This window comes from Amycolatopsis viridis (genome assembly GCF_011758765.1).
Classification (GTDB): Bacteria; Actinomycetota; Actinomycetes; order Mycobacteriales; family Pseudonocardiaceae; genus Amycolatopsis_E; species Amycolatopsis_E viridis.
Window position 1 is genome coordinate 2,246,714 of the sequence record NZ_JAANOU010000001.1, and the last position, 55,229, is coordinate 2,301,942.

55 protein-coding genes and 1 pseudogene (2 of these 56 running past the window's edge) are annotated in these 55,229 nt (G+C 72.8%); 18 read left to right on the top strand and 38 right to left on the bottom strand.

Annotated features, from left to right (window positions below; all coding sequences use genetic code 11):
- From FHX46_RS11060 to FHX46_RS11095, 8 genes are all read right to left on the bottom strand, one after another.
- On the bottom strand, positions 1–264 hold the 5' portion of the coding sequence (locus tag FHX46_RS11060; RefSeq protein WP_167113040.1) for a purine-cytosine permease family protein. It extends 1,206 nt beyond the left edge of the window; only the first 264 of its 1,470 coding nucleotides appear in the window; it begins with the start codon at positions 262–264; its stop codon lies off the left edge, out of view.
- The gene (locus FHX46_RS11065) at positions 254–955 is read right to left on the bottom strand and encodes a gamma-glutamyl-gamma-aminobutyrate hydrolase family protein (RefSeq protein ID WP_208400107.1); all 702 of its coding nucleotides are present in this window, start codon (positions 953–955) and stop codon (positions 254–256) included. Before FHX46_RS11065 ends, FHX46_RS11060 begins: the two co-directional genes overlap by 11 nt.
- Complete coding sequence (locus tag FHX46_RS11070) at positions 952–2,307, bottom strand: glutamine synthetase family protein (RefSeq protein ID WP_167113044.1); 1,356 nt, start codon at positions 2,305–2,307, stop codon at positions 952–954. The genes FHX46_RS11065 and FHX46_RS11070 overlap by 4 nt, the downstream gene beginning before the upstream one ends.
- 11 nt (positions 2,308–2,318) lie before the next feature.
- A complete protein-coding gene (locus FHX46_RS11075) occupies positions 2,319–3,566 on the bottom strand; it encodes a YlbE family protein (protein ID WP_167113047.1) in 1,248 nt (415 codons plus the stop codon).
- 66 nt (positions 3,567–3,632) lie between these two features.
- Positions 3,633–4,286, bottom strand: coding sequence for a flavodoxin family protein (locus FHX46_RS11080; RefSeq protein WP_167113048.1), 654 nt, complete (start codon positions 4,284–4,286; stop codon positions 3,633–3,635).
- 165 nt (positions 4,287–4,451) lie between these two features.
- Complete coding sequence (locus FHX46_RS11085; RefSeq protein ID WP_167113050.1) at positions 4,452–5,546, bottom strand: aKG-HExxH-type peptide beta-hydroxylase; 1,095 nt, start codon at positions 5,544–5,546, stop codon at positions 4,452–4,454.
- Between the two features lie 13 nt (positions 5,547–5,559).
- Complete coding sequence (locus tag FHX46_RS11090) at positions 5,560–5,781, bottom strand: hypothetical protein (RefSeq protein ID WP_167113052.1); 222 nt, start codon at positions 5,779–5,781, stop codon at positions 5,560–5,562.
- 27 nt (positions 5,782–5,808) lie between these two features.
- Positions 5,809–6,018 carry a hypothetical protein gene (locus FHX46_RS11095; protein WP_167113054.1) on the bottom strand — a complete coding sequence of 70 codons (210 nt, stop codon included), beginning with the start codon at positions 6,016–6,018 and terminating at the stop codon, positions 5,809–5,811.
- Positions 6,019–6,243: 225 nt separating this feature from the next.
- Between FHX46_RS11095 and FHX46_RS11100 the strand changes: the two are divergent.
- Positions 6,244–8,594 (top strand): annotated as a pseudogene (locus FHX46_RS11100) (molybdopterin oxidoreductase family protein).
- Complete coding sequence (locus tag FHX46_RS11105) at positions 8,591–9,073, top strand: hypothetical protein (protein WP_167113056.1); 483 nt, start codon at positions 8,591–8,593, stop codon at positions 9,071–9,073. Before FHX46_RS11100 ends, FHX46_RS11105 begins: the two are co-directional and overlap by 4 nt.
- Positions 9,074–9,082: 9 nt before the next feature.
- On the opposite strand, the gene FHX46_RS11110 is transcribed toward FHX46_RS11105, so the two are convergent.
- From FHX46_RS11110 to srlA, 10 genes are all read right to left on the bottom strand, one after another.
- Positions 9,083–9,427, bottom strand: coding sequence for a hypothetical protein (locus FHX46_RS11110; RefSeq protein ID WP_167113058.1), 345 nt, complete (start codon positions 9,425–9,427; stop codon positions 9,083–9,085).
- Between the two features lie 11 nt (positions 9,428–9,438).
- Complete coding sequence (locus FHX46_RS11115; RefSeq protein WP_167113060.1) at positions 9,439–10,167, bottom strand: IspD/TarI family cytidylyltransferase; 729 nt, start codon at positions 10,165–10,167, stop codon at positions 9,439–9,441.
- Positions 10,164–11,249, bottom strand: a complete 1,086-nt coding sequence (locus tag FHX46_RS11120; RefSeq protein ID WP_167113062.1) for a dihydrolipoamide acetyltransferase family protein — start codon at positions 11,247–11,249, stop codon at positions 10,164–10,166. Before FHX46_RS11120 ends, FHX46_RS11115 begins: the two co-directional genes overlap by 4 nt.
- Positions 11,249–12,253, bottom strand: coding sequence for an alpha-ketoacid dehydrogenase subunit beta (locus FHX46_RS11125; RefSeq protein ID WP_167113064.1), 1,005 nt, complete (start codon positions 12,251–12,253; stop codon positions 11,249–11,251). The genes FHX46_RS11120 and FHX46_RS11125 overlap by 1 nt, the downstream gene beginning before the upstream one ends.
- On the bottom strand, positions 12,250–13,212 hold the full coding sequence (locus FHX46_RS11130) for a thiamine pyrophosphate-dependent dehydrogenase E1 component subunit alpha (protein WP_167113066.1): 963 nt from the start codon (positions 13,210–13,212) through the stop codon (positions 12,250–12,252). The genes FHX46_RS11125 and FHX46_RS11130 overlap by 4 nt, the downstream gene beginning before the upstream one ends.
- Before the next feature lie 14 nt (positions 13,213–13,226).
- Positions 13,227–14,528, bottom strand: coding sequence for an NAD(P)H-dependent oxidoreductase (locus FHX46_RS11135; RefSeq protein ID WP_167113068.1), 1,302 nt, complete (start codon positions 14,526–14,528; stop codon positions 13,227–13,229).
- A gap of 177 nt (positions 14,529–14,705) precedes the next feature.
- Positions 14,706–15,095, bottom strand: a complete 390-nt coding sequence (locus FHX46_RS11140; protein WP_167113069.1) for a transcriptional regulator GutM — start codon at positions 15,093–15,095, stop codon at positions 14,706–14,708.
- Positions 15,092–15,466: a PTS glucitol/sorbitol transporter subunit IIA gene (locus FHX46_RS11145; protein ID WP_167113071.1), complete on the bottom strand. Its 375-nt coding sequence runs from the start codon at positions 15,464–15,466 to the stop codon at positions 15,092–15,094. Before FHX46_RS11145 ends, FHX46_RS11140 begins: the two co-directional genes overlap by 4 nt.
- 10 nt (positions 15,467–15,476) lie before the next feature.
- A complete protein-coding gene (srlE, locus tag FHX46_RS11150; RefSeq protein ID WP_167113073.1) occupies positions 15,477–16,517 on the bottom strand; it encodes a PTS glucitol/sorbitol transporter subunit IIB in 1,041 nt (346 codons plus the stop codon).
- A complete protein-coding gene (srlA, locus tag FHX46_RS11155) occupies positions 16,514–17,149 on the bottom strand; it encodes a PTS glucitol/sorbitol transporter subunit IIC (RefSeq protein ID WP_243869226.1) in 636 nt (211 codons plus the stop codon). The genes srlE and srlA overlap by 4 nt, the downstream gene beginning before the upstream one ends.
- Before the next feature lie 127 nt (positions 17,150–17,276).
- Here srlA and FHX46_RS11160 point away from each other — a divergent pair, with 127 nt between their 5' ends.
- From FHX46_RS11160 to ptsP, 3 genes are read left to right on the top strand one after another with little or no spacing between them, the layout of a single operon-like run.
- Entirely contained in the window at positions 17,277–17,540 is a 264-nt protein-coding gene (locus FHX46_RS11160) for an HPr family phosphocarrier protein (RefSeq protein ID WP_167113075.1), read from the top strand.
- Complete coding sequence (locus tag FHX46_RS11165; protein ID WP_167113077.1) at positions 17,540–18,499, top strand: sugar-binding transcriptional regulator; 960 nt, start codon at positions 17,540–17,542, stop codon at positions 18,497–18,499. The genes FHX46_RS11160 and FHX46_RS11165 overlap by 1 nt, the downstream gene beginning before the upstream one ends.
- Before the next feature lie 3 nt (positions 18,500–18,502).
- Positions 18,503–20,104: a phosphoenolpyruvate--protein phosphotransferase gene (ptsP, locus tag FHX46_RS11170; RefSeq protein ID WP_167113079.1), complete on the top strand. Its 1,602-nt coding sequence runs from the start codon at positions 18,503–18,505 to the stop codon at positions 20,102–20,104.
- 37 nt (positions 20,105–20,141) lie between these two features.
- Here ptsP and FHX46_RS11175 read toward each other — a convergent pair whose 3' ends face one another.
- From FHX46_RS11175 to xsc, 6 genes are all read right to left on the bottom strand, one after another.
- Complete coding sequence (locus FHX46_RS11175; RefSeq protein WP_313886092.1) at positions 20,142–20,870, bottom strand: sulfite exporter TauE/SafE family protein; 729 nt, start codon at positions 20,868–20,870, stop codon at positions 20,142–20,144.
- Complete coding sequence (locus FHX46_RS11180; RefSeq protein WP_167113081.1) at positions 20,867–21,241, bottom strand: hypothetical protein; 375 nt, start codon at positions 21,239–21,241, stop codon at positions 20,867–20,869. The genes FHX46_RS11175 and FHX46_RS11180 overlap by 4 nt, the downstream gene beginning before the upstream one ends.
- 103 nt (positions 21,242–21,344) lie before the next feature.
- The gene (locus FHX46_RS11185) at positions 21,345–21,890 is read right to left on the bottom strand and encodes a flavin reductase family protein (protein ID WP_167113083.1); all 546 of its coding nucleotides are present in this window, start codon (positions 21,888–21,890) and stop codon (positions 21,345–21,347) included.
- Positions 21,887–23,251 carry an amino acid permease gene (locus FHX46_RS11190; RefSeq protein WP_208401102.1) on the bottom strand — a complete coding sequence of 455 codons (1,365 nt, stop codon included), beginning with the start codon at positions 23,249–23,251 and terminating at the stop codon, positions 21,887–21,889. Before FHX46_RS11190 ends, FHX46_RS11185 begins: the two co-directional genes overlap by 4 nt.
- 293 nt (positions 23,252–23,544) lie before the next feature.
- Positions 23,545–24,909 (bottom strand): aspartate aminotransferase family protein, encoded by a 1,365-nt coding sequence (locus FHX46_RS11195; RefSeq protein WP_167113087.1) that lies wholly within the window; start codon positions 24,907–24,909, stop codon positions 23,545–23,547.
- Positions 24,910–25,086: 177 nt separating this feature from the next.
- Positions 25,087–26,895, bottom strand: a complete 1,809-nt coding sequence (gene xsc / locus FHX46_RS11200; protein WP_167113089.1) for a sulfoacetaldehyde acetyltransferase — start codon at positions 26,893–26,895, stop codon at positions 25,087–25,089.
- 143 nt (positions 26,896–27,038) lie between these two features.
- On the opposite strand from xsc, the gene FHX46_RS11205 reads away from it, so the two are divergent.
- From FHX46_RS11205 to FHX46_RS11220, 4 genes are read left to right on the top strand one after another with little or no spacing between them, the layout of a single operon-like run.
- Positions 27,039–27,884 carry an IclR family transcriptional regulator gene (locus tag FHX46_RS11205; RefSeq protein WP_167113091.1) on the top strand — a complete coding sequence of 282 codons (846 nt, stop codon included), beginning with the start codon at positions 27,039–27,041 and terminating at the stop codon, positions 27,882–27,884.
- Between the two features lie 13 nt (positions 27,885–27,897).
- Positions 27,898–28,863: an AAA family ATPase gene (locus tag FHX46_RS11210; protein WP_167113093.1), complete on the top strand. Its 966-nt coding sequence runs from the start codon at positions 27,898–27,900 to the stop codon at positions 28,861–28,863.
- The gene (locus tag FHX46_RS11215) at positions 28,860–30,551 is read left to right on the top strand and encodes a cobaltochelatase CobT-related protein (RefSeq protein ID WP_313886093.1); all 1,692 of its coding nucleotides are present in this window, start codon (positions 28,860–28,862) and stop codon (positions 30,549–30,551) included. The genes FHX46_RS11210 and FHX46_RS11215 overlap by 4 nt, the downstream gene beginning before the upstream one ends.
- A gap of 21 nt (positions 30,552–30,572) precedes the next feature.
- Entirely contained in the window at positions 30,573–31,064 is a 492-nt protein-coding gene (locus FHX46_RS11220) for a hypothetical protein (RefSeq protein ID WP_167113095.1), read from the top strand.
- Positions 31,065–31,240: 176 nt separating this feature from the next.
- Here FHX46_RS11220 and pdxR read toward each other — a convergent pair whose 3' ends face one another.
- Both pdxR and ald read right to left on the bottom strand, forming a co-directional pair.
- Entirely contained in the window at positions 31,241–32,704 is a 1,464-nt protein-coding gene (gene pdxR / locus FHX46_RS11225; protein WP_167113097.1) for a MocR-like pyridoxine biosynthesis transcription factor PdxR, read from the bottom strand.
- Positions 32,705–32,800: 96 nt separating this feature from the next.
- On the bottom strand, positions 32,801–33,916 hold the full coding sequence (ald, locus tag FHX46_RS11230) for an alanine dehydrogenase (protein WP_167113099.1): 1,116 nt from the start codon (positions 33,914–33,916) through the stop codon (positions 32,801–32,803).
- 194 nt (positions 33,917–34,110) lie between these two features.
- On the opposite strand from ald, the gene FHX46_RS11235 reads away from it, so the two are divergent.
- Both FHX46_RS11235 and FHX46_RS11240 read left to right on the top strand, forming a co-directional pair.
- Positions 34,111–35,115, top strand: coding sequence for a phosphotransacetylase (locus FHX46_RS11235; protein ID WP_167113101.1), 1,005 nt, complete (start codon positions 34,111–34,113; stop codon positions 35,113–35,115).
- Positions 35,112–35,786 carry a phosphonatase-like hydrolase gene (locus FHX46_RS11240; RefSeq protein ID WP_167113103.1) on the top strand — a complete coding sequence of 225 codons (675 nt, stop codon included), beginning with the start codon at positions 35,112–35,114 and terminating at the stop codon, positions 35,784–35,786. Before FHX46_RS11235 ends, FHX46_RS11240 begins: the two co-directional genes overlap by 4 nt.
- 4 nt (positions 35,787–35,790) lie before the next feature.
- On the opposite strand, the gene FHX46_RS11245 is transcribed toward FHX46_RS11240, so the two are convergent.
- Positions 35,791–36,717: a LysR family transcriptional regulator gene (locus tag FHX46_RS11245; RefSeq protein ID WP_167113105.1), complete on the bottom strand. Its 927-nt coding sequence runs from the start codon at positions 36,715–36,717 to the stop codon at positions 35,791–35,793.
- Between the two features lie 115 nt (positions 36,718–36,832).
- On the opposite strand from FHX46_RS11245, the gene FHX46_RS11250 reads away from it, so the two are divergent.
- Positions 36,833–37,822 carry a YeiH family protein gene (locus FHX46_RS11250; protein ID WP_167121391.1) on the top strand — a complete coding sequence of 330 codons (990 nt, stop codon included), beginning with the start codon at positions 36,833–36,835 and terminating at the stop codon, positions 37,820–37,822.
- Between the two features lie 104 nt (positions 37,823–37,926).
- On the opposite strand, the gene FHX46_RS11255 is transcribed toward FHX46_RS11250, so the two are convergent.
- Genes FHX46_RS11255 through FHX46_RS11275 form a run of 5 tightly spaced genes read right to left on the bottom strand, consistent with a single transcriptional unit; the run spans position 37,927 to position 46,697 of the window.
- Positions 37,927–39,744: a glycoside hydrolase family 15 protein gene (locus FHX46_RS11255; protein ID WP_167113107.1), complete on the bottom strand. Its 1,818-nt coding sequence runs from the start codon at positions 39,742–39,744 to the stop codon at positions 37,927–37,929.
- An 8-nt stretch (positions 39,745–39,752) separates the two neighbouring features.
- Positions 39,753–40,811 (bottom strand): glucose 1-dehydrogenase, encoded by a 1,059-nt coding sequence (locus tag FHX46_RS11260; protein ID WP_167113109.1) that lies wholly within the window; start codon positions 40,809–40,811, stop codon positions 39,753–39,755.
- Positions 40,812–40,814: 3 nt separating this feature from the next.
- Positions 40,815–41,912, bottom strand: a complete 1,098-nt coding sequence (locus FHX46_RS11265; RefSeq protein ID WP_167113111.1) for an enolase C-terminal domain-like protein — start codon at positions 41,910–41,912, stop codon at positions 40,815–40,817.
- Positions 41,909–43,702 carry a thiamine pyrophosphate-requiring protein gene (locus tag FHX46_RS11270; RefSeq protein ID WP_167113113.1) on the bottom strand — a complete coding sequence of 598 codons (1,794 nt, stop codon included), beginning with the start codon at positions 43,700–43,702 and terminating at the stop codon, positions 41,909–41,911. Before FHX46_RS11270 ends, FHX46_RS11265 begins: the two co-directional genes overlap by 4 nt.
- Before the next feature lie 10 nt (positions 43,703–43,712).
- Entirely contained in the window at positions 43,713–46,697 is a 2,985-nt protein-coding gene (locus FHX46_RS11275; RefSeq protein WP_167113115.1) for an FAD-binding and (Fe-S)-binding domain-containing protein, read from the bottom strand.
- A 55-nt stretch (positions 46,698–46,752) separates the two neighbouring features.
- Between FHX46_RS11275 and FHX46_RS11280 the strand changes: the two genes are divergently transcribed.
- On the top strand, positions 46,753–47,244 hold the full coding sequence (locus FHX46_RS11280; RefSeq protein ID WP_167113117.1) for a MarR family winged helix-turn-helix transcriptional regulator: 492 nt from the start codon (positions 46,753–46,755) through the stop codon (positions 47,242–47,244).
- A 15-nt stretch (positions 47,245–47,259) separates the two neighbouring features.
- A complete protein-coding gene (locus tag FHX46_RS11285) occupies positions 47,260–47,616 on the top strand; it encodes an STAS domain-containing protein (protein WP_313886279.1) in 357 nt (118 codons plus the stop codon).
- A gap of 10 nt (positions 47,617–47,626) precedes the next feature.
- Here FHX46_RS11285 and FHX46_RS11290 read toward each other — a convergent pair whose 3' ends face one another.
- From FHX46_RS11290 to FHX46_RS11315, 6 genes are all read right to left on the bottom strand, one after another.
- A complete protein-coding gene (locus tag FHX46_RS11290) occupies positions 47,627–47,986 on the bottom strand; it encodes a hypothetical protein (RefSeq protein ID WP_167113121.1) in 360 nt (119 codons plus the stop codon).
- A gap of 179 nt (positions 47,987–48,165) precedes the next feature.
- Positions 48,166–50,418, bottom strand: coding sequence for a heavy metal translocating P-type ATPase (locus FHX46_RS11295; protein WP_167113123.1), 2,253 nt, complete (start codon positions 50,416–50,418; stop codon positions 48,166–48,168).
- Complete coding sequence (locus FHX46_RS11300) at positions 50,415–51,431, bottom strand: DUF748 domain-containing protein (protein WP_243871256.1); 1,017 nt, start codon at positions 51,429–51,431, stop codon at positions 50,415–50,417. The genes FHX46_RS11295 and FHX46_RS11300 overlap by 4 nt, the downstream gene beginning before the upstream one ends.
- Positions 51,432–51,455: 24 nt before the next feature.
- Positions 51,456–51,662, bottom strand: a complete 207-nt coding sequence (locus FHX46_RS11305; protein ID WP_167113124.1) for a heavy-metal-associated domain-containing protein — start codon at positions 51,660–51,662, stop codon at positions 51,456–51,458.
- A gap of 20 nt (positions 51,663–51,682) precedes the next feature.
- Positions 51,683–51,964: a metal-sensitive transcriptional regulator gene (locus FHX46_RS11310; protein ID WP_167107314.1), complete on the bottom strand. Its 282-nt coding sequence runs from the start codon at positions 51,962–51,964 to the stop codon at positions 51,683–51,685.
- 155 nt (positions 51,965–52,119) lie between these two features.
- Positions 52,120–52,554, bottom strand: coding sequence for a VOC family protein (locus tag FHX46_RS11315; RefSeq protein ID WP_167113126.1), 435 nt, complete (start codon positions 52,552–52,554; stop codon positions 52,120–52,122).
- 99 nt (positions 52,555–52,653) lie between these two features.
- Here FHX46_RS11315 and FHX46_RS11320 point away from each other — a divergent pair, with 99 nt between their 5' ends.
- From FHX46_RS11320 to FHX46_RS11335, 4 genes are all read left to right on the top strand, one after another.
- Entirely contained in the window at positions 52,654–52,899 is a 246-nt protein-coding gene (locus tag FHX46_RS11320) for a hypothetical protein (protein WP_167113128.1), read from the top strand.
- A gap of 143 nt (positions 52,900–53,042) precedes the next feature.
- Positions 53,043–53,939, top strand: a complete 897-nt coding sequence (locus FHX46_RS11325) for a GNAT family N-acetyltransferase (RefSeq protein ID WP_167113130.1) — start codon at positions 53,043–53,045, stop codon at positions 53,937–53,939.
- A gap of 34 nt (positions 53,940–53,973) precedes the next feature.
- Positions 53,974–54,549, top strand: coding sequence for a dihydrofolate reductase family protein (locus FHX46_RS11330; RefSeq protein ID WP_167113132.1), 576 nt, complete (start codon positions 53,974–53,976; stop codon positions 54,547–54,549).
- 131 nt (positions 54,550–54,680) lie between these two features.
- A protein-coding gene (locus tag FHX46_RS11335) for a glycosyltransferase (RefSeq protein WP_208400110.1) crosses the window boundary here: on the top strand, positions 54,681–55,229 show its 5' portion. 189 nt of this gene lie beyond the right edge of the window; the window shows 549 of its 738 coding nt (coding positions 1–549); the start codon lies at positions 54,681–54,683; its stop codon lies off the right edge, out of view.

Sequence of the window (55,229 nt, forward strand, 5' to 3'; positions counted from 1 at the left end):
CGGCGTGAGCAGCGCCGCGCCCACGGCCGAACCGACCACCACCGCGGAGGTGGCTTGCCAGAAACTCAGCCCGAAGCTGATCGGGAACCAGCCGATGATGATGACGCTGAAGGTGAGGCTGCCGCCGAACAGAATGGTGAACAGGTTCCGGGGCCGGGACTTCCGCGCCTCCTCGGGGATGTGTTCGATCCCGGTTCGCTCGATCTTGCCGACCCGGTCCTCGAACTCGGCCGCGCCGGTGGTTTTCATGACGTCAGAGTTCATCGGGTACACCCCTGTCTCCGCCGGTCAACCAGTGAAAGGCACGAAGGTGGCGGCCGTCCACACGCGCGGCCGTCTCCGGGTGCCACTGCACGCCGAGCAGGTTCGTCGCCTCCACGGCTTCGATCACCCCGTCGGCCGACCACGCGGTCGGCACGAGCAGCTCGCCCGGGTCCGCGATCGCCTGGTGGTGGTGTGAATTGATCTCGGTCAGCCCGGCCAGCACCCGCTCGGCCCGGGAACCGGGCTCGGCCTTGACCTCGTGCCGCAGTCCCGCGTAAGTGCGGTCCCGGTGCACGTCGAGGTGCCCGCCGAATCCGGCCGAGGGCAGGTCCTGCACGAGCCGTCCGCCGGTGGCCACCGCCATCAGCTGGGCGCCGCGGCACACGCCGAGCACCCGCAGGCCCTTCGCCACGGCCAGCCGGAACGCCTGGATCTCGCATTCGTCCCGTTCCGGATCGACCTTGTGCAGCGTCGCCGACGGGCGTTCGCCGTACCGGGCCGGGTCGACGTCGCCGCCGCCGGCCAGCAGCAGGGCGCCGACCTGGTCGAACGCCGCGACCAGGTCGGCGCCGGTGAGGGACACCGGCAGGAGCACGGGAACCCCGCCCGCGGCGAGCACGCAGTCCACGTAGTTGCGCGGCACGGCCACCGTCCAGTCGCGGTGGGCGGCCACGATGCCGACGACGGTCACAGGTTCAGGAGGTAGGCGTCGCGTTCGGCGTCGGTCACGTCCCGGTGGGCGCGTTCCCATTCGCCGATCTTCATCTCCGCGTAGTCGCGCACGAACGCCTCGTGGAACACCTCCGCCGTGAGCGGATCGGTCCGGAACGCCTCGACCGCCTCCAGCAGGGTCCGCGGCAGCCGCGGGATGTCGCCGGTGTAGGACAGGTCGTCGCGGGGGTCGCCCGGGTCCAGTCCGCGGCGGATCCCGTCGAGCCCGGCCGCGAGCATGAACGCCGCGGTCAGGTAGGTGTTGGCGGCGCTGTCCACGGCGCGGTTCTCCAGCGCCGGGCGGTTGGCGGGCAGCCGGATCATGCACGACCGGTTGTTGTAGCCGTAGCTGATCTTCGTCGGGGCCCAGGAGATCTCGCCGTCGGCGAGCCGGTCCACCAGGCGGCGGTAGGAGTTGGTGGTGGGGTTGGCGAGCGCGGTGAGCGCGGGCGCGTGGTGCAGCACCCCGGCCACGAACTGGTAGGCCTCCTTCGACCAGCCCTGGCGCCCGGTCTCGTCGCGGAACATGTTGACGCCGGCGCGGTCCTCCAGGCTCATGTTGAAGTGCGCACCGGAACCCCACAGGTCGGAGTAGGGCTTGGGCATGAAGGTCGCGTAGAGCCCGCACTCCCGTGCCGCCTGGCGTGCCGCCAGCCGGAACAGGGTGATCCGGTCGGCCGACTCCAGGACCGGGGCGTGCGCGAAGTCGAACTCGTACTGGCCGTCCCCGCCTTCGGCGTCGAAGCTGAAGACGCCGAAGCCGAGCTCGGTGAGGTAGTCGCACATCCGGTCGAGGAACGGCATCGAGTCCAGAGTGGACTGCACGTCGTAGGCGGGGGAGGGGCGGATCTGCTCGCTGAGCGAGATGGGCACCAGGCCGGCACTGCCGGCGTCCAGTGACTCCGGCTTGAACACGTAGAACTCCGGTTCGACGCCGAGCTGGCAGACGTAGCCCATCTCGGCCGCTGCCTCGATCTGCCGCTTGAGGATCGACCGCGGGCACAGCGCGTAGGGCTCGCGGCCGCCGAACGACATGTCCGCGACCATCCAGGCGACGCGGCGGTCCCACGGCAGCACCTGCAGGGTGGACAGGTCCGGCAGCCCGGCGATCTCGTCCTCCACCGGGTTCATGCGCCCGATGCCGCCCATGCCGCGCGGGGTGTAGCGCTCGGAACCGGCGAGCAGGTTGGGCAGGTGGTCGATGGGGACGGTCTTGGACTTGGGCCGGCCGAGCACGTCGACCCAGGCGGCGACGGCGTACTTGACGCCCTGGCCGGCCAGCTCGCGGGCCAGCCGGGTGTGGTCGGGATCGATCTGGTTGACGGTGTCCATCGGGGTCTCCTTCAGTTCAGCTGGTCGAGGGCGGCGCAGGCGTCGGCGAAGGGCTGCAGCGGGGCGCGGAAGGAGCCGGCGCCGATCTGCCCGCCGCCCTTCCCGGCGATGCCGACGTCCAGGGCGGGGGTGACACCGGTGGCGACGACCTTCCGGACGTCGATCCCGGCGGGAGTGCCGCGGTACTCCAGGAACGGGATCTTGAAGACCTCGTGCTCACCGGCGGTGATCCGGTACATCTCCAGGTTGCGGCGCACCATCACCTCGGGTTTGCCCTGGTAGTTCTGCAGGGTGAAGGCGGCCGCCTGGGCGAAGGCGCCGAGGCCGCAGACCTCGGTGATGAGGCTCTCGCCGCCCATGATCTCCATGTCGCCGAGGTCGTGCCCGGGGAAGAAGCGGGCGTGCTCGACCTCCGGCAACGGCCCCCGGAACCAGCGGGGGCCCAGCCCCGCCACGCGAATGCCGAACTCGGCGCAGGAGAACGCCATTGCGGTCACCACGGAGGAGCCCTCGGCGCCGTACATCCGGTCGGCCATCGCCTTGGCCGCCGCCATCGACGGTCGCAGGAAGAAGTAGTCACCCGAGGTCAGGTAGGCGACGACCTCCCGGGCCAGGTCCGCGCCCAGGTCGAACAGCCCGGGCAGGATCTCCTGGAGGAACAGCGCGGAGGCCGCGGTGTTGCGGCTGTGCAGCTCGTCGCCCTGCCGGAGGGCGCGGGCCATGATGGGCCGCAGCGGGATGCCGCCGTCCAGCAAGCGGACGGCCGCACCCAGCGCGGGGCCGATGACGCTCGCCAGGTACTCCAGGTTCTGCTGGACGGAGGCGTCGTACACCCCGTAGTTCAGCCGGGCGGGCGCGGCACCTTCGAACAGGGTGCAGTAGCCGCGGTTGCCGGATCCGGCGTCCTCGACGACCAGGACCGGCATCGAGGCGGTCGTGACGCCGGCCAGCGACCCGACGGCCCCGAAGTCGTGGCACCCGGCGACGCGGACGGCCTCCCGGCTCAGCAACCGCTCGGCCTCGGCGGTGCTGCTCGCGAGGCCCTCGTGGAGCACGCCGCCGAGGATGGCGGTGCGCTGACCGCCGGTGTAGGCGTCCCAGTGCAGTGGTGGCCCGGAGGTGAGCACGGTGTCCTTGGTCATGCCCGGGATCACCTCGATCGCGGGCCGGACGTCGACCAGAACCGGTTCGGCGTCGTAGAGCAGGCGCAGGGCGCGGGCGTTGGCCCGGTCCACCTGCTCGGACTGGTGTGCGGACATCGTTGTCCCTTCTATTGGTAAAACGTTTTTGCAGCCGGGGAAAAGGCCGCCCTGCGGCGGCCCGGCTCAGTAGGTCTCGTCCGGTGGCGCGGGGCTCCAGACCCGGTTGGACCGCTCGGTGTCCAGCCGGTAGTCGGTGACCTTGATGTCGAACAACCGCCGACCGAGGTCGGCGGCGGCCTCCAGCGGGCGCGCCGGGTCGCGTTCGACCTCGCCGCGGCTGTTGCCGACGCCCACGACGATCCCGACGAGATCCTGTCGCAGGTACCGGGTCAGTTCCTGGAACTGCGCCTCCAGTCCCAGCGTGGCGCCGCGGTAGCTCTCTTCGCAGGAGATCAGCACCGCGGCGCGCTTGTGCATCAACCCGGCATTGGCCACTTCGGCGTGCGGCGAGCTCGCCGAGGTGTAGCAGAACAACCGGTCGAAGAAGTCCTTGAGCCTGCCGGTCATCCCGTACCAGTGCAGGGGAGTGGCGTAGATGATCGCGTCGGCGGGCAGGACGTGGTCGAGCAGCAGGCGTTCGTAGCCATCGTCCACACTGCACGATCCGTTGCTGAGCCGGCACTGGCGGCAGTCGCCGAGGGGACGGTCGACGTAGTCGGTGAGGTGGACGAAGTCGAGTTCGTGCCCCGCCTCGCGCACCCCCTTGCCTGCTGCTTGCGCGAGTGCCCAGGAATTTCCGTCCCGGCGCGGACTCGAACTGAGTGCGACCACCTTCACGGTGCTTCTCCTCGTCGTGGAAAACCGTTTTTGCAGCCGCCAGTGTGTGTTCCGCGTCGCAGGGATGTCAAGGGGTGGCCGGTGGATCGGCGCACCGGCTTCAGTGGCTCCGGTGGCTCCGGTGGCTTCGGTGGCTTCGGTGGTCTCCCCGTGCTGCCCGGCCCGCTACCGGACCGCGCCGAGTTCGGCCAGCATGTCGCGGATCGAGGCCACGAACCGCCTGCCGGAATCGGTGAGCTCGCCGAGGTGCTGCTGGACCGTGTCGCAGAGCCAGCTCGCCCTGGTGCGGCACTGCACCGCGCGTGCGGCGGCGTTCTCCCAGTCCGGGACTTCCGTCGCGGCCCGGTTCAGGAACACGGTGAGCGCGAGGTAGACGTGCATCGAGGTGAGGACGCGGTCGATCGGCCAGTCGCCGCGGCCGGGGTCGTTCTCGTGCCACACCGGGGTGATCCGGGGTGAGGTCTCCTGCCGGAACCCGGACCTGAACAGCGGATGGACGTAGTCCAGGTCGAGGAACTTCAGGTGGAAGGCTTCGTGGAACAGAGCTTCGGCCACCACGGTGTAGCCGGCGTCGCTGGACAGCAGGTCCGGCGACAGGATGAGCACGCCCGGCAGGCCGGGCACCGTGAACGAGTTGAACCGGTGGTCCACCGCCTCGAACGCGCCGAGCACGACCATGAAGTTGTGCGACAGCGCGCTCGTCGCGAGGTCCGGCGCGACCCGCACCGCGAGACGCGCGCTCCGGGCGAGTACGTCGACCTGCTCCGGCGTGGCCCCGTGGATCCGGAACCGCGGAATCCGCTTGTGGACCTCTTCGGTGAACCGGCGCCCGGGCAGGTCGCTGCCGTGATCGCCGGTCCACACGTACCCGAAGCGGGAATCCGCTCCGAGGAGGGCGCCGCGCTCGCCGCCGTCGAGCAGCGTCCGGTTCCCGGACGCGGCGGACCAGGCGGCGGTCAGCAGCTCGTCCAGCGTCGCCGGGTCGATGGTGTCCAGCCCCATCATGATCCGGCACGCGCCGTCCTCGATGGTGCGCCGCACCAAGGAGTCGCGCAAGACCGCGCTGCGGGACTCCCAGCTCATCCCATCGAGTCCGTCCAGGAGGGCTTTCGCCGCGGCGGAGTCGGCGGCCAGGAGGGTCAGCAGGTTGGTGTAAACCGCCGCCACCCCTTCGGCGATGTACCGGTACCGCCCGAACGGCACGCCGTCGGCCAGTGTCTCCTCGACCGGACCCGCCCCGTCCAGTGTCTCGGCAGTCATCGTGGCGGTCCCGTCACGAGTGCATGTAGAAGAGCGGACAGAACAGGGTGCCCGCCTCGGCGTACGCGTACGTGCAGAACAGCTCCACCGGCTCCTCGGCTCCGATGTCGTGTGCGGACTTCCGCCGCGCTGTTTCCAGTCCTCTGATGAGAACGTTGAGCAATTCCGCCCTGGGGTCCAGATCCGGTGAGTCACCGCCCTGGTCCGGTTTCCGGGCCGAGTCCGGCTCCGTCATGGCATTTCCTCCCGCGGCTGGTCGGTGCTAGTTCAGGTACAGGACCGGGCAGTAGTGGTGACCGTCGTAGTAGAGGCCGGCGCAGACCAGGCTGTCCGGTTCCACCTCGCCGGCGCCGAGGCGGTCCCGGGCTGCGACCAGGCCCCGCATCAGCACGTCGATGATCTCCGTGCTCATCCGGGGAGATTTCGCGCCCTCCGTCCGGCCGGTGCCCGGTTGCGGCTCGTACTCGGTCATCACTGTCCTCGCAATCAGTGCGATGTGGTCAGCTGAGCTGGAGCAGCACATCAGAGTACGACGTTCAACGCGCAAAAGGAACTACTCGGGCCAAGCGCCGGAAAAATGAGACAAAAGAACGTTCCCGCGGGAAGTCGTGACCCATTCCGTGCTTCTTGGTGAATTGATCTCGCCGCTCTGGAGTTTCAACTCCCGCCGCCGGGGTAAGCGGGGTGCGATTGGATCATGCGGGAAGGAGCCGGGGTGGGGCGAGACGCCGTGGCCGATCCGTGGGGCGCGCGGACGCCGTACGGGCCGGGAGAGCGGTGGCCGGTGCGGGTGGACGTGCAGCTGGCGGACGGCCTCACCGAGGACGATGTCGACCGGTGGGTGCCCACCGCCGCGGTGCTGCACTCCAACGGCGACGGCCTGGAGCTGGCCGTGAAGGACGGCCGGATCGCCGGCGTCCGCGGGCGGGCCGGCGACCGCGTCAACCACGGGCGCGTGGACGTCAAGGACCTGTTCGGCTGGCAGGCCAGCAACTCGCCGGACCGCCTCGGCACCCCGCTCGTCCGCCGGGACGGGCGGCTGGCCGAGGCGAGCTGGGACGAGGCGATGTCGCTGATCGTCGAGCGGACCCGGGCGGTGCTGGACGAGCAGGGGCCGAGCGGCGTCGGCTTCTACACCAGCGGCCAGCTGTTCTGCGAGGAGTACTACACGCTGGCCGCGATCGCGCACGGCGCCATCGGCACCAACCACCTCGACGGCAACACCCGCCTGTGCACGGCGACCGCCGCGGCCGCGCTCAAGGAGTCCTTCGGCTGCGACGGGCAGCCCGGCTCCTACACCGATGTCGACCACGCCGACGTCATCGCGCTGTTCGGGCACAACGTGGCGGAGACCCAGAGCGTGCTGTGGATGCGCATCCTGGACCGGCTGGCCGGGCCGAACCCGCCGGCCCTGCTGTGCGTCGACCCGCGCGAGACCCCGGTGGCGCGGGCGTCGGCGATCCACCTTGCGCCGCTGCCCGGCACGAACGTCGCGCTGATGAACGCGCTGCTGCACGAGATCATCGCCCACGACTGGGTCGATCACGACTGGGTCCGGCGGCACACCGTCGGCTACGACGAGCTCGCCGCCGCAGTCCAGGACTACCCGCCGGAGCGGGCCGCGGAGATCTGCGGCGTCCCCGCCGAGCGCATCCGGCTGGCGGCCGGGCTCCTCGGCCGCGCGGAACGGTTGTTGTGCACGGTCCTGCAGGGTTTCTACCAGTCCCACCAGGCCACCGCGGCGGCCGTGCAGGTCAACAACATCAACCTGCTGCGCGGCATGCTCGGCCGGCCGGGCTGCGGGGTGCTGCAGATGAACGGGCAGCCGACGGCCGAGAACACCCGCGAATGCGGCGCGGACGGGGACCTGACCGGGTTCCGCAACTGGTCCAACGACGCGCACGTGGCCGAGCTGGCCGGGCTGTGGAACCTCGACTCGCTGCAGATCCCGCATTACACCCCGCCGACGCACGCGATGCAGATCTTCCGGTACGCGGAGAACGGGAGCCTGCGCCTGCTGTGGATCTCGGCCACCAACCCGGCGGTGTCCCTGCCCGAGCTGCGCCGGATCCGCTCGATCCTGTCCCAGGACCGGCTGTTCGTGGTGGTGCAGGACGCGTTCCGCACCGAGACCGCGGAACTGGCCGACGTGGTGCTGCCTGCCGCGATGTGGGGCGAGAAGACCGGGGGTTCACCAACGCCGACCGCACCGTGCACCTGTCGGACAAGGCCGTCGAGCCGCCCGGCCAGGCGCGCGCCGACCTCGACATCTGGCTCGACTTCGCGCGCCGCATGGACTTCCGCGACGCCGACGGGCAGCCGTTCCCGTCCTGGCACGACCCGGAATCCGCGTTCGAGGCGTGGAAACGCGCGAGCGCCGGGCGGCCGTGCGACTACACCGGCCTGACCTACGCGAAACTGCGCGACGGTGGCATCCAGTGGCCGTGCACGGCCGAGCACCCGGAGGGCACCGAGCGGCTCTACACCGACGGGAAGTTCTTCGCCCACCCCGACTACTGCGAGACCTACGGCCGCGACCTGATCACCGGGGCACCGGCCGAACCCGCCGAGTACCGGGCCGCGAACCCGGACGGCAAGGCGATGCTCAAGGCGGCCGAATACCTCCCGCCGCACGAGGAACCGTCGCCGGAGTTCCCGTTCGCGCTGATCACCGGGCGCACCATCTACCAGTTCCACACCCGCACCAAGACCGGTCGCGCGCCCGAGCTGCGCGACGCGGCACCGGAGGTGTGGGTGCAGGTGTCCGGATCGGACGCCCGCGCACACGAACTGTCCGAAGGGGACTTCGCGGAGATCCGCACCCCGCGCGGCACCGTCCGCGCCCGGGTGCGGACCGGCGGTATCCGGGAGGGCGTGCTGTTCCTGCCGTTCCACTACGGCTACTGGGACACCGACGACCCCACCGGGGACGACGGTCACCGCGCCGCCAACGAGCTCACCGTCACCGACTGGGACCCGGTGTCCAAACAACCGCTGTTCAAGACCGCCGCGGCGGCGCTCGCCCGGTCTTCCGGAGGTGCGGGATGAAGGTCGGTCTCGCGCTGCGTGAGCTGCACCGCGCGGAGACGGCGCTGGCGCGCGACCTGCTCAAGGCCGCCGACCGGCACCGCGACGAGCCGGAGATCCACCACGTCGCCGGCGATCTCGCGCGCTGGTCCCGCGACCACGTGCGGGCGCTCGCCGAGGCGGGCCGGTCCTACGACCTCGACCTGAGCACCGAGGTGCCGCGCTCGTCCGGCCCGCTGGCGCCGGTGCGCGCCGCGGTGAGCGAGCTGCTGAGCAGCCGGCCCGAGCCCGGGCTGCTCCTGCTGGCCGACCTGCGCCGCCTGCACCGCACGTGTGCGGGCGTGTCGCTGGACTGGGAGCTGCTCGGCCAGAGCGCCCAGGCCGTCAAGGACGGCGACCTGCTGGAGCTGACGGCCCGCTGCCACCCGCAGACGCTGCGGCAGCTCAAGTGGACCAACGCGATGCTCAAGCAGCTGTCCCCGCAGATCCTGGCGAGCTGACCGCGCGCGTCAGGGGTTGCGCGAGCCCGACCGGGTGCTGTCGTGCGTGCGGCCCGCCCGCCACACCACCACGATCTCCGACAGCAGCTCCAGCGGTTTCGCCGGCACCGTCTTCGGCAGCGAACCCGCGAAGCGGAGCGGGTTCTTGCGCAGCCGCCGCAGCATCCGCTTCGGTTTGCTCGCCACCCGGCGGCGCAGGTCCGCCAGGTAGTCCGCGCGCACGTCCCGTTCCAGCGTCTTGCCGCACGCCGTGCACGTGACCTGGACCAGCAGCCGGCCGGCGTAGACCACGTCGTGCGGGGTGTCGGTGCCGCAACGGGCACAGGTCAGTTCGGTGTGCTGGACGGTGCTCATGCTCGCTCGCCTCATCTCCGGTAGTTCGCCGAGGCCAGTACCTGTTCCGCGATCACCAGGTCGTGCGCGTAGGTGACCTTGATGTTCTCCGGCTCGCCCGCGACCCATTCGATCGGCAGCGGGGAGAACCGCTCCATCACCGAGGAGGTGTCCGTGCCGTCGAACCCCTGCCGCGCCGCTTCCTCGTACGCGTCGAGCAGCGGGCGGGCGTGGAACGCCTGCGGGGTCTGCGCCCGGATCGCGGTGCCCGCCGGCAGTTTCGCCAGCCCGCCGGGGACGGCCGCCATGATGTCGTCCGCGGCGAGGCCGGGCACCGCCCCGCCGTGGCGCCGGGCCGCCTGCAGCACCCCGGCGATCAGCTCGCGGCTGGCCAGCGGGCGGGCCCCGTCGTGCAGCAGCACGGTGTCCACGGCCCCGCTGCCGATCCGTTCCGCCAGGTGCCGCAACGCCTTCAGCTCGGACTCCTGCCGGGTCCGGCCGCCGTGCACCACCTCGACGGCCGCGCCGTCGAACTCGCGTTCCAGCACCCACTCGACCAGGTCGTGGTCCTGCGGGCGGGTGACCAGGACCAGGGTCCGGATGCCCGGCACACGGGCGAACGCCTCCAGCGACCACGACACCAGCCGCCGCCCGGCCAGGGGCAGGTAGACCTTGTTCACGTCGGCCCCGACCCGCGTGCCGGACCCACTCGCCAGCACGACCGCCGCCGCGTGGGAACGCTTCGCCATACCGGTGATCATAACGACAGGAACTCCTGGACGGAGTCCAGCAACCGGGCGGCGTCCGCGCCGTCGGCGACCCGGTGGTCCACGGTGAGCCCGGCCGTGCAGCGCAGCGCCACGCCGATACCGCCGGGCACCGGCACCACCCGCTCCTGCACCCGTCCCACCGCCAGCGCGGTGGCCTGCGGTGGGCTGAGCAGCGCGTGAAACGCGTCGACGCCGAACCCGCCCAGGTTGGACAGGGTGGTGGTGCCGCCGGAGAGCTCGGCGAGCGTGAGCTTCCCGGCCCGCGCCCGGCCGGCCACGTCCCGCACCCGCGCGGCGAGCGTGTCCGGGTCGTCGAGGTCCGGATCGGCCAGGACCGGGGCCAGCAGGCCGCGGCCGGTGTCCACGGCGAGCGCGACACCGACGTGGTCGTGCCGCCGCACCTCGCCGCCGGCCCACTCGGCGTTGAGCTCGGGGTGCCGCCGCAGGGCCCGGGCGAGGGCCTGCACGAACACCGTCGTCCAGTTCCGGCCCGCCGCGGTCAGCTCGAGGTCGCGGTACACCACGAACTGCGGCACCTGCGCGCTGGCGGTCATGCGCCGGGCGATCGCGGCGCGCGGGCTGCGGCGCGGCCGGGCCGCAGCCGGCGGCAGGTCCGACAGGCGGATGGTGGCCGCCGGGCCGGTCGGGGTGACCGTGGCCAGGTCGATCCCGCGTTCGGCGGCTGCGCGGCGGGCCGCCGGGACCGCCGCGACCCAGGACGATCGCGCCGCCGGCACCGGTTCGGGTCCGGGCTCTCGTCCGGGCTCTCGCTCGGGTTCGGGTTCCGGCTCGGGTGCGGGTGCGTCGAAGAGCCCGGCCAGGAGGTCGTCGGCCGCGGTGGCGAGGTAGGCGATCGGTTCCCCGACCGCGACGACGTCCTCGGGCTGCGCGACGATCCGGGTGAGGGTCCCGTCGGCGGTCGCCTCGACCTCCATGTCGACCTTGTCGGTGGTCACCTCGCACACCACCTCACCGGCCCGCACCTGGTCGCCCTCGGCCTTGTGCCAGGTAACCAGCGTGCCCTCGGTCATGGTCATCGACATCTTCGGCATGACCAGCGGCGCTTCCTTCATCACCACCTCCGCACCAGATCGGTCGCCGCGCGCACGATGTCCGCCACCTGCGGCACCGCGGCGCGTTCCAGCTGCGGTGCGTAGGGGATCGGCACATCCAGCCCGCACAGCCGGCTGATCGGCGCACGCAGGTGCCCGAACGCGGGGGACTCACCGATGGTCGCCGCGATCTCCGCCATGAACCCGGCCGTCTTCGGGGCTTCCTGGACCAGCAACGCGCGCCCGGTGCGCGTCACATCGTCCACAATGGACTTGCCGTCGAGTGGCTTGAGCGAGCGGGGGTCGACCACCGACGCCTCGATTCCGTCCGCGGCCAGCTCGTCCGCCGCCTCCAGGGACCGCGGCACCATCACGCCGGTCGCCACGATCGTCAGGTCGGTCCCGCGGCGCCGCACCGCGGCCTCACCGAGCCGGGCGGGCGTGGCCGCTTCCGGTACCGGGCCGCTCTGCTTGTAGAGCAGCTTGTGCTCCAGCACGATCACCGGGTTCGGGTCCGCGATGGCCGCCAGCAGCAACGCTTTCGCATCCGCCGGGGTGGCCGGCATGACCACCTTCAGCCCGGGCACGTGCGCGAACCACGCCTCCAGGCTCTGCGAGTGCTGCGCCGCGGCCCCGGTGCCGGACCCGGCCGGTGCGCGCAGCACCATCGGCACGGTCGCCGCGCCGCCCAGCATGAAGTGGATCTTCGCGGCCTGGTTGACGATCTGGTCCATCGCCTGCGCGGTGAAGTCGGAGAACTGGATCTCGACCACCGGGCGCATCCCGGCGAGCGCGGCGCCGACCGCCGCGCCCACGATGCCCAGCTCGCTGATCGGGGTGTCGCGGATCCGCTCCTCGCCGAAGCGGTGCACCAGGTCGCCGGTGACGCCGAACGCGCCGCCGTAGGTGCCCACGTCCTCGCCGAGCAGGAACACCCGCTCGTCGGCTGTCATCGCCTGGGCGAGCGCCTCGCGCACCGCCTCGGCGTAGGTGAGGGTGCGGGTCTGCTCCGCCACTGCCGTCATCGTGCGTACACCGCCTCGGTCAGCGAGTCCGCCGAGGCGTCCGGCGCGGCGTGCGCGGCGCGGACCGCCGCCCGCACCGCGTCGCGTGCCTCGTCCCGGCAGGACTGGATCTCCTGGTCTCCCAGCGTGGCCGCGACCCGCTGCTCGAACCGCGCGATCGGGTCGCGCTCCCGCCACTGCTCGATCTCCTCGCGGGTGCGGTAGAGGTTCTTGTCGCTCTTGGAATGGCCCTTCCAGCGGTAGGTGGTCGCCTCGATCAGGGTCGGGCCCTCGCCCGCCCGGGCGCGGGTCACCGCGTCCGCGACCGCGTCGTGCACCGCCTGCGGGTCGTTGCCGTCCACGGTCACGCCCGGGATGCCGTAGGCCGCCGCGCGTTCGGACAGCTGCTTGACCCGGAACGCGCGGCTGACCGACATGGACATGCCGTAGTGGTTGTTCTCGCACACGAACACCACCGGCAGGTCCCAGATCGCGGCGAGGTTGACGCCCTCGTGCCAGGCGCCCTCGTTGACCGCGCCGTCGCCGAAGAAGCTGACCACGACCTCGCGCCCGCCGCGCATCTTCACCGCCAGCCCGGCTCCGGCGGCGATCGGCACGCCGCCGGCGACGATGCCGTTCGCGCCCAGGTTGCCGGTGGCCACGTCCGCGATGTGCATCGAGCCGCCGCGGCCCCGGCAGTACCCGGTCTCCTTGGCCAGCAACTCGGCCATCATGTCCGCCAGGCGCGCGCCCTTGGCGATGCAGTGCCCGTGCCCGCGGTGGGTGGAGGTGATGTAGTCGCCGTCGGACAGGGCCAGGCACGCGCCGACCGGCACGGCCTCCTGCCCGATCGACAGGTGCATGGTGCCGTGCATCAGGCCGCGGGCGAACAGGTCGTCCACCGCTTCCTCGAAGCGCCGGATCGTCCACATGGTGACCAGCGCCTGGCGCGCCGCCGCGGCGTTGCCGATGAGATCCATCGTGTCGTGTCCCCTCAGGCCGGGATCAGGTCCCGCACGGGCGCGCCCTGCAGGAGGCGCTCCTGCAGGCGCCGCAGGGACGCGATCGTGGTGGTCTCGTCGACGGCGATGTCCGCCGAGGTCAGTACGGTGCCGGCCGGCACGTCGCGGAGCACGCGGGCCCCGGCGGCCAGGCCGAGCGGCACGTGGCCGCCCGAGCGGGCAGCGTCGGCGGAGTCGGTGATGCCGTAGACGGTGTCGCCACCGATGCCGTCGATCCGCTCCCCCGCGGCGAGGTTCCGCTTCGCCACCGCCAGCACCTCGGCGTTCCACGCCACCGGGGCGAGGCTGGGCGTGCGGTCGAGCACCGCCTCGGCCACCGAGAGCGGCGCCTCCACGCTCGCCAGGTGGTAGGGCCGGTAGAACGTGTAGTACGGGCCGGGTCCCATGCCGAGGTAGGCCATTTCCGCCATGACCACCGGATCGTCGGTGTGACCGATCACGAACACGCCCGGCGCGACCGGCCCGGTGCAGTAGTCCACCACGCCGGTCCCGGTGAGCCGCCCACCGTCGGCGACGGGCCGGAAGACCGTGTTCAGATCGTCCACAGTGGAGTACGGGCCGGTCATACCGCGGCGGGCGACCGTCAGGTCGGCGCCGTTGGCGAGCGCGGCCATCTCGATCATCGTCTTCGAGCCGTCCACGAAACTGGCGAGCATGTGCGGGTTCATACCCTTCGCCGCGGCCTCGGCGGCGACCGAACCCGGTGTCGCCGACGGGTCGAGCGGGTTGTTCTTGCCCTTGCCCGCGCACACCACGGTGAAGCCGATGTCGCGCACGTAGTCCACGAGCGCCTTGCACTCGGCCGGTTCGTCGCCACGGCACACGGTGTAGACGCGGCCCAGCCCGGCGGCCATCCGCGCCAGCAGCAGGCCGACCGTGACGTCGCACTCGACGTTGAGCAGCGCGATGTCCTGGCCGGCCAGCAGTCCCGCGAACGCGACCTGCGCACCGACCTCCGGCACGCCGCTGGCGTCCACGATCACGTCGACCGGCAGGCGGGTCAGGGCCAGCGCGTCGTCCACCACGACCGGGCGCCCCTGAGCCACCGCGCTCGCCAGGTCGCCCTCGGTCGTCGCGCCGCCGCGGCCGGCGCGCTCGAACGCCCGCACACCGCGTTCCGGGGCGATGTCGGCGATCGCGGCCACCTCCATCCCGTCGATCCGCGCGGCCTGCACCACGAAACCCAGTCCCATCTGGCCGGCGCCGACCAGCCCGACGCGGACCGGCCGGCCCAGTTCGCGTTCCCGGGCCCGCAGCCGATCGACGTAACTCATCGCGACACCTTCCCCGTCTGCACATTTGTGCAATTCATTTGCACCACAGTGATTTCTTGGTACCACGGTTGCGTGGATCAGCACAAGGCTCCGCATCATCTGCACATTTGTGCAGGGCAACGCAGGAAAAAGGGCCGGTCTCCCCTCCGGGGGAAACCGGCCCTTTTCCGCGAACGCTCAGGCGGCCGAGCGCTGTCCCGCCGTCAGCCGGGACACCATCGTCAGCGCGTCCGCCACCGCCTTGCCCACCGCTTTCGACGGCGCCCGGCCGGCGAGGGTGCCCAGCGGACCCGTCAGCTCCGGGCGTTCCCGGAACCGCGCGAACACCGAGGCGCCCTCCATGGCCAGTGCCCGGGTCACGGTGTCCTGCCGCCGGTCGACGACCAGCAGGACCACCGCGCCACGGAGCTTGCCCTTGGCGCGGCCGGACACGAGCAGCACGCCGCCGCGGTTCTCCTCAGCCGCGACCTGGTTGACCACCCGCGCGTACCGCGCGTGCTGCCGGTAGCTGAAGAACCCGGCCACCGCGAACCCCGCCACCAGGATCGCGGCGGCCTGCCAGGTCACGTCCGGCCCCCGCTCAGCGACAGCTTCGCCCCGGCCGCCGGCAGCGACACCGTGCCCGTCCCGTGCACCGCACCCGGCAGCAGGGCCGTGCTCTCGTCCGGGTTGAGGTAGACCACGAGGTGGCCGAGCGTGTGCAGGTTCTCGTGCGCACGCTCGCCGACCGCGGTCAGTTCGACCTCGGCGTCACCGAGCCGGAAGATGTCCCCGACCCGCACCTCCCGCTCCGGCTTCGTGGCCGGGGAGTGCACCACGCTGACGCTTTCCAGCGCGTCCGGGATCGGATCGGCGTAGAGGATCACCACCCCGCCGTCCACCATGTCCTGCGCCTCCTCACCGGCTCGCAGGATCGTGCTCTCGTAGTACACCGTCATCGTCGACACCTCACAGTCCGAAGCTCGCGCCCCAGGCGATGATGACCGCCAGCGGCGCCGTGATCAACCGGCTGATCAGCACCGCGGGGGTGCCGACCGCGACGGTCTCCGGTTTCGCCTCACCCAGCGCCAGGCCCACCGGGATGAAGTCGCAGCCCACCTGCCCGTTGATCGCGAACAGTGTCGGCAGCGCGTACTGCACCGGCAGTGCCCCGATCGCGATCTGGCTGCCCATCAGCGTGCCGACCACCTGCGCGATCGCCGCGCCCGGCCCGAGGATCGGGGACAGGAACGGCAGCGACACCACCAGCGAGATCACCACCAGCCCGAGCGGGTTGCTCGCGATCGGGGACAGCACGTTGGCGATGCCGCGGGCGATGCCGGTGTAGTTCACGATGCCCAGCAGCAGGCTGACGTAGGCCATGAACGGCAGGATCGTGGTGAGCGTCAGCTCGACCGTCTGCCGCCCCGAGGCGAGCATGGTGTTCACGAACGCGCCGACCGCCGACCCGAACTTGACGAACACGCCGGAGACCGAGTCGAACGCCCGCCCGAAACCGGTCGAGGAGCCCCCGGTCACGGTGGCCGCCACCGCCCGCGCCGACGGGCGCTCCGCCCGCGGCGGCACCGTCGGCGGTGCCTGCCCGGCCGCGGGAGCTTCCGTTTCGTCGCCGGCCGCGGTCACTTCCTTGGCCCCGACGGCGGAGACGAACAGCTCCTCGGTGATGAACTTCGCCAGCGGCCCGCCCGGCGCACCGGGGTAGACGTCCACGGTCGGGATCCCCTTGCGCGGGTAGACGCCGATCCGGGCGGTGCCGCCGCAGTTGATGACCGCGGCGACCACCTCGTCGTCGGGCACCGTGGTGTGGAACCCGTCGATCGCCTCCGCCCCGGTCAGCTCGGCGATCCGCGCCGCCACCGGGTGGATGCCGCCGCCGGTCACCGACAGCACCTTGTCGCGCTTGCCGTCGGACCGCAGCAGCAGTCCCTTGCCCCAGCCGCCCTCCCCGGGGCGGACGAACACCGCGCGGGAGGTGTGTGTCTCCGTCATTTCGCCTCCGCCCTGGCCGCCTCGAACTGCCGGTCGAAGTCCGCGAAGACCTCGGTCCGCCCGGTCCGCCTGATCATGAACGCCGTGATCCGCTCGGTGACCACGCCGCGGATGAAGATCACCACGATGCCGACCAGGAAGTACCGCAGTGCCAGCGGCACCGTCGACTGGCCGAGCTGGGACACGCCGTTGGCCACGCCGAGCCAGACGAACAGCTCACCGGCGTTGGCGTACGGGAAGAACGTGGTCACCGGGTGCACGAACGACACCGCGGAGTCGTAGAACGCCGGCTTGTGCCGTTCCGGCAGGAACCTGCCGAACGAGTAGGCCATCGGGTTGGTCAGCATGAGCACGGCCAGGATCGGCATGATCGTGTAGCGGGTGATCCACCACCGCGCCGACCACTGGACCGCCCTGGTGACCCGCTGCTCGCCGATGAACGTCGTGATCGCGTACATCGCGGTCAGCAGCACGACCAGGGTGGGCAGGATGCCGGTCACCAGGCTGACGAACTGTTTGCCGGACGCGGTGAACAAGCCGATGAAGTGGCTGCCCAGCCATTCCAGGACACCGAGGGGACCGGAACTGGACCCGGTGTCCGCCTGCTGCGCCATTACAGCAAGCTCCTCCATAGTTTCCTCCTTGTCGGCCCCCTGACCAAACGTGTATGCACATTTGTGCAGTTCTTCTTCACGTTTGACAGTGATGTGTGTAACATGCCGGTCCAGCGGGTCACAACCCCCAACGCGAAGGAGCGAGATGCCTGAGATCACGGTTCGGATCGCCTCGCCGGTCGGTCTGCACGCCCGGCCCGCGAGCCAGTTCGTCAAGGCGGCCGCCCGGCACGGCGGGCCGGTCTCCATCGCCCGGCCCGGGGCCGATCCGGTCGACGCGCGCAGCATGCTGTCCGTGCTGGGCCTGGCGATCGGGCACGGCGAGGACATCGTGATCAGCGCCGAGGGCGACAACGCCGACGAGACGCTCGCCGAACTGTCCCGGCTGGTGTCTGCTCCGGACGCCTGATGCCACCGCCCCGGGAACAGCAGCTGCTGGTCAAGGCGGCCCGGCTGTACTACGAGGAAGGCCGGTCACAGCACCAGATCGCGGACACGCTCGGGGTCAGCCGCTCCAGCGTGTCGCGGATGCTGACCGCGGCCCGGGACCGCGGGATCGTGCAGATCCGGATCAACGATCCGGCCGGCCGGGACCTCGACCTGGAGGGCGAGCTCGCCAGCCGCTTCGGGCTGCGCGACTGCCGGGTCGCGGAGAACGCCGCGGGGGAGCGGCCGCTTCCCCGGGTGGGCGAACTCGGCGCGCGGTGGCTGCTGGAGAACCTCCACTCCGGACAGCGGATCGGCGTGTCCTGGGGCCGCAGCGTGCAGGCGGTCGTGCAGCACGTGCCGGAGGAGACCGCGCTCGACGTCGAGGTGCTGCCGCTGGTGGGCGGGCTGTCGTCGGTCGAGTCGGCGATCACCGGGGAGGAACTGGTCCGCGACCTCGCCGCGCGGCTGGGTGGGGCGTTCCAGCGGCTGCACGCGCCCGCGTTGCTGACTTCCCAGGCGGGGCGGGACATCCTGCTCGCCGAACCGTCCATCCGGGACGCTCTGGAGCGGGCGCGCAAGGTGCACGTCGCGGTCATCGGCATCGGTAACGTCGGCGTCGGGTCGTCGGCGGCACTGGTCGACGCCCTGGAACTGACGCCGGAGGAACGCCGCGAGTTCGACGGGTACCAGCCGGTGGGGGACTTCTGCGCCCGCTACTTCGACGTCGAGGGGCGGCCGGTGCCCGGCCCGGTCGACGAGCGGGTGCTCAGCGTCTCGCTCGCCGACCTGGCCCGCATTCCGACGGTCGCCGGGGTCGCGGCCGGGACGGAGAAGGCGCGCGGCACGGCGGGCGCGCTGCGCACCGGCGTCCTCGACGTGCTGATCTGCGACCAGTCACTGGCCACCGCGCTGCTGCGCGGTTCCCATGGGAAGGTGTGAGGCATGGCGGAAACAAGGCTGTCCGGCGTCGCGGTGAGCCCGGGGCGCGCACGCGGGCCCGTCGTGCGGGTCGCCGAGCCCCTCGGTGAGCCCCCGCGTACCCCGGCGCCCGCCGATCCAGCCGCGGACGCCGCCCGGATCGGCCCGGCTGCGGCGGCCGTGGCGCAGCGGCTGGAAGACCTCGCCGCCGCCGCGCAGGGCGAAGCGGCGGACATCCTGTTCACCACGGCCGCGATGGCCAACGACCCGGGCCTGGTCGGCGAAGCCGAACGGCTGGTCACCGTCGAGGGGCTGCCCGCACCCCGCGCGGTGTACGACGCCGCCGACGGGTTCGCGCGCTCGCTGGCCGCCGCGGGCGGGTACCTGGCCGAGCGCGTGCGCGACATCCAGGACGTGCGGGACCGCATCGTCGCCGAACTGCTCGGCGTCGCCCCGCCGGGCGTGCCGGAGCTGGAATCCCCGAGCGTGCTGGTCGCCCGCGACCTCGCGCCGGCCGACACCGCCGGGCTCGAACCGGCGAAGGTGCTGGCGCTGGTCACCGAACAGGGCGGGCCGACCAGCCACACCGCCATTCTCGCGCGGGCGCTCGGCATTCCGGCGGTCGTCGCGGTGCGCGGGCTGCTGGAGCTCGACGCCGAGGCCCTCCTCGTCGACGGCGACACCGGCGTCGTCGAGCCCGCCGACCCGCGCGCGCCGGTGGTGGCCGCCGACCGGCAGGCGGGGGCGGAGTGGAACGGGGTGGGCGAGACCGCGGACGGGCACCGCGTCAAGATCCTCGCCAACGTGGGCTCGGCGGCCGACGCGCGGGCCGCCGCGGACGCCGGCGCCGAGGGCGTGGGGTTGTTCCGCACCGAGTTCTGCTACCTGGACGCGCCGTCCGAGCCGTCGGTCGAGGAACAGCGCGCCGCCTACGCGGCGATCCTCGCGCCGTTCGCCGGGAAGCCGGTGGTGGTGCGGACGCTCGACGCGGGCGCGGACAAACCGCTGGCCTTCCTGGCCCCCGATCCCGAACCGAACCCCGCGCTGGGGGTGCGCGGCCTGCGGGTCGCGCGTGAGCGGCCGGAGGTGCTGGACCGCCAGCTCGCCGCGATCGCCGCGGCGGCCGCGGACTCCGGGGCCGAGGTGTCGGTGATGGCGCCGATGGTGGCGACCGCCGAGGAGGCCGCCTGGTTCGCCGGGCGGGTCCGGGCCGCGGGCATCGCCCGGGCCGGCGTGATGATCGAGATCCCGGCGGCGGCGCTGGCCGCGCGCGAGATCCTCGAGGTGACCGACTTCGTCTCGGTGGGCACCAACGACCTCGCGCAGTACACCTTCGCGGCGGACCGCCAGCTCGGCGCCGTGGCAGCCCTGAACGATCCGTGGCAGCCCGCACTGCTCCGGTTGATCGCGCTGGTCGGGGAGGCGGCGCGGGCGACCGGCAAACCGGCCGGGGTGTGCGGTGAGGCGGCGGCGGACCCGCGGCTGGCCCGCGTGCTGACCGGTCTCGGCATCACCAGCCTGTCCATGAACGCCGCGGCGATCAGGTCCGTCGGGGCGAGCCTGGCCGAGGTGGGTTTCGCCGACTGCGAGGCGGCCGCCCGCAGCGCGCTGGCCGGGGAACGCTGATTGGGAAACGCCGGCCGGGGGACCCGGGGCGCGCGGCTCAGGCACTGGCCATGGTCACCACGCCGGACACCACGATCAGCCCGACGATCGCCCGGTCGAACACCCGCCGCGGGACCCGGCCGATGAGCCGCCCGCCGACGGCGTTGCCCACCACCGCGGCGGCCACCAGCACCGGCAGCCCCGGCCACAGGCCGTCGGCGGTGACCTGCCCGGCCGTCACCAGCAGCAGCAGCGACAGCGTGTTGGTCAGGACGAAGTAGCCGGCCAGGTCGGCCACGAACGTCCGCGGCGGCACCTTCGCCGCCGCGAGCAGCACGGCCGGTGGTGCGCCGTTGAGCGAGGTGGTGGTGGACAGGTAACCGCCGAGCAGCCCGGCGACGGCCTGCCTGCGCGGGGTCGCGGCGTGCACCCGGTCCGCGGGGCGGATCAGCAGCCGCAGTCCGGACAGGATCACCACCACCCCCGCCAGGATGCGCAGCCCGTGCGGCGGGAGCCAGTGCAGCGTGAGCGTCCCGGCCGCGGCGCCCGGCAGGCTCGCCGCGCCCAGCACCGCGACGCGGCGCCACACCACGTGCCGGCGTTCGCGGCGCAGCACGGCGATCCGCGTGATCATCGTCGTGACCAGGTTGATCAGCACCACCTGCGGCAGCGGCAACCCGGTCAGCAGCAGCAACGGTGTACCGACCAGCGAGGCACCGAACCCGGTCAGGCCGCCGATCAGGCCCGCGAAGGCGACGGCCGCCGAGGCGAGCACCAGCGCGCTCACTTGCGGACCGCCTGGTTGGCCGGGGCGAGCGACACGGCGGCGAGGATGCCCAGCACGATCCGCCGCACGTCACCCGCCGCCCGGCGGTACAGCCGGCTGCCCACGGCGACCCCGGCGAGCGTCCCGGCCGGCGGCCGGCGCGGCGACCGGCGGTGGGCGTCCGGCCACATCGGTGGCGCCAGGGCCGTGCTGGAGGCGAACTCCCACAGCGTGCTGGGCACCACGGACGGGGACGGCAGCACCAGGCACCGGCAGCTCGCCCCGGCCATCGGCCCGCCGAACCCCGAGCAGTCCCGGATCAGCCCGCCGGCGGGGGCGACGGCGAACGCCATCGCCCCCGCCGGCAGCGGCCAGAAGGTGGGCGCGGACATCGGGACCTCCACGATGCGGGAACGGCTCCACCCTCGGGCATATCTGGTCACCGTGCTAGGTCCAGAACCACGGCATCGGGTGGTGCCAGACGTCCGGTCGCGGTCAGCACGCCGGGAGCGCGCGGTAGTGCGGGTGCTCCGGCGGCGTGTGGGCGAGACCGTGCAGCGCACCCCGCCAGGACACCAGCGGCTCGGCCCGGCGCGCGCCGAGGCGGCGGACCCGGCCCAGGACCATCACCCGGCCACCGGCCGGGGTGACCGCCTCGAGCTCGCACTCGAGGACGGCCAGCGCCCGACGCAGCCGCGGCGGACCACCCAGCTCCCAGTCCGCCGGATCGAACCGGTCCCCGGTGCCGCGCGTGAACCGGTCGTAGAGCGCGGCCTGGTCGGCGGCGAGCACGTTCACGGCGAACCGGCCCGACTCGCGCACCGCGGCGACCGCGCGGGAGGCGCCCGGGGCGAAGAACGCCACCAGCGGCGGGTCCAGCGAGACCGGGGTGACCGGGTGGCCCGCCGAGCCGGCCGGCCCGGCGGCGGCCGCGGCGGTCACCACCGTCACGCACGAGGGCAGGCCATCCAGCACCCGCCCCGGCCCGGCCCGCACGCCATCGTCCACTTCGGACGGCTCCAGCAGTTGCACGCCGCTCACCCCCGCACGATGCCGGCCGACCCCTGCGGGGTCTGCTGCCCGGCGGTGGGTGCGGGCGCAGCCGGCCGGCGCTTGCGGACCTGGTAGGCGGCGAGGATCAGCACCAGGGTGACCGCGCTGAGCCAGAACTGCGACCGGGTGGACGGCAGGAACGCCATGGCCAGGATGACCGCCACCATCAACGCGATCGTCGCGTAGCTCAGCCACGGGAACAACCACATCTTCAGGCCGAGCGCCCCCGGGTCGGTGTTCTGCAGCCGCTTGCGCAGCCGCACCTGCGCCACCGCGATGGACAGGTAGACGAACAACGCGACCGCGCCGTAGGAGTTCACCAGGAACTGGAAGATCAGGTCCGGCGAGGTGTAGGCGGCGATGACCGACACGTAACCGACCGCGGTCCCGGCGATGATCGCCCGGCGGGGCACCCCGCTGCGGGACAGCTTGGTGAACACCTTCGGCGCGTCGCCGTTGCGGGTCAGCGCGAACAACATCCGGGACGAGGTGTACAGCGCGGAGTTGAGGCAGGACAGCACCGCGGTCAGCACGATCGCGTTCATGATCGTCGCCACCGCCGGGATACCGAGCACGTCCAGCACCGCCGCGTACGGGCTGACCGCGGTGTCCGGTGAGTTCCACGCCTTGACGGCGACCACGACGAACACCGAACCGACGTAGAAGAGCACCACGCGGAACACGATCGACCGCATCGCCTTGGCGATCGCGCGCCGCGGTTCGCTGGACTCCGCCGCCGCGATGGTGACGATCTCCGCCCCGGTGTAGAACCCGACGCACGGCACGACCGCCGCCAGTACCGCGCCGATGCCCATCGGCGCGAACCCGCCCTGCGACACCAGGTTGCCGACCCCGCCGTGCGAACCCGGCCAGATCCCGAACAGGTACAGGGCGCCCAGCACGAGGAACACCACGATCGCGATGACCTTGATCGAGGAGAACCAGTACTCGAACTCGCCGTAGGACCGCGCCGACACCAGGTTCGTCGCGGTGAGCAGCAGGAGCAGCCCGAGGCTGAGCACCCACAGCGGCACGCCCGGCAGCCACAGGCGCAGGATCCGCCCGCCGGCCACCGCCTCCACGGCCACCACGATCACGAAGAAGTACCAGTACATCCAGCCCACCGCGAACCCGGCGCGGTTGCCCAGCGCCTCCCGGGCGTAGACGTAGAACGAGCCGAGCGCGGGCCGCGCCACGGTCATCTCGGCCAGCATCCGCATGATCAGCACGGTGATCAGGCCCGCGATCAGGAACGAGATCACCGCAGCCGGCCCGGCCGACTGGATCACCACCCCGCTTCCGACGAACAGGCCGGCGCCGATGACGCCGCCCAGCGCGATCAGGTTCATGTGGCGTTGTTTGAGACCCGGTTTGAGCCCGCTCGAAGCGGCCGTTTCCGGTGCAGAACCCACGTCTCCTCCTTCCGGCGATGCCGGCGGGACTGCGCGTCCCTGCGCCGGCGCCACCGCGATCTCGTCGAGAGCTGGTGTGTGGTTCCCGTCACCGTAGGAACCGACCCGGTCCACGCGCGAGTGCCAGATGCGCGGCATGCGCTGGGTCCAGTCTGACCCCCGTGCGGGCAGCACGACGGGCGCCGGGTGCCCGGTGGCCCGGGTACCCGGCGCCCAGGGGCGCCCCGTGGTCAGGGCTGGACGGCCTTCTCCACGTCGGTCAGCATGCCGTCGACGCCGTGCAGCAGGTCCGACAGCACGTCCTGGTCGGCCACCAGCGGCGGCGAGATCATGATCATCGTCGCGCCGCGGTCGTCGCCGCGCAGGACCACGCCGGTGCGCCGGAACGCCTCCGGCAGCACCTGCCGCAGCACGGTCAGCGACTCCTCCTCGGTCAGCTCGCGGCCGCTGTCGCGGTCGGCCATCAGCTCGACGGCGTAGAAGAAGCCGGTGCCGCGCACGTCCTTGACGCACCGGTGCGCGTCCTTGAGCGACTGGAGCGCGGCGAACAGTTTCGGTCCCTCGGCGAGCACGTGCTGGGGCACCTTCTCGTCGCGCATGGCGGTGATGTTGGCGACCGCCACGGCCGTGGCCACCGGGTGCCCGCCCCACGTGGCACCGTGGGTGAACACCCCGCCCCGCGGCGAGTCGTAGAGCTGCTCGACCAGCGGCTCACGCACGATGACCCCGCCCAGCGGCGCGTATCCGGAGGTGGAGCCCTTGGCGAAGGTGATCAGGTCCGGCACCACCCCGGTCAGGCCGTGGCCGAAGAAGTGGCCGAGCCGCCCGAAGGAGCAGATCACCTCGTCGGAGACGAGCAGGATGCCGTACTTGTCGCACAGCGCGCGCAGGGCCGGCCAGTAGCCATCCGGCGGGACCAGCGCGCCCCGCCCGTTCTGCACGGGCTCGGCGAACACCGCCGCGATCGTCTCCGGGCCCTCGGCCCGGATCACGTCCTCGATGGCGCGCACGCAGTCCAGCTGGTCCGCGGGCCCGCAGTCGCCGGTGTGGCCCAGCGTGTTGGGCACGTGCCGCACACCCGGCAGCAGCGGGCCGAACGGCTCCTTGATCTTGGGCAGCCCGGTGACCGACAACGCACCCATCGTGGTGCCGTGGTAGGCCATCTCCCGGCTGATGATCTTCGTCCGTTCCGGGGCGCCCTGGCTGCGGTGGTACTGCCGGGCGAACTTCAGCGCGGTCTCCACCGCCTCCGAGCCGGAGTTGACGAAGAACGTGGTGCCCAGGTCGCCGGGGGCGAGGTCGGCGATGAGCGCGGCCGCCTCGATCGACGGCGGGTGGGCCGAGCCCCAGTTGCTGGCGTAGGCCAGGGTGCCGGCCTGCTCCGCGGCGGCCCGCGCGATGTCCTCGCGCCCGTGGCCCATGTTGACGCAGAACAACCCGGCCAGACCGTCGAGGTGGCGCCGGCCCTCGGTGTCGATGAGGTAGCTGCCCTCGCCGCGGACGAACACCGGGAAGTCGCCGGCCCAGGTGTCCTTGCGCGTGAAGTGCGGCCCGAGGTGTCGGCGAGCCGTGGCTCGCAGCTCCGTGACGTTCACCTGGCGACCTCCTGTGATGTGCGGGAACGGGACGCCTCGACGATCGCAACAACTCTGGCCCCGGCCCAGAGCCAGAAAGCAGGCGATCACTGGATCCAGATGGGGTCCGGACACGGCGAGAGCCGGCCGGGCACCACCGCCCGGCCGGCTCTCGCGAACAGTCCCCGCACCCCTGGGTCAGACGTAGTCCTGGTACTTCTCCAGGAACCGGACCGGCTTGGACAGCGCGTCCCGCCGGAACGGGTCGCCCAGCTCCCGGGTGCACATGATCTCCAGGACCGTGGTGCGGCCGGAGTTCATCTGCGCGTCGACCGCCTGCCGCAGCGCGGGCCCCACCTGGTCGAGCTGGTCCACGACCACCCCGTCGGCGCCCATCGCCCTGGCGATCCCGGCGAAGCTCTGGTTGTCCAGCTCGCCGGCCACGAACCGGCGGTTGTAGAAGTCGACCTGGTTCTTCTTCTCGGCGCCCCACTGCCGGTTGTGGAACACCACGGCGGTCACCGGGATGTCGTGCCGCACCGCGGTCATGATCTCGCCCATGCTCATGCCCCACGCGCCGTCACCGGCGTAGGCGATGGCGGGCCGGTGCGGCGCGGCGACCTTGGCGCCGATGACCGTGGGCAGCGCGTAGCCGCAGTTGCCGAAGCTCATCGGGGCGAGGAAGCTGCGCGGCTCCTCGAACCGCAGGTAGCTGTTGGCCACGGAGTTGATGTTGCCGATGTCGGTGGACACCATCACGTGCGGCGGCATCGCCTTCTCCAGCTCGCGCAGCACCTGCCGCGGGTGCAGCCAGCTGCCCTCCTCCTGCGCCTGCTCGGCGATCATGTCCAGGCTGAACGGGTCCCGCTCGTGGGTCCACTCGGACAGCTCGGTCTCCCAGGCGTCCTTTTCGGACCGGATCGTGCCGGCGCGCTGCTCCCGGTTGTGGTCGCAGGCCAGGTCCCGGCCGGCCAGCCGCTGGGTCAGCGCGACCGCGGCGGCCTTGGCGTCCCCGCAGATCCCCACGCTGATCTTCTTCACCAGCCCGAGCATCCGGTGGTCGGCGTCGATCTGGATGATCTTGGCGTTCTTCGGCCAGTAGTCCAGGCCGTGCTGCGGCAGGGTGCCGAACGGGCCGAGCCGCGAGCCGAGCGCGATCACCACGTCCGCCCGCGAGATCAGCTTCATCGCCGCCTTGGATCCCTGGTAGCCCAGCGGGCCGCACCACAGCGGGTGGCCGGCCGGGAACGAGTCGTTGTGCAGGTAGCTGTTGACCACCGGCGCGCCCAGCCGCTCGGCCAGCGCCTTGCACTCCTCGACCGCATCGGCCATCACGACCCCGCCGCCGGCGAGGATCACCGGGAACTCCGCGCTCGCCAGCAGCTCGGCGGCCTCGTCCAGGGAACGCTGCCCGCCCGGCCCGCGCTCCAGGCGCTGCGGCTCCGGGATCTCCGCCTCGATCTCGCCGTAGAAGAAGTCGCGCGGGATGTTGAGCTGGGTCGGGCCGATCTCCGACATCGCACGGTCGAACGCGCGGCCGGTCAGCTCGGCCATCCGGCGCGGGTTGTTGACGTGCGCCTGGTACTTGGTGAACTCCTGGAACATCGGCAGCTGGTTGGCCTCCTGGAAGCCGCCCAGGCCCATGCCCATGGTGCCCGCCTCCGGGGTCACGATGACCACCGGGCTGTGCGCCCAGTAGGCCGCGGCGATCGCGGTGACGCAGTTGCTGATGCCCGGGCCGTTCTGGCCGATGACCACGCCGTGCCGCCCGCTGACCCGGGCGTAGCCGTCGGCCATGTGCGCGGCGCCCTGCTCGTGCACGACGGGGATCAGCCGGATCCCGGCCGGGGCGAAGATGTCCATCGCGTCCATGAACGCCGAGCCCATGATGCCGAAGATGTCGGTGACCCCGTTGGCCACCAGGGTTTCGACGAAGGCCTCCGACGGGGTCATCTTCGCCGGGCCGCTGACGACGGTGCGGCCGTCGCCCGTCTTCCTCTCCGCCATGGTGCACTCCTTCGACCGGTGAAATCCGAATTTTCGGAACGAGACGTTCCTAGAACCTGAACACGATGGACGATAGGGCGCCGCGTGAGGCGGGTCAACTGTGTGAGCTGTAAAACGAGACGAGCTGTGCTACTTTTCGAGACATGGTGCAGTCGTCGAAGGACCGGGCCGTCGAGCTCGTGCGGGAAGCGGACGCCGCCGGCGTGAACGGGGACACCCCCACGATGCGGCTGTTCTCGCTGCTCGAGCTGATCGCGGCGAAGGACCAGCTGGTCACGCTGCAGGGCCTGGTCGAGGAGACCGGGATGCCCAAACCCACCCTGCACCGCATGCTGCAGCAGCTGGAGGGTGCGGGGCTGCTCGTGCGCCAGGCCGACGGCCGGCACTACGGCACCGGCGTGCGGCTGCGCCGCCTCGCGGAGAACCTGCTGCTCAACGCGACCCACCACGGTTCGCGGCACGCGGTGCTCAAGCACCTGGTCGACGAGCTGGGGGAGAGCTGCAACATCACCGCGCTGTCCGGCAGCGAGATCGTCTACCTCGACCGCGTCGAGACGCCCGAACCGCTGCGCTTCTACCTGCGGCCCGGTTCCCGCGTGCCGATCCACTGCTCGGCCAGCGGAAAGATCATCCTCGCCCAGATGAGCCCGGGCCAGCGCCGCAAACTCCTCGCGCACGCCCCGCTCAAGCAGTACACCCCGAAGACGATCACCGACCTGGACGCGCTGGAGGAGGAGTTCGCCCGCATCCGGCGCGACGGGTTCGCCCTGGACGACGAGGAGTTCCTGCCCGGGCTGGTCTGCGTGGCCGTCCTGGTGCCCAGCCGCACCGGCCGGTCGAACCTGGCCGTCGCGGTGCAGGCGCCGGTCATGCGGCTCACCGCCGACAAGGCGCTGCAGGCCCTGCCCGCCCTGCAGCGCGCGGCCGAGGCGATCCGCGAGGTCGAGGCCGAGGGCTCGCCCGGCGCCGCCGACGCCATCCCGTCCTGACGGAGGAACACCGATGACCAGCAACGGCCCCGGCGCGCGGATCCCGGTGCGTGACGTGTTCGGCCTGGACACCGACCTCGTGGTGCCCGGCTTCGCCGAACCCGGCGAGCACGTGCCCGAGATAGACCCGGCCTACCGGTTCAACCCGGACGTGACACTGGCCCTGCTCGCCGGGTTCGCGCACAACCGGCGCGTGCTCGTGCAGGGCCTGCACGGCACCGGCAAGTCCACCCACATCGAACAGGTCGCGGCGCGGCTGAACTGGCCGTGCCTGCGGGTGAACCTGGACGGCCACCTCAGCCGGCTCGACCTGGTGGGCCGCGACGCCGTGGTGCTGCGCGACGGCAAGCAGGTGACCGAGTTCCGCGAGGGCGTGCTGCCGTGGTCGTTGCGGCGGCCGATGGCGCTGATCCTGGACGAGTACGACGCGGGCCGCCCCGACGTCATGTTCGTCATCCAGCGCCTGCTCGAACGGGACGGCAGCTTCACCCTGACCGACACCAACACCGTGCTGCGGCCACATCCCGGCTTCCGGCTCTTCGCCACCGCCAACACCGTCGGCCTGGGCAACCTGAACGGGCTCTACCACGGCGTCCAGCGGCTCAACCACGCCCAGATCGACCGCTGGAACATCGTCGCCGCGCTCGACTACCTGCCGCCCGCGGCGGAGGCCGCGATCGTGCACGCCCGCGTGCCGGGGCTGGCCGGCGAGCACGGCAGGCGACTCGTCGCGGCGATGGTCGCCGTGGCCGGCCTGACCCGCGAGGGGTTCCGGGCCGGCGACCTGTCCGCGCTGATGTCCCCGCGCACCGTCATCACCTGGGCGGAGAACTGCGAGATCTTCGGCGACCCGGCGCTGGCGTTCCGGCTGACGTTCCTGAACAAGTGCGACGAGGCCGAACGCCCGGTGGTCGCCGAGTACTTCCAGCGCTGCTTCGACCGCGAGCTCGACGAGTCCCCGCTCGCGGCCACGGCGTGACCGGCGCCGAGACGGCCGCCGGGACCCGGCGGCGCCGGCAGGTCGAGGAGCTGTCCGCGGCCGCGATCCGGGCGGTGAGCGGCGAGCCGGACGTGCACTTCCGCGGTGGCCGGCTGCACCGCGGCGGCCGGCCGGTACCGCTGTCCGCACCGCACCTGCGGCCCGACGCCGAGGACGTGATCTCCTTCCGCGGCGCGGCCGACGGCATGGCGCTGCGTCTCGCGCTGTCCGACCGCCGCCTGCACGCGCGGCTGCGGCCCGGCGCCGGCGTGGCGGGGCTGCTGTTCGACCTGCTCGAACAGTTCCGGGTGGAGTCCCTCGTCCCGCCCGTGCTGCCCGGGGTCGCGGCCAACCTGCGGCGCCGCCACGAACGGTGGTCGCTGGCCGCGCACCACGCCGGGCTCACCGCCACCGAACGTGGCCTGCTCGTCTACACCCTCGCGCAGGTGTGCCGGTCCCGGATCACCGGCGAGCCGGTGGTGCCCGGGACCGAGGACCTGATCGAACCCGCCCGCGCGGCGCTCGCCCCGCTGATCGGCACGCACCTGGCCGGGTTGCGGCGGCACCGCACGGACCAGGAGGCGTTCGCGGGGTGTGCCCGGGCGCTGGCCACCGCCGTGGCCGGCCTGCTCGAACCGGCCGACCAGGAGGGTGAGCACGACCCGGCCGGCTCGCCGTACGCGCTGCTGCTGGATCTCGACGGCGGTGAGTCCGATGAGGACGGTGGCGGCATCGCGGTGGCGGGCGGTGCGGTCCCGGTCGCCGGCGCCGGGCCGTACCGGGTCTTCACCACCGCCTACGACCGCGAGCAGCGGCCCGGCGCGCTGGTGCGGCCGGAGCTGTTGCGCGAACAGCGCGAACGGCTGGACCACCGGGTCGCCCGGCAGGGCGTCAACGTGGCGCGGCTCGCGCGGGAACTGACCGCGGTCCTCGCCGCGCCGGACCGCGACGGCTGGGACGGCGCGCAGGAGGAGGGCCACGTCGACGGCCGGGCACTGGCGCGGCTGGTCACCTCGCCCACCGAGCGCCGGTTGTTCCGCGTGGAGCGGCTCGCGCCGGTCGCCGACGTGCTGGTCACGTTCCTCGTCGACTGCTCCGGCTCGATGACGTCGCACCGCGAGACGGTGGCCGTGCTGGTCGACGTGTTCGCACGTGCCCTCGACCTGGCCGGTGCCGCGAGCGAGATCCTCGGCTTCACCACGGCCACCTGGCACGGCGGGCGCGCCCGGCGGGACTGGATCCGCGCCGGACGGCCGGCCCACCCCGGCCGGCTCAACGAGCGCCGCCACCTGGTGTTCAAGGACGCCACGACCCCGTGGCGGCGCGCCCGGCGCGACATCGCCGCCCTGCTCAAGCCCGACCTCTACCGGGAGGGCATCGACGGCGAGGCGCTGGCCTGGGCCGCGGCCCGCGCGCGGGCGTGCGAGGCCCGGCGGCGTTTGGTGTGCGTGCTCTCCGACGGCAGCCCGATGGACGGCGCCACCGCACTGGCCAACGACCGGCACTACCTCGACCACCACCTGATGCAGGTGGCCGGCGAGCTGGAACGCGCCGGCGAGGTGGAGGTGTACGGGCTCGGTGTCGGCCTCGACCTCAGCCGGTACTACCGCCGCAGCCTGGCGCTGGACACCGCGGAAGACACGGGATACCACGCCTTCCGCGAAGTCCTGGACCTGATCACCCGCTGACCCCTCGCACCACCGCCCCGCGTGTTCGCCGGTCCGGTCACCGTGTCCACCCCTCCGGTCACCGTGTTCGCCCGGCCGGTCACCGTGTTTGCCGGGCCGGGCATCGTGTCAACCGCTGCGGGCATCGTCTTTGCCCGTCCGGTCACCGTGTTCGCCGCTGCGGGCATCGTGTTTGCCCGCCTGGGCGGCGTGTTCGCCTGTCCGGGGGGCGTCGGCCTCTCGTCGCCAGTTCGGTTGATTTCCGACCTGGCACGGGTCGCCGGATGGATGGCCGGCACTCACCCGGGGTGCTCAATCGGTGCCGGAGGGGCAAACATGCCACCGGAGCGGCAAACTCGTCGCCGACAGGCAAACACGCCGTCGGGATTGGCCAACCCGTTGCCCCGCGGGGCCAACACGCTGCGGCAAGGAGCAAACACACGGTCGGGAGTGGTGAACACGCGGTCGGGAGTGCTGAACACGCTGCCGCGCCGGGCAAACACGCGGCCGCGCCGGGCAAACACGCCGCCGTGAGGGGCAAACACGGTGCCGTGAGGGGCAAACACGCCGCCGTGAGGGGCGAACACGCCGCCGTGAGGGGCGAACACGCCGCCGTGAGGGGCGAACACGCTGCGGCGAGGGGCAAACACGCGCGGGAGGGGTGAAGATGCCGGCGGGGTGGATGCGGTGGTGGGGAAGCCGCCGGGGGGTCAGCTGCCGAGGAGGGCCGTGCACAGGCGGCCGAGCAACCGGATCCCCGGATCGATCGCGGCGAGCGGGGTGGCGGAGAACCCGATGCGGAAGTGGTTGCGCGGCTGGTCGTCACCGAGGAAGAAGATGTCGCCGCGCTCGATCAGCACACCCATCCGCTCCGCGCGTTCCACGAGCATCCGGCAGTCCAGCTCCGGCGGCCCGCTCATCCACAGGCTCACCCCGCCCGGCGGGTACGGCGCCTGCGGCCACGGCAGGTGCTCGGTGACCGCGGTGCAGGTGGCCGTCCACTTGCGCATCAGCTTGGCCCGGTAGCGGCGCAGCGAGCGGTGGTACTCGCCGCTTTCGATGAGCAGCGCCAGCGCGCGCTGCAGGTGCCCGGGCGGGTGGCGCAGCATGTAGCGGCGGGCCTCGCGCAGCGCCCGCACCAGCTCCCGCGGCCCGACCAGGTACCCCAGCCGCAAGCCGGGGGAGAGGAACTTGGAGAACGTGCCGAGGTACACCGCGTCCCCGGTGCTGTCGAGCGCCTTCAACGCGGGCGTGGGGCTGCCCTGGTACCGGAATTCGCTGTCGTAGTCGTCCTCGACGACCACCGTGCCGGACGCGGCGGCCTGCGCGAGCAGCCGGCGGCGCCGCCCGATGCTCAGCGTCGCGTTGGTCGGGTGCTGGTGGCTGGGGGTGAGGTAGAGCAGGTCGACCCCGTCCAGCGACGCGGGTGGCCGCAGGCCGCTGGAGTCGACGTCGAGGCCCACCACGCGGGCGCCGGTGCGCAGGAAGATGTGCCGCGCGTCGAGGTAGCCGGGGTTCTCGATCGCCACCACCTGCTGCGGGCCGAGCAGCACCCGGCCGAGCAGGTCCAGGCCCTGCTGCGAACCGACGGTGATGAGCACCTCGTCGTGGCTCGCCTCGATGCCGCGGGTGGTCAGCAGGTGGCGGCACACCATGTCCACCAGCATCGGGTCGTCGGACCCCACGCTGTCCTGCAGGCTGTGGAACACGTGCGGCCGGTACAGCGCGTCCCGCAGGCACCGCGTCCAGGACCGGGCCGGGAACGCCGAGACGTCGACCTGCCCGGCGAGGAACGGGTAGGGGTAGCTCGCCCAGTCGGTGCGTTTCTCGATGTGGGCGACCCCGGCGTCGGGGAACCGGTGCACCCGGCTGGCCCAGTCGATGCGGGATTCGGTGTCGCGTTCCTGCACCGCGCAGTGCGGGCGCATCTCCCCGTTGATGAACAACCCGCTGCGCTCACGGCTTTCCACGTACCCCTCGGCCACCAGCTCCTGGTAGGCGAGGTTGATGGTGTTGCGGGAGACGCCCAGCTCGACGGCCAGTTCCCGGGAGCTGGGCAGCCGCCGCGCCGGGTCGAAGGTGCCGATGGCGATGCCGTGCTCGATCGCCCGCCGCACCTGGCGGTACAGCGGTTCGTCGGAGGACCGGTCGATCTCGATCAGTGTGCGTGGCAAGGGCAGTCTCCTGGCTTGGCCGCACCGGAGCGGGGTGAGCAGAAACCTAACCCGTGGTGGCCGGTTTTCCCACCCCACCCCGCCGCCGTCGGCATTTCAGGCCAGCGCCGCGTCCACGTCCACCGCGGGCAGGCCGTGCGCCCGGGCCACCGGCTCGGAGGTCAGCGCACCGGAGACGGTGCTGACCCCGCCGCGCAGCTCGGGCGTGTCGCGCACCGCCGCCCGCAGCCCCTTGTTCGCGATCTCCAGCGCGTACGGCAGCGTCACGTTCGTCAGCGCGTGCGTGGAGGTGTGCGGCACCGCGCCCGGCATGTTGGCCACGCAGTAGAACACCGACTCGTGCACCCGGAAGGTCGGTTCCGCGTGCGTCGTCGGGCGCGAGTCCTCGAAGCAGCCGCCCTGGTCGATGGAGATGTCGACCAGCACGCTGCCCGGCTTCATCCGGGACACCACCTCGTTGGACACCAGGCTGGGTGCCTTCGCACCGGGCACCAGCACGGCGCCGATCACCAGGTCGGCCTCCAGCACCGCCTGCTCGATCGCGTAGGCGTTGGCCGCGGCGGTGCGGATGCGCCCCTGGTACATCCGGTCGGCGGCCCGCAGCTTGTCCACGTTCTTGTCGAACAGCACCACGTCGCCCCAGGTGCCCGCGGCGACCGCGACGGCGTTCATCCCGGCGACACCGGCGCCCAGCACCACCACCCGGGCCGGCGCCACCCCGGACACGCCGCCGATCAGCACGCCGCGGCCGCCGTTGACGCGCATCAACGTCTGCGCGCCGACCAGCGGCGCCAGGCGCCCGGCCACCTCGCTCATCGGGAACAGCAGCGGCAGCGCACCGCCGGGCAGCTGCACGGTCTCGTACGCCACCGCGGTCGTGCCGGCGTCGAGCAGGGCCCGGGTGCACTCCTCGCTGGCCGCGAGGTGCAGGTAGGTGAACAGCAGCTGGCCGGAGCGCAGGCGGTGGTACTCCTGAGCGACCGGCTCCTTCACCTTCAGCACCATCTCGGCGGTGTCCCACACGTCGTCGGCGGTGTCGAGCAGCTTCGCCCCGGCGGCCGCGTAGTCCTCGTCGCGGATGGACGAGCCCTCGCCCGCGCCGCGTTCCACGAACACCTCGTGGCCGGCCGCGGTGAACTCGTGCACGCCGGCCGGCGTCGCCGCCACCCGGTACTCGTGGTTCTTCACCTCGCGTGGCACACCGATCCTCATCGTCCGCTCCCATCTGCCGTCTGCGTCGATCCGAGCGTGCGGGACGACTGGCCGGGGCAGAAGTACCAGAAACGGGCCGGTCGACGGTGCCAGACTGGACCCGTCATCGGCCCCGGTTCTGGCTCTGTCGGTGCCCGGCGTGCCTGGTCATCCTCACGGGGAGCACTGCCGGCCGACCGCGAGGGAGTTCGACGATGACGATGGCCGCCGGGCAGGGGACCCTGGCCGAGACCTGGTGGGAGCGCGTCGCGGGCCGTGGCATGCGGGTGGCGCTCGCCGACGGCACCGACGAGCGGGCACTGCGGGCGGCGGCGCGGCTGCGTGAACGCGGCGAGATCGAGCCGGTCCTGGTGGGGGAGGCGGCGGCGGTCGCCGCGGCGGCGGAGGAGCTGGGTGTGCCGCTGGCGGCGGAGAACCTGCTCGACACCGCCGCGCTCGCGGCCGACCCGGCCGTCGCCGCACGGCTCGCCGAGGCGCTGCCCGGGCGGCCGGCCGCGGTGCGGGACCCGGTCGCACTGGCCGCCGCCGCGCTGGCCGTGGGCCGGGTGGACGCCTGCGTCGCCGGCGCGACCCGGCCCACCTCCGACGTGCTGCGCGCCGGGCTGCGCATCGTCGGCCTCGCGCCCGGGGTGCGCACCCTCAGCAGCTCGTTCCTGATGCTGCTGCGCGACGGCCGCGCGATCACGTTCGCCGACTGCGCCGTGGTGCCCGACCCGGACGCGGAGGCGCTCGCCGACATCGCCACCGGGGCCGCCGCCACCCACCGCGCCCTGACCGGCGCCAAACCGGTGGTCGCGATGCTGTCGTTCAGCACGTTCGGCAGTGCCCGGCACGCCGCCGTGGAGAAGGTGCGGCGCGCCACCGAACTCGTCCGCGACCGGCTGCCCGGCGCCGAGGTGGACGGCGAGCTGCAGTTCGACGCGGCCGTGGTGGACGCGGTCGGCGCGGTGAAGGCGCCGCGGTCGGCTGTCGCCGGGCGGGCCAACGTGCTGGTGTTCCCCAACCTCGACGCGGGCAACATCGGCTACAAGATCGCCGAACGGCTCGGCGGGGCGCACGCGTTCGGCCCGATCCTGCAGGGCGTCGCCGCGCCGCTGCACGACCTCTCCCGCGGTTGCGGTGTGGCCGGGATCGAGACGATGGCCCTGATCGCCGCGGTGCACGCGGTGTCCGCCCGCGACACCCAGGACGCCCGGTGAACCCGGACGTGGAGCTGGTCGTCCTCGACCTCGCGGGCACCACGGTGCGCGACGACGGTGCCGTCGAGGCGGCCTTCGCCGCTGCGCTGACGGCGGTGGACGTGCCCGCCGGATCGGCGCAGTGGCGGCGCGCGCAGGCCTACATCCGCGACACCATGGGTACCGCGAAGATCGTGGTGTTCCGGGCGCTGTTCCCCGGTGACCGTGCGGAGCAGGCGAACCGCGTCTTCGAGGAGGCGTTCGCGGAGCGGGCGATCGCGGTGGCCGAACCGGTTCCGGGCGCCGAGGAGGCGATCCGGGCGTTGCGCGACCAGGGCCGGCGGGTGTGCCTGAGCACCGGGTTCTCCGCCGCCACCCGGGACGCGCTGCTCGACCGTCTGGAGTGGACGGATGTGGCCGACCTGGTGCTGTGCCCGGACGACGCCGGCCGCGGGCGGCCGTTCCCGGACCTGGTGCTCACCGCGGCGCTGCGCCTGCGTGTCAGTGACGTGCGGGCGGTGGCGGTGGCCGGCGACACCGGTTTCGACATGCTCACCGGGCGCCGCGCCGGTGCGTCCGTGGTGGCCGGGGTGCTCACCGGCGCCCACGACGCGGCCACACTGACCGCACACGGTGCCACGCACGTGCTGGACTCCGTGGCGCAGCTGCCCGCCCTGCTCGGGACCCGCTGACCGGTCACCTCCCCGGCGCCGGGGCCGTCCGGCGGTTCCGGCGCAGCGCGATCGTCAGCAGCCGCGCGGCCGGGCCGACCGGGGTCGTGCCGGACCGCCACACCGCGCGCAGTGCCCGGCCGAGGTCGACGCCGACGGTCGGGATCTCCACCAGCGTCCCGGCGGTGAGGTCCGGCGCCACGATCAGCTCGCTGATCAGCGCCGGCCCCGCCCCGGCCGCCACCGCGCTGCGCACGGCGGTCGCCGAACCCAGTTCGAGCAGCGGTTCCACCGGCTCGGCGCCGGCCGCCCGCAACGCCTGTTCCGCGGTTTCCCGGGTGCCCGAACCGGATTCGCGGCTGATCAGCGCGGTCGCCGCGAGCTCGGCCGGGTCGACCGGGCGGCGGCGCCGCCGCCACGGGTGGTCCGGCGCCACGACCAGCACCAGCCGGTCCCGGGCCACCACCCGGGACCGCACCCCGGCCAGCCCGCCCGGCGATTCCACGAACCCCAGGTCGATGTCGCCGTGGCGGGCCAGCTCGTGCACCCGGCTGGAGTTGAGCACCTGCATGCCCACGTGCAGGTCGGGGACGGCGCGCCGCAGCTCGCCGATCCACGTCGGCAGCAGGTATTCCGCCACCGTGAGGCTCGCCGCCAGCGACAGCTGGGCGCCGCGCTCGCGGCGCAGTGCCTCGGCGCCGTCCATCATCACGCCCAGTTCGTCGAGGACCCGCTGCGCCCACCCGCTGACCAGCAGCCCGGACTGGGTGAGCGCCGAACCGCGCCGCGACCGGTCCAGCAGCTGGATGCCGAGCAGCCGTTCCAGCGTGCTGATCCGCTTGCTCGCTGACGGCTGGCTGATCCCGGCGGTCTGCGCGGCCGCGGTGAGGCTGCCGTGGTGCCCCACCAGAACGAGCAGCCGCAGGGATTCGACATCGGGCAGACGGGTCATGCAGTAAGGGTATGACGTGCGAGTCGCTTGGCGGGTACCGGGGAGCGCGCCACGCGGTGACGATCTGGTTGTGACCAAAGCAGATTCCGCTCGGGAGAACGCCCCGCGATCGACGATGCCCGCCCGGCGGCTGGTGCCGGGCCTGCTCGTGGCCGCCGCCGGCACGGCGGTCGCGTTCGGACTGAACAAACTTGTGCCCGCGGTCAGCGCGCTGACCGTCGCGGTCGTGCTCGGGGTGCTCGTCGCGAGTGCCGTCCCCCCGGCCGCGCAGGACGGCTTGCGCTGGGCCACCCGGAAGTTCCTGCGGCTGGGTGTGGTGCTGCTGGGGTGCCAGCTGGGGCTCGGCGAGGTCTTCCGGCTCGGTGCGGGCACCGTGGTGGCAGTGGTGGTCACTGTGCTGGTCAGTTTCTTCGGCACGATCCTCGCCGGCCGGCTGATCGGGGTGCCGCGCGGGCTGGCGCTGCTGGTGGGCACCGGGTTCTCGATCTGCGGCGCCTCTGCGATCGCGGCGATGGACAGCGTGACCGAGTCCGACCGCGAGGAGGTCGCGACCGCGGTGACGCTCGTGACGCTCTACGGCAGCGCCGCCATCGCGCTGGTGCCGCTGGCCGGGCGCGCGCTCGGCCTGGGGCCGCAGCGGTTCGGCGAGTGGGCGGGGCTCAGCGTGCACGAGGTCGCGCAGGTGGTGGCCGCCGCATCCCCGGCGGGGGCGGCCGCGGTCGCGGTCGCGGTCGTGGTGAAGCTCACCCGGGTGGTGCTGCTCGCGCCGATGGTGGCCGGGGTGAGCATCGTGCGGCGCCGCCGCGCACTGCACGCCCCGGCCACCACGACCGGCAAGCGCCCGCCCCTGGTGCCGCTGTTCGTGCTCGGTTTCCTCGCCACGATGGCGCTGCGCAGCTCCGGCCTCGTGCCCGCGCCGGTGCTCTCCACCGCGAACGTGGTGACGACCCTGCTGTTCGCCGCCGCGCTGTTCGGCCTGGGCAGCGGGGTGCGGCTCGGTGCGCTGCTGCGCACGGGCCGCCGCGGCCTCGCGCTGGGCGCGGTGTCCACCGTCCTGGTCGCGCTGGTGGCCTACGGGGCGCTCGCGGTCGCCGGGGCCGCCTGAGTTCCGGCGGGTGGCAGACGCTGGTGACGACGAACCGGTCGGAGGAGCTGCGGGAGCAGGTGGGCGGGCGCTACGCCGCGGCCGCATCCGCTCGGACCGGATCCCTAACCCGGGTCGCCGGCGAGGTCCTGCTCGCCGCGGGTGGCGCTGGTCGTGGTGTGGCTGCCGGACAGGTGGCGCGCGGTGTTGACGAGCCCGACCATGCTGAACGCCTGCGGCGCGTTGCCCAGCTGGCGCCCGAGCTGCGTGTCGAACTCCTCGCTGAGCAGGCCGACGTCGTTGCGCAGGTCGAGCAGCCGCTCGAACAGCTCCTCCGCCTCGCCGGTGCGCCCGTCGCCGTGCAGGGCGTCGGCCAGCCAGAAGGAGCACGCGAGGAAACTGCCCTCGCCGCCGGGCAGCCCGTCCACGCCGCCGTCGGCCGACGGGTCGTACCGCAGCAGGAGCCCGTCGCGGCACAGCTCGCGGCGGACGGCCTCCACCGTGCCCCGCACCCGGGGATCCCGCCAGGGCAGGAACCCGACGCGCGGGATCAGCAGCAGCGCCGCGTCCAGCCCGCGTGAGCCGTAGAACTGGGTGAACGTCTCGCGGTCCGGGTCGTAGCCGTGCTCGCACACCTCGTCGTGGATGCGGTCGCGCAGCGCCCGCCACCGCCCGACCGGCCCGTCCAGGTGCTGCCGTTCCACGGTGCGCACCGCCCGGTCCAGCCCGGCCCACGCCATCACCTTGGAGTGCACGAACTGCCGCCGCGGGCCACGCACCTCCCAGAGGCTGTTGTCGGGCTGGTCCCAGTGCCCCTCCAGGAAGTCCAGCAGCGCCCGCTGCACGTCCCACGCGACGTGCTCGGTGGGCAGGCCCGCTTCCCGTGCCAGGTGCAGGCCGTCGAGCACCTCGCCCCACACGTCGAGCTGGAACTGGCCCGCGGCCGCGTTGCCGGACCGCACCGGAGCTGACTTCTCGTACCCGGACAGCCAGTCCAGTTCGGACTCCGGCATCCGCCGGGTGCCGTCCAGCCCGTACATGATCTGCAGCTTCGACGCGTCCCCGGCGACCGCGCGGACGAGCCATTCCCGCCAGGCGCGGGCTTCCTCGGTGAACCCGGTGCCCAGCAGCGCCTGCAGGGTGAACGTCGCGTCGCGCAGCCAGCAGTACCGGTAGTCCCAGTTGCGCGGCCCGCCGAGCTGTTCGGGCAGGGATGTGGTGGCGGCGGCGATGATCCCGCCGGTCGGGTCGTAGGTGAGGGCCTTGAGCGTGACCAGCGCGCGCCGCACCGCCGGGGACCACCGGCCGCGGTACGTGCAGCGGGAGATCCACCCGGCCCAGAGCCGCTCGGTGTCGTCCAGGGCCCGGCCGGGGTCGACGCGCGCCGGGGCCGGCAGGTGCGAGGCCCGGTGGGTGAGCACGAACGGCACCCGCTCCCCGGCGGCGACGCTGAACTCGCCGCCGATCACCCCGTCCCGGTCGGACACCGGCGCGGAGGTGTGCAGCCACACCGCGTCCGGGCCGGCGACCGCGGCCAGCCGGTCCTGGTCGCGCCGCACCCACGGTTTGATCGAGCCGTAGTCGAACCGCAGCCGCATCGTCGAGCGCATCGGGACCCGGCCGGACACGCCCTCCACGATGCGGACCACGTCCGGCGCCTCGGCGCGGGGCGGCATGAAGTCGGTGACCCGGACGGTGCCCTCGGCGGTGTCCCATTCGGTGTCCAGGATCAGCGAGTCGCCGCGGTAGGACCGCCGGGTGGCGGGGCCGCCGCTGGCCGGGGCGAGCTGCCAGTGCCCGGCGCGCTCCGCGTCGAGCAGCGCCGCGAAGCAGGCGGGCGAGTCGAAGCGCGGCAGGCACAGCCAGTCGACGGAGCCGTGCCGGGACACCAGCGCCGCGGTGTGCAGGTCGCCGAGCAGGGCGTAGTCCTCGATCGCTGTCATCGTTCCGCTCACTCCCCGCCGGTGAGGGTGACGACGACCTTGACGTCGTCCTGGCCCGCGGTGAACGCCTCCGCCGCCCGCCCCAGCGGCACCCGCCGGGTGACCAGGTTCGCCAGCCACTCCGGATCGGCCTTGGCCAGCGCCTCCGCGCCCTGGTGGTAGTGCCGCAGGTTCGCGTTCACCGAGCCCAGCACCACGTCGTTCTCCAGCACGATTTCGCGGTTGAGCGCACCCGCGTCGACCGGCAGCGACCGCCCGGCGGCCGACACGCCGGTCAGGCACACGATGCCGTAGGCGGCGTTGTTCCGCATGACGTCGAGGACGACGCTGCCGACGCCGGTCGCCTCGATCACCACGTCGGGTTCCAGGCGCTCGGCGACGTCGCCGGCCGGCTCGGTGTGGTAGGTCGCGCCCAGCGCCCGCACCAGCCGCGGTTTCGGTCCCGTGCTCACCCGGTCCAGGACGTGCACGTCGAGCCCGCGCTGCACCCCGAGCAGGGCCGCCAGCAGGCCGATCGGCCCGGCACCGGTCACCAGCACGCGCTTGGGGTCGAACCAGGCCCGGGCACCGACGCGTTCCACCTGCTCCCACGCCTTGGCCACGACGGTGGTCGGTTCCAGCAGCATCCCGGTCCGCTCCAGCCGCGGGTCCACCGGCACCGCGTAGTCCTGTTCGACCGTCCACAGTTCACTGCCGTAACCGTGCCGCTGCTTGATGCCGCGCTCGGTGTAGCGGCCGTTGCGGCACATGTCGAACTCGCCGTGCGCGCACGCCCCGCACGGCACCGGGTCCGGCCGCCGCACCACGCCGACGACGAGGTCGCCGGGCTGGAACCGGCTACCGGGCGGCGCCTGCCGGACCCGGCCGAGGGACTCGTGGCCGAGCACCAGCCGGTCCGCGCCGTCGGGGGACCAGCCGTAGGCGCCGCCCACGATCTCCTTGTCGGTGCCGCACACGCCCAGCGCGAGACCCTGGACGAGGAGCTCACCGGGACCCGGTTCCGGATCGGGCAGCTCGGACACCCGCAGCGAACCGGGCTGCTGGGGCACGACGGTGAGTGCACGCACGGGTCAGTCCTTTCCGTAGGGTTCCAGGTCCGCGGCCTTGAGGGTGAGCCCGTGGCCGGGGACGTCCGGGTCCGGCCGGACCCGGCCACCGGCGGGGTCGAGTGCGCCGTCGAGGAACGCGGACTCGATGCGGTCGTGGTCGGCGAACCATTCCAGGTGGCGGAAGTTCGGCGTGGCGACGGCCGCGTGTGCGGACAGGTTGGGGGCGCAGTGCCCGGACACCTCCAGCCCGGCCGCCGCGGCCACCGCGGCCGCCCGCCGCCATTCGGTGTAGCCGCCGCAGCGGGTCACGTCGATCTGCAGGCAGTCCACCGCGCCCGCGCGCACCATCCGTCCGAAGTAGACCAGGTCGTAGCCGTACTCGCCGGCCGCGACGTCGATCGTGGTCGTCCGCCGCAGCTCGGCGAGCCCCTCCAGGTCGTCGCTGGAGACCGGTTCCTCGAACCAGCGCACGTCGTGCCCGGCGAGCCGCTGCGCCACCCGCCGGGCCTGCCCGCGGGTGTAGCCGCCGTTCGCGTCGACGTAGAGCTCGGTGCCGTCCCCGATCACCTCGCGGGCGGTGGCGACCCGGGCCAGGTCACGATCCACGTCCCGGCCCCCGTCCTGCCCGATCTTGATCTTCACCCGCGGGATCCGCTGCTCGTGCACCCACCGGTCCAGCTGGTCGCGCAGCTCGCCGGTGCTCTGGCTGGTGAACCCGCCGCTGCCGTAGAGGGCCGCGTCCTGGTGCGCCCGGCCGAGCAGGCGGCTCAGCGCGACACCGAGCACGCGCGCGGCCGCGTCCCACAGCGCGATGTCGACGGCGGACATCGCGCAGGAGACCAGCCCGGGACGGCCGAGGTTGCGGATCCGCCGCTGCATCGCCGTCCAGGCCGCGGGCACGTCCAGCACGTCCTGGCCGAGCACCGCCGGGGCGAGCGTGCCGTGGATGAGCGGCACGCAGGAGGCGTCGGCGTAGGTCCAGCCGAGACCGGTGGTGCCGGCGGCGCGGACCTCCACGACGACCATCGTGGTGGCGTCCCAGGTCAGCGTGCCGTCGGTTTCCGGCTCCGGGGTCGGAATCCGGTAGGCGCGCGCCTCGACCGCCTCGATCGCGGTCATGACCGCCCGCCCGGCAGCATCTCCTGCGCCTTGGTCTTCACGCCCTGCGCGACCAGGTGGAACGCATCCGGATCGCCCTTGAGCACGGCCTCGGTCACCGACCGGACCTGGTCGAGGGTGGCGTGCGGCGGGATCGGCGGCACGTCCGGGTCGCAGCGCACGTCCAGCACCACCGGGCCCGCCCCCGCCAGCGCCCGGTCCCACGCGGGGCCGAGCTGGTCCGGGTCGTCGACGCCGATCGCATCCAGCCCCAGCGACCGCGCGAACCCGGCGTAGTCGACGTCCGGCAGCGACTGCGACTGCTCGAACTTCGGGGCGCCGCCCATGGCCCGCAGCTCCCAGGTGACCTGGTTGAGGTCGTTGTTGTGGAACACGCACACCACCAGCCGCGGATCGGACCACAGGTGCCGGTAGCGGCGGATCGTGAGCAGCTCGGCCATGCCGTTCATCTGCATCGCGCCGTCGCCGACCAGCGCGATCACCGGCCGGTCCGGGCAGGCGAACTTCGCCCCGATCGCGTACGGCACACCCGGCCCCATCGTGGCGAGCGTGCCGGACAGTGAGCCCCGCATCCGCCCGCGGATGCGGAGGTTGCGCGCGTACCAGTTGGTCGACGACCCCGAGTCGGCCGTGACGATCGCGTCCTCGGGAATCCGCTTCGACAGCTCGTGCACCACCCGCATCGGGTTCACCGGGTCCGCGTCGACCATCGCCTGCTGCTCGACGGTGTCCCACCAGGACGCGACGTTCTTCTCGATCTTCTCCCGCCACCGGCGGTCGTCCTTGCGCTGCACCATCGGCATCAGCGCCCGCAGCGTGCCCTTCGCCTCGCCGACCAGGTTCACCTCGGTCGGGTACCGCATGCCGATCATGCTGCCGTCGATGTCGATCTGGACGGCGCGGGCCTGGCCGAACTCGGGCAGGAACTGGCTGTACGGGAAGTTCGAACCGACGATCAGCAGCGTGTCGCAGTCGCGCATCATCTCGTAGCTCGGCCGGGTGCCGAGCAGCCCGATCGAGCCGGTGACGTAGGGCAGGTCGTCGGGCAGGACGTCCTTGCCCAGCAACGCCTTCGCCACTCCGGCGCCGGTCAGCTCCGCGATCTCCCGGACCTCGGCGGCGGCGTTGCGCGCACCCTGGCCGACCAGGATCGCCACCTTCTCCCCGGCATCCAGCACCTCGGCCGCGCGCGCGAGCTCGTCCTCCGGCGGGATCACCACCGGATGCGGGAACCCGGGCGGGCTGGAGGGCACCTGCTTGAACGCGTGCTTCGGCGCCGTGTACGGCTGCTCCTGCAGATCCGCCGGGATGATCAGCGCGGTCGGCGCCCGTTTCGCCAGGGCCGTGCGGATCGCCCGGTCCAGTGCGTTGGGCAGCTGCTCGGCGACGTTGACCTCGACCAGGTACTCGCTCGCGACGTCCTTGAACAACGGCTGCAGGTCGACTTCCTGCTGGTAGCTGCCGCCCATGGCGCTGCGCGCGGTCTGCCCCACGATCGCCACCACCGGGACGTGGTCGAGCTTGGCGTCGTAGAGCCCGTTGAGCAGATGGATGGCGCCCGGCCCCGAGGTCGCCATGCACACCCCGACGTGCCCGCTGAACTTGGCGTACCCCACCGCCTCGAACGCGGCCATCTCCTCATGACGGGCCTGCACGAACCGGGGCTGGTCGTCCGCCTTGCCGAACGCGGCGACGATCCCGTTGATCCCGTCGCCCGGGTAGGCGAAAACCTGCTGCACACCCCATTCCCGCAGGCGCCGCAGCACGTGGTCGGCGACCGTTTCGGACATGGTGTCCTCCTCACCGCACGGGCGCGCCCGTGCCTCGTCGGATCGCGGTGGCCAGCAGCTCTGCCAGGTGGACACCCTCGTGACCGCCGCTGTCGAACTCGTGGATCTGGGTGCGGCAGCTGAACCCGTCGGCCAGCACCGCCGTGCCGGGGCCGGTCTCCCGCAGCGCGGGCAGCAGGACGCGTTCCGCGCACGCCTCGCTCACCTCGAGGTGACCGCGTTCGAAGCCGAAGTTGCCGGCCAGCCCGCAGCAGCCGGAGTCCAGGCGCCGCACCCGGGCGCCCGCCCGCCGCAGCAGTTCCTCGTCGGCGTCCCAGCCCAGCACCGCGTGCTGGTGGCAGTGCACCTGCGCCACCGCCTCGGTCCCCGTCAGCGACGGGGGCCGGTAGCCGGGGGAGTGCTGGGTGAGCAGCTCGGCGAGCGTGACGGTCTGCCCGCGCAGCCGCCGCACGTCGTGGTCGCCGGGGAACAGCTCCGGGGCGTCCCCGCGGAACACCGTGGTGCAGCTGGGTTCCAGGCCCAGCACCAGCCCGCCCTGCCGCAGGTGCGGCGCCAGCGCGCGGACCGTGCGGCGCAGCACCCGTTTCGCCGTCGCGAGCTGACCGGTGGAGATCCAGGTCAGCCCGCAGCACAGGGCGCGCCGCGGCATCTCCACCCGCCAGCCGGCGTCCTCGGCCAGCTCGACCGCGGCCCGGCCGATGTGCGGGTGGAACAGGTTGGTGAAGGTGTCCGGCCACAGCAGGACGGTGCCGCGCGCGCCGCTGCCGCGCGGGCCGCGGCGGGCGTACCACTGCTGCAAGCTCTGGTGCGCGAACCGCGGCAGCTCGCGGTGCTCCACGCCCGCCGCGCTCGTCGCCAGGCGCGCCAGGCCGGGCGTGTGGGTCAGCGCGTTGACCACCGGTGCGAGCCGGGTCCGCGACACCGCCTGCGCGATCAGCGGCAGCCAGCCCATCGTCAGGTCGGAACGGGGGCGCTCCCACGGGCGGTGCCGGTAGTGGTGCGCCAGGAACTCCGCCTTGTAGGTCGCCATGTCGACGTTGGCTGGGCAGTCGGTCTTGCAGCCCTTGCAGGCCAGGCACAGGTCGAGTGCCTCGCGCACCTCGCTCGAGCGCCACCCGTCGGTGATCGGCCCGCCGGCGTGACCGCCGAGCATCTCGAACAGCAACCGCGCCCGGCCCCGCGTGGAGTGCTCCTCCTCGCCGGTGACCTGGTATGACGGGCACATCACCTGACCGCCCGACGTGGCGTGCTGGCGGCACCGGCCCACCCCGACGCACCGGTTGGCGGCCTCGGCGAACGAGCCGCCGTCGTGCGGGAACCGGAAGTACAACCCCTGCGGGTCCGCCGGCGACCAGTCGCTGCCCAGGCGCAGGTCGGCGTCCAGCGGATGCGGGGCGACCACCTTGCCCGGGTTCATCCGGTCGCCCGGGTCGAAGATCGCCTTCAGCTGCCCGAACGCCCGCACCACATCGACGCCGAACATGCGCGGCAGCAGCTCGCCACGTGACTGCCCGTCGCCGTGCTCGCCGGACAGCGAACCACCGAACTCGGACACCACGTCGGCCGCGCGTTCCATGAACTTCCGGTAGGTCGCCACCCCGCCCGCGGAGTAGAGGTCGAACGGGATGCGGGTGTGCACGCAGCCCTGACCGAAGTGGCCGTAGAGGCTGGGGCCGGTGTCGCTGGCGTACCCGAACTCCGCGTACAGCGCGGAAAGCCGGCGCAGGTAGTCGCCGAGCCGGTCCGGCGCGACCGCCGAGTCCTCCCAGCCTTCGAACGTGTCGGGCCGGCCGGGCAGGTGGGCGGTCGCACCGAGCCCGGCCTCGCGGACCCGCCACAGCTCCTTCTCGCGGTCCGGGTCGTCGAGGAAGGCCACGTCGGCGTGGTGGTCGCTGTCGCGCAGCTCGTCGAGCATGGTGTGGGCCTGCGCGTCGGCCTCGTCGGGGCTCTTGGCGGCGAACTGCACCATCAGGAACGCGCGACCCCGGGGCAGCTGCGTGAGCGCCTCGGGGTTGAGGTGCTTGATCTGCTCGTCGCGGATGAGCTTGGAGTCCAGGCCCTCCAGGGCGACCGGCTCGTGCGGCAGGATCGCCGGCACCGCGTCCGCGGCCTTGTCCACACTCGAATAGCCCAGCACCACCAGCGTGCGGTGCTCCAGCACCGGAACCAGCTCCAGCTTCGCCCGCAGCACGGTCACCAGGGTCGATTCGCTGCCCACCAGCAGGCCCGCGACGTCGAAGCCGTGCTCCGGCAGCAGCGAGTCGAGGTTGTAGCCGGACACCCGGCGCGGGATGTCCGGGAACCGGGCGCGGATCTCGTCGGCGTAGCGGTCACGCAGCCGGCGCAGCTGGCGGTAGATCTCCGCGCGCCGGTCGCCGCGGTGCTCGATGCGGTGGTACTCCTCGTCGCCGGTCTCGCCGCACCAGAAGCGCGTGCCGTCGTAGCAGAGCACCTCCAGCGCCGCGATGTTGTCCACGACCTTGCCGGTGCGCTGCGCGGTGGCGCCGCACGAGTTGTTGCCGATCATGCCGCCGATCGTGCAGTTCATGTGCGTCGCCGGTTCCGGGCCGAACCGCAGGCCGGTGGGGGCGAGGTGCCGGTTGAGGTCGTCGAGCACGATGCCCGGCTGTACCACGCAGGTGCGGGCCTCGGCGTCGACGGACTCCACCTGGTGGCAGTACTTCGACCAGTCCAGCACCACCGCGGTGTTGGTGCACTGCCCGGCCAGGCTGGTCCCGCCGCCCCGCGACAGCACCGGCGCGCCGTGCTCCCGCGCCACCGCGATCGCCTGCACCGCGTCCTCGGGCGTCCGCGGCACCACGACACCGATGGGAACCTGGCGGAAGTTGGACGCGTCGGTCGAGTAGGCCGCCCGGCTGCCCGCGTCGAACCGCACCTCACCCGCGACGCGGGCGCGCAGCGCGCTCTCCAGCGCGGTCACGTCCACCTCGGGCGTCACCGGCCGGACGACCGGATCGGGCAGGTCTGTCGTCATGGCCCCTCCCGCTGCGCGTTGTGGCCGCCGTCGCAACCGGGTTATCCTGACTTGCGTGACGCAAACGTGCTCGGTCGGCGATGAGGCGGAAACCGTCCTCGGGGCGCTGCAGGTCATGGTGGGGATCGCGGACGCCTCGGTGGAGCGGGTGATCGGCGAACTCACCCTGACCCAGTTCCGCGCGCTGCGGATCGTCGTCGAGCAGACGCCCATCACGCTGAGCCGGGTGGCCGAGCAGCTGGGCGTGAACCCGTCCTCGATGACCCGGGCCTGTGACCGGCTGGTGGCGGAGGACCTGCTGCGGAAGGCGCCGAACCCGCTGAACAAGCGGGAGGTGCTGCTCGCGCCGACCGTGCACGGGCGGCAGATCGTGCAGCGGGTGCACACCGACCGGCTGGGTGCGCTGACGGCCGTCCTGGACCGGCTCGACCCCGCCGAGCGGGCCGGGGTGGTGCGCGCCATGGAACGGTTCGCAACGGCCGCCGAATTCCTGCGGGACGCAAATAACATCCCGGAAAGTGGCTGGGGCGGGCCGCCCCCGTCCTGAGGTGGTGCGTTGACGGTGGTGCCGGATCCCCGCAACTGCCCCGGCCTGGCGGCCGAGGCGCTGCGCCGCGACCACGCGATCGTGGTGCGGCTCGCGGGGGAGCTCGACCTGGCGACCGTGCCGCGGCTGCGGCAGGCCCTCGCGGCTGCGCTCGCCGAGCGGCCCGCGTTGCTGGTGGTCGATCTGTCGGCCGTCGAGTTCCTGGCCGCCGCCGCGATCGGGGAGCTGGTGTCGGCCCGTCAGGGCGGGCGAGGGGCCACCCCGATCCGCCTGGTGGCGACGCGCGCCGCGATCCGCCGGCCGCTGGAGATCACCGGCGTGACCCGGGAGATCCCGGTGTACCCCACGGTGGGCCAGGCGCTGGCGGAGTGACCAGGCCTGGTCAGTTCGGTGACCGGGGCGGCCCGGGAGCGCGGAGCGTGGAGAAGTCCGTGTCCAGTTCGTCCTGCAGGAGGGCGGCGGCCCGGTGCACACTGCACGCCAGGTCCTCCGCCGCGGCGGCGGCCTCGTCGAGTGCCGCGAGCCGCGCGGTGCTGATGCCCGGCCGGGCGCGGACGTCGCGCCGCCGGAGGTCCAGGATCCGGACGAACTCCCCGGCCTCGATCGCCATCTGCCGGAGCCGGCGCTCCCACGCTTCCTCGCTGTCGCCGGGGCGCGCCCGGCCCTCATCCGTGGCGGGAAGCGGGATGCCGGGCATCCGCTGCCGCGCCGTGCTCGTGGGCTGCTCGGCGATATCCGTCATAACCCCTCCACGGGTGGCTCACCACGACCGGCTGCCGCGCCGGGGTCCGGAGCGCTGTCCGCACCCTAACTCGAAATCCGGCTGATCGCCAAGGTTCCCGCCCGGCCGGCGACTGCCGTCCACTTCGGACACCAAACCGGCCGGCGCCCGGTCGGGCGCCGGCCGGTGGTGACCGGTCCTCAGCCGATCGCGCTGCGGAAGCCACGCAGCCGCAGGCTGTTGCTCACCACGAAGACCGAGCTGAACGCCATCGCAGCGCCGGCGATCATCGGGTTGAGCAGGCCGGCCGCGGCCAGGGGGAGGGCCGCGACGTTGTAGGCGAAGGCCCAGAACAGATTGCCCTTGATGGTGCGCAGGGTGCGCCGGGCCAGCCGGATCGCGTCGGCGGCGACGCGGAGGTCGCCGCGCACCAGGGTGAGGTCGCCGGCTTCGATGGCGACGTCGGTGCCGGTGCCCATCGCCAGTCCGAGGTCGGCCTGGGCGAGCGCGGCGGCGTCGTTGACCCCGTCGCCGACCATCGCCACGACCTTGCCCTCGCCCTGCAACCGCTGGACGACCGCCACCTTGTCCTTCGGCAGGACCTCGGCGATCACCTCGCCGATGCCGACCTCGGCGGCGACCGCCTCGGCCACGGCCTGGTTGTCCCCGGTCAGCAGGACGGGGGTGAGCCCGAGCCCGCGCAGTTGCCGGATCGCCTCGGCCGAGGTGGGCTTGACGGTGTCGGCGACCACCAGCACCCCCCGTGCCCGGCCGTCCCAGCCGACCGCGACGGCGGTCTTGCCCTGCCGCTCGGCCGCCGCCTTGGCGTCGGCGAGCGCGGCGGGCAGGTGCTGGCCCCAGTCCGCCAGCAGCGCGGTGCGGCCGACGAGCACGGCCTTGCCGTCGACGACGCCCTGCACGCCGAGGCCCTCGACGTTGGTGAACCCCTCGACCGCGGGCAGGTCGCCCACCTTCTCCCGGGCGCCCGCCGCGATGGCCTGGGCGATCGGGTGCTCCGAGGCGTTCTCCAGCGCCCCGGCCAGGCGCAGCACCTCGGCGGTGTCCACGTCCTCGGCGGCGTGCACCTCGGTCAGGGCCATCTTCCCGGTGGTCACGGTGCCGGTCTTGTCCAGCACGACCGTGTCGACGCGGCGGGTGGACTCCAGCACCTCGGGGCCCTTGATGAGGATGCCGAGCTGCGCGCCCCGGCCGGTGCCCACCAGCAACGCGGTCGGCGTGGCCAGGCCCAGCGCGCAGGGGCAGGCGATGATCAGCACCGCGACGGCGGCGGTGAACGCCGCCGACACCGTGCCGCCCGCCCCGAGCCAGAACGCGAGGGTCCCGGCGGCGAGGGCGATGACGATCGGCACGAACACCGCCGAGATCCGGTCGGCCAGCCGCTGCACGGCCGCCTTGCCGGTCTGCGCCTCCTCGACCAGCTTCGCCATCTGGGCCAGCTGCGTGTCCGCGCCGACGCGGGTGGCCCGCACGACCAGCCGCCCGCCGGAGTTCACCGTCGCCCCGGTCACCGCGTCGCCCGGACCGACCTCGACCGGGACCGACTCGCCGGTGAGCATGCTCGCGTCGACCGCCGAGCTGCCCTCGGTGATCACCCCGTCGGTGGCGATCTTCTCACCGGGCCGGACCACGAACTCCTCGCCCACGGCCAGCTGCTCGACCGGGATGCGCTCCTCCCGGCCGCCGCGCAGCACCGCCACGTCCTTGGCGCCCAGTTCGAGCAGCGCGCGCAGTGCCGCCCCGGCCCGCCGCTTGGAGCGGGCCTCGAAGTAGCGGCCGGCCAGGATGAACGTGGTCACCCCGGCGGCGACCTCGAGGTAGATGCTGCCGTCCCCGCTCATCCGTTCGATGGTGAGCTCGAACGGGTGCGTCATGCCCGGCGTTCCGGCGCTGCCGAACAGCAGTGCGTACAGCGACCAGGCGAACGCGGCGAGCGTGCCCATCGAGATCAGCGTGTCCATGGTGGCCGCGCCGTGCCGCAGGTTCATCCACGCCGCGCGGTGGAACGGCCACGCCGCCCAGACGATCACCGGTGCCGCGAGCGTCAGCGAGATCCACTGCCAGTAGGTGAACTGGAGCGCCGGGACCATCGCCAGCGCGATCACCGGCACCGACAGCACCGCCGACCCGATCAGCCGCTGCCGCAGGGACGCGGTCGGGTCCTCCTCGGCGGTCCCGGCCGGTTCCGCGGTCCGCGGCCGGGGCAGCTCCGCCGAGTAGCCCGCCGCCTCGACCTGGGCGACCAGGGCGGCGGGGTCGAGGTCGGCGGGGAAGGTGACCTTCGCCTTCTCGGTGGCGTAGTTGACGGTCGCGGTGACCCCGTCGAGTTTGTTGAGCTTGCGCTCGATCCGCATCGCGCACGAGGCGCAGGTCATGCCGCCGATCGCCAGCTCGACGTCGCGGGCCGGCGCGGCCTGCTGCAGGTCCGAGGTCATCGCGACGCTCCTTCCGGTCCGTGGCCGTGCCCGTGGCCGGTACCCGGGTCCGCTGGTGCGGTCCCGGCCGTCGGCGCAGTGGACCCAGCAGGCCCCGTCGGCCCTGTCGGCGCGGTCGGCCCTGTCGGCGCTGTCGGCACGGTGAACTCGGCCGTGCGGACCGTGCCGTCGTGCTGGAAGTCCAGGAACAGCCGGTAGGTGCCCGCCGAGGGGGCTTCCGCGTAGAAGGTCACGGCGGGCCCGGGTTGCGTCTTCCCGTCGCCCGGGCTGCCGTCGGGGTGGACGTGGAGGTAGGCCAGGTCGCCTTCGCGCAGCGCCACCAGGTGCCCGTAGGCGCCCAGGTAGGGCTGCAGGTCGGTGACGTCGTGGCCGTCCTTGGTGACCGTGGCGGTGACCTTCGACGTGCCGCCCGGGGCCAGTTCGCCGTCCAGCCGCACTTCGTAGCCGTCCACCCGCGCGACGCGCGAGGGCTGGTAGGTCCGCGGCTGGAAGTCGCCGGCGGCGGCCAGGTCGACGCCCAGGGTCGTGGCCTCGCCCCCGGCCGGGGTGAAGTCGGCGAAGGCGCGGTAGCTGCCGGCGTCGGCCACGTCGAGCGGCACGGTCCAGGTGCCGTCCGCGGCCATCTCCGGGTGCACGTGCCGGAAGCCCGCGGTGTCGCGGCGCACCACGATGAGGTGCATGCGCTTGTCGTGCTCCACGTCGAACGCGGTGACCGCGCTGCCGTCGGGTCCGGTGATCCGGAAGGCGAACTGGTTGGTGGTCCCGGCGGTCAGCATCGTGCTGGTGGGCGTGAGGGTGTAACCGCCCCTGGACGACGCCAGCCCGGCGGGCTGATCGGGGTGTGCGGTCTCCGCGACGGTGCCGCTGTGGCTGTCCCCGTGCGTGGCCTCCTCGGGGCCGCGCGTGCCGGCTTCGCCGGTGACGGGACCGACAGCGCTGCCGATCGCCCAGGCGCCACCGGCGACCAGGACGAGCGCCGCACCGTAGGCGGAGAGCTTCCCTGCAGTGTTCATGACATTCCTGTCCTCGGGCTGCCGCTACGCGGTCAGCTGGTATCCGGCTTCCTCGACGGCGGCGCGCACCGCGTCGGTGGTGAGTTCCTGCTCGCTGGTCACGGTGACCTTGCCGGTGGGCAGGTCCACGGCGACGCCGGTGACGCCGGGGATCTCGCCGACCTCCTCGCTCACCGAGCGCACGCAGTGCTCGCAGGTCATGCCGGTCACGGTGTAGGTCTGCTGGGTCATCTGTCTCGTCCTTTCGATGGTCAGGAACGCACCAGCCGGGCGATGGCCTCGCTCGCCTCGCGCACCTTCGCGTCCGCCGTGTCGCCACCGGTGGCGATGGCCTCGGCCACGCAGTGCTTGAGGTGCTCGTCCATCAGGCCCAGCGACACCGATTGCAGGGCCTTCGTCGCCGCCGCGATCTGGGTCAGCACGTCGATGCAGTACTCGTCGTGCTCGACCATCCGCTGCAGCCCCCGGATCTGGCCCTCGATCCGGCGCAGCCGCGTGAGGTAGCCGTCCTTGTCGCTCGTGTAACCCCGCATGTCCTTCTCCTCACGTCCGCCGACCTGATCTTTATACCCTAGGGGGGTAGCCCAACTCAACCCTACCCCGGCACGGTATCCAAGCCGGAGACCGTGGCTCGGCCCATGGAACGGCACCGGGGTGCGGAGTCCAACCTCCGCACCCCGGCCGGGCCTCAGTCGAGGCAGAACTCGTTGCCCTCGATGTCCTGCATCGGGATGCAGGACTCATTGACCCCGTCGGCGAGCAGGACCTGCACGCACACCGCGCCGAGCGCCTCCAGCCGGGCGCGCTCGGCCTGGAGCGCGGCGAGGCGCTCCTCGCCGGTGAGCCCGGTGCCGACCCGCACGTCCAGGTGGACCCGGTTCTTGACGACCTTGCCCTCCGGAACCCGCTGGAAGAACAACCGCGGTCCCACCCCGGTGGGGTCGACGCAGGCGAACGCCGCACCCTGGTGCTCGGGCGGCAGCGAGCGGTCGAACTCGGCCCACGAGGCGAACCCCGGCGGGGGCGGGGGCACCACGTACCCCAGTACTTCGCACCAGAACCGGGCGACCCGCTCGGGATCCGCGCAGTCGAAGGTGACCTGGAACTGTTTGATCGACGTCATCGCACCACCCTAATTTCGCCGTGGCACGGCTCGTCCCGGTGCTGCCGTGGCCACCCGGGGTACCGTGGGCGGGCACCCCCGGGCACGAGGAGCGCGACCATGGACGCAGCGGGCGGGTTCGACCGCGACGCCTTCCGCGCGTTCGTGCGGGCGCACCACCCGGACGTGGGCGGCGACCCGGAGGTCTTCCGCGAGGGGTTGCGCCGGTTCCAGGCGGCCCGGGCCCGCCCCGCCGCGCGGGCCGGCCGCATCGTGTTCGTCCGGCGCCGCCGGGGTCTCGCGGGGCTGGTGCAGCGCTGGCAGGAGGCGAGCCGGCGCCGGCGGCGGCCACCACGGGTGCGGTGACCCCAGCCGGTGACGCCGGGTCGTCCGGAGCGGCGGGTCGCTCCGGTGTCGGCACCGCGGGCAACGGGTGACCGCCGCGGCACGGCGGCGGTGCCGGCGAAAATTCCGGCGAACCGCGGCGACCGGGACGTTACCCTGCCGGCGTGACCGTGCCCTTCTGTGATCTTCCGCTGGCCGAACGCATCGAGCGCGCCGAGGCGCGGCGCATCGCCGCGGCCACCGAAACCACGCGCCGGCGGGCAGGCCCGGCCGCCTTCGTGCGGCCCGTCGCCGGGGGAGTGGCGTGCTACGCCGAGGACGGCTCGCCGTTGAACAAGGTCGCCGGGCTGGGTTTCGGCGGCCTGCCCGGCCCGCAGGCCCTGAGTGAGGTCGAGCTGGCCTTCGCGGCGTGCGGATCGCCGGTGCAGGTCGAGCTCGCCCACCTCGTCGATCCCGCGATCGGCGCACTGCTGACCACTCGCGGGTACCGGCTGGAGTCGTTCGGGAACGTGCTCGGCCGCGCGCCCGGGGACGGTCCCGGCCGGGTGGTTCCACCGGGGATCGAGGTCCGGGCGAGCGGGGACGACGAGTTCGGCGCCTGGCTCGGCGTCGCCCTGGACGGGTTCACCAGCCCGGATACCGCGGGACCGCCGCACGAGGGATTTCCCCGCGCGGTGCTCGAACGCGCCCTGCGCGACCTCGCAACGCCGGGTCTCCGGCGTTACGTGGCGGTGTGCGACGGGGTGGTCGCCGGTGCCGCGAGCATGTCCGTGGAGGACGGGCTCGCGCAGTTCACCGGCGCGGCGACCCTCCCCGCGCACCGCGGCCGCGGGATCCAGACCGCGCTGCTGTCCGCCCGGCTCGCCGATGCCGCCGCGGCCGGCTGTGACCTCGCGGTGGTCACCACCGCACCGGCGTCGCGATCACAGCGCAACGCCCAGAGCTGCGGTTTCGGTCTGCTCTACACGCGCGCGATCCTCGTGCGGCCCCCGCACGAGGATGATCGGCCGAAAAAACACCGCCAGGATGTCGAATCCGGCGGTGCTCGATCGATGTGCTGATGAAAGAGCAGGTCAGAACAACGAAGGAGTACTGATGCGCACCCTGATCAGCACCGCGTTCGTCTCACTCGACGGCGTCGTGGAGGCGCCCGGCGGGGAGCCGGGCTACCGCAACAGCGGCTGGACCTTCCAGGACATCGAGTTCGACGCGGCCGCCTACGAGATCAAGGGCCGCGAGCAGGGCGAGGCCACGGCGATGCTGATGGGCCGGGTGTCCTACCAGGCGTTCGCGCCGGTCTGGCCGGGCATGACCACCGAGTTCGCCGGCTACAACGCCATGCCCAAGTACGTGGTGTCGACCACGTTGAAGGAGGAGGACCTGGTCGGCAACTGGGGCGAGATCACCATCCTCCGCTCCCTGGACGACGTCGCGGCGCTGAAGGAGACCGACGGTGGCCCGATCATCCTGCACGGCAGCGCGACCCTCAACCGGCACCTGTCCGACGCGGGCCTGATCGACCGCTACCACCTGCTGGTGTTCCCGCTCCTGCTCGGCGCCGGCAAGCGGCTGTTCAGCGACACCGACAAGGACAAGCAGCGCCTGGCGCTGCGGGAGAGCGAAGGCTACCGCAACGGCGTCCAGAAGCTGGTCTACGACGTCGTCCGCTGACCCACCGGGGCCGGGCGTTCCGCCCGGTTGCCGCCCGCGGACGGTGATCTGCTGTGATGGTGCCCGGGCCGGCGAGCCGACCGCCGGCCCGGACATCGGGCGTTTCTGGGGGTTCGTTGCCTGCCGTCAGCGTGATCACGGCTGTCCACCACGGAGGTCACCACTACCTGCGGGAGGCCTACGCCTCGCTGCTTGCGCAGGAGCTGCCGCCGGGCTGGGTGTGGGAGTGGTGCCTGCAGGAGGACGGCGACACCGGTCTGGTGGCCGAACTGCTGCCCGACGACGACCGCATCTCGGCCGGCTCCGGGCTGCCCGCGCGCGCCGCGGTGGCCCGGACCATGGCGCTGTCCCGGGCGACGGGTGAGATCGTGCGCACCCTCGACGCGGACGACGTGCTGCTGCCGGGCGCGCTGGCCCGCGACATCGAGGCGCTGGGCCGGGTCGCGTGGTGCACCTCGGCCTGCGTGGACCTGCTGCCGGACGGGACGCTGCGGCCCGGCCCGTTCGATCCGCCGGGCGGCCCCGTCGAGCCGGGCCGGTTCCACGCCGAGCAGCTGGACGACCGGTTGTCGGTGCAGGCCAACACCTTCGCCGCGCACACCGGGCTGGTCCGCGCCCTGGGCGGCTGGCCGGCGCTCACCGGGGCGGAGACCGTCGGCCTGCTGCTCGCGGCCGAGGCG

What these genes read in the sequence shown, in the direction of transcription:
- FHX46_RS11070 (WP_167113044.1), bottom strand. Translation starts at nt 2,307, where the DNA reads ATGGACACCGTCAACCAGATCGATCCCGACCACACCCGGCTGGCCCGC.
- FHX46_RS11075 (WP_167113047.1), bottom strand. Translation starts at nt 3,566, where the DNA reads ATGTCCGCACACCAGTCCGAGCAGGTGGACCGGGCCAACGCCCGCGCC.
- FHX46_RS11085 (WP_167113050.1), bottom strand. Translation starts at nt 5,546, where the DNA reads ATGACTGCCGAGACACTGGACGGGGCGGGTCCGGTCGAGGAGACACTG.
- FHX46_RS11090 (WP_167113052.1), bottom strand. Translation starts at nt 5,781, where the DNA reads ATGACGGAGCCGGACTCGGCCCGGAAACCGGACCAGGGCGGTGACTCA.
- FHX46_RS11095 (WP_167113054.1), bottom strand. Translation starts at nt 6,018, where the DNA reads ATGACCGAGTACGAGCCGCAACCGGGCACCGGCCGGACGGAGGGCGCG.
- FHX46_RS11105 (WP_167113056.1), top strand. Translation starts at nt 8,591, where the DNA reads ATGAAGGTCGGTCTCGCGCTGCGTGAGCTGCACCGCGCGGAGACGGCG.
- FHX46_RS11110 (WP_167113058.1), bottom strand. Translation starts at nt 9,427, where the DNA reads ATGAGCACCGTCCAGCACACCGAACTGACCTGTGCCCGTTGCGGCACC.
- FHX46_RS11115 (WP_167113060.1), bottom strand. Translation starts at nt 10,167, where the DNA reads ATGATCACCGGTATGGCGAAGCGTTCCCACGCGGCGGCGGTCGTGCTG.
- FHX46_RS11120 (WP_167113062.1), bottom strand. Translation starts at nt 11,249, where the DNA reads ATGAAGGAAGCGCCGCTGGTCATGCCGAAGATGTCGATGACCATGACC.
- FHX46_RS11125 (WP_167113064.1), bottom strand. Translation starts at nt 12,253, where the DNA reads ATGACGGCAGTGGCGGAGCAGACCCGCACCCTCACCTACGCCGAGGCG.
- FHX46_RS11130 (WP_167113066.1), bottom strand. Translation starts at nt 13,212, where the DNA reads ATGGATCTCATCGGCAACGCCGCGGCGGCGCGCCAGGCGCTGGTCACC.
- FHX46_RS11135 (WP_167113068.1), bottom strand. Translation starts at nt 14,528, where the DNA reads ATGAGTTACGTCGATCGGCTGCGGGCCCGGGAACGCGAACTGGGCCGG.
- FHX46_RS11145 (WP_167113071.1), bottom strand. Translation starts at nt 15,466, where the DNA reads ATGACGGTGTACTACGAGAGCACGATCCTGCGAGCCGGTGAGGAGGCG.
- srlE (WP_167113073.1), bottom strand. Translation starts at nt 16,517, where the DNA reads ATGACGGAGACACACACCTCCCGCGCGGTGTTCGTCCGCCCCGGGGAG.
- srlA (WP_243869226.1), bottom strand. Translation starts at nt 17,149, where the DNA reads ATGGAGGAGCTTGCTGTAATGGCGCAGCAGGCGGACACCGGGTCCAGT.
- FHX46_RS11160 (WP_167113075.1), top strand. Translation starts at nt 17,277, where the DNA reads ATGCCTGAGATCACGGTTCGGATCGCCTCGCCGGTCGGTCTGCACGCC.
- FHX46_RS11165 (WP_167113077.1), top strand. Translation starts at nt 17,540, where the DNA reads ATGCCACCGCCCCGGGAACAGCAGCTGCTGGTCAAGGCGGCCCGGCTG.
- ptsP (WP_167113079.1), top strand. Translation starts at nt 18,503, where the DNA reads ATGGCGGAAACAAGGCTGTCCGGCGTCGCGGTGAGCCCGGGGCGCGCA.
- FHX46_RS11180 (WP_167113081.1), bottom strand. Translation starts at nt 21,241, where the DNA reads ATGTCCGCGCCCACCTTCTGGCCGCTGCCGGCGGGGGCGATGGCGTTC.
- FHX46_RS11190 (WP_208401102.1), bottom strand. Translation starts at nt 23,251, where the DNA reads ATGAACCTGATCGCGCTGGGCGGCGTCATCGGCGCCGGCCTGTTCGTC.
- xsc (WP_167113089.1), bottom strand. Translation starts at nt 26,895, where the DNA reads ATGGCGGAGAGGAAGACGGGCGACGGCCGCACCGTCGTCAGCGGCCCG.
- FHX46_RS11205 (WP_167113091.1), top strand. Translation starts at nt 27,039, where the DNA reads ATGGTGCAGTCGTCGAAGGACCGGGCCGTCGAGCTCGTGCGGGAAGCG.
- FHX46_RS11210 (WP_167113093.1), top strand. Translation starts at nt 27,898, where the DNA reads ATGACCAGCAACGGCCCCGGCGCGCGGATCCCGGTGCGTGACGTGTTC.
- ald (WP_167113099.1), bottom strand. Translation starts at nt 33,916, where the DNA reads ATGAGGATCGGTGTGCCACGCGAGGTGAAGAACCACGAGTACCGGGTG.
- FHX46_RS11235 (WP_167113101.1), top strand. Translation starts at nt 34,111, where the DNA reads ATGACGATGGCCGCCGGGCAGGGGACCCTGGCCGAGACCTGGTGGGAG.
- FHX46_RS11245 (WP_167113105.1), bottom strand. Translation starts at nt 36,717, where the DNA reads ATGACCCGTCTGCCCGATGTCGAATCCCTGCGGCTGCTCGTTCTGGTG.
- FHX46_RS11250 (WP_167121391.1), top strand. Translation starts at nt 36,833, where the DNA reads ATGCCCGCCCGGCGGCTGGTGCCGGGCCTGCTCGTGGCCGCCGCCGGC.
- FHX46_RS11255 (WP_167113107.1), bottom strand. Translation starts at nt 39,744, where the DNA reads ATGACAGCGATCGAGGACTACGCCCTGCTCGGCGACCTGCACACCGCG.
- FHX46_RS11265 (WP_167113111.1), bottom strand. Translation starts at nt 41,912, where the DNA reads ATGACCGCGATCGAGGCGGTCGAGGCGCGCGCCTACCGGATTCCGACC.
- FHX46_RS11270 (WP_167113113.1), bottom strand. Translation starts at nt 43,702, where the DNA reads ATGTCCGAAACGGTCGCCGACCACGTGCTGCGGCGCCTGCGGGAATGG.
- FHX46_RS11275 (WP_167113115.1), bottom strand. Translation starts at nt 46,697, where the DNA reads ATGACGACAGACCTGCCCGATCCGGTCGTCCGGCCGGTGACGCCCGAG.
- FHX46_RS11290 (WP_167113121.1), bottom strand. Translation starts at nt 47,986, where the DNA reads ATGACGGATATCGCCGAGCAGCCCACGAGCACGGCGCGGCAGCGGATG.
- FHX46_RS11295 (WP_167113123.1), bottom strand. Translation starts at nt 50,418, where the DNA reads ATGACCTCGGACCTGCAGCAGGCCGCGCCGGCCCGCGACGTCGAGCTG.
- FHX46_RS11300 (WP_243871256.1), bottom strand. Translation starts at nt 51,431, where the DNA reads ATGAACACTGCAGGGAAGCTCTCCGCCTACGGTGCGGCGCTCGTCCTG.
- FHX46_RS11305 (WP_167113124.1), bottom strand. Translation starts at nt 51,662, where the DNA reads ATGACCCAGCAGACCTACACCGTGACCGGCATGACCTGCGAGCACTGC.
- FHX46_RS11310 (WP_167107314.1), bottom strand. Translation starts at nt 51,964, where the DNA reads ATGCGGGGTTACACGAGCGACAAGGACGGCTACCTCACGCGGCTGCGC.
- FHX46_RS11315 (WP_167113126.1), bottom strand. Translation starts at nt 52,554, where the DNA reads ATGACGTCGATCAAACAGTTCCAGGTCACCTTCGACTGCGCGGATCCC.
- FHX46_RS11320 (WP_167113128.1), top strand. Translation starts at nt 52,654, where the DNA reads ATGGACGCAGCGGGCGGGTTCGACCGCGACGCCTTCCGCGCGTTCGTG.
- FHX46_RS11330 (WP_167113132.1), top strand. Translation starts at nt 53,974, where the DNA reads ATGCGCACCCTGATCAGCACCGCGTTCGTCTCACTCGACGGCGTCGTG.